This window comes from Polaribacter sp. BAL334 (assembly GCF_015767435.1).
Lineage (GTDB): Bacteria > Bacteroidota > Bacteroidia > Flavobacteriales > Flavobacteriaceae > Polaribacter.
In genome coordinates, this window is the sequence record NZ_JADWOV010000227.1 from 1 (window position 1) to 57,671 (window position 57,671).

46 protein-coding genes (1 of these 46 running past the window's edge) are annotated in these 57,671 nt (G+C 32.0%); 20 read left to right on the forward strand and 26 right to left on the reverse strand.

Features of this window, described 5'->3' with window-relative positions; all coding sequences use genetic code 11:
- Positions 1-5: 5 nt before the first annotated feature.
- The 4 genes from IU405_RS15875 to IU405_RS02020 all read left to right on the forward strand — a co-directional run bounded on the left by IU405_RS15875 (position 6) and on the right by IU405_RS02020 (position 2,807).
- Positions 6-98, forward strand: a complete 93-nt coding sequence (locus IU405_RS15875) for an integrase core domain-containing protein (RefSeq protein WP_410896734.1) — start codon at positions 6-8, stop codon at positions 96-98.
- A 244-nt stretch (positions 99-342) separates the two neighbouring features.
- On the forward strand, positions 343-534 hold the full coding sequence (locus IU405_RS02010; protein WP_197436941.1) for a hypothetical protein: 192 nt from the start codon (positions 343-345) through the stop codon (positions 532-534).
- 24 nt (positions 535-558) lie between these two features.
- On the forward strand, positions 559-1,422 hold the full coding sequence (locus tag IU405_RS02015) for an RNA polymerase sigma factor RpoD/SigA (protein WP_197436942.1): 864 nt from the start codon (positions 559-561) through the stop codon (positions 1,420-1,422).
- Between the two features lie 260 nt (positions 1,423-1,682).
- Positions 1,683-2,807 carry a Fic family protein gene (locus IU405_RS02020; RefSeq protein ID WP_197436943.1) on the forward strand — a complete coding sequence of 375 codons (1,125 nt, stop codon included), beginning with the start codon at positions 1,683-1,685 and terminating at the stop codon, positions 2,805-2,807.
- A gap of 51 nt (positions 2,808-2,858) precedes the next feature.
- On the opposite strand, the gene IU405_RS02025 is transcribed toward IU405_RS02020, so the two are convergent.
- From IU405_RS02025 to IU405_RS02090, 14 genes are all read right to left on the reverse strand, one after another.
- Complete coding sequence (locus IU405_RS02025; protein WP_197436944.1) at positions 2,859-4,715, reverse strand: B12-binding domain-containing radical SAM protein; 1,857 nt, start codon at positions 4,713-4,715, stop codon at positions 2,859-2,861.
- 36 nt (positions 4,716-4,751) lie between these two features.
- Positions 4,752-5,018 (reverse strand): heavy-metal-associated domain-containing protein, encoded by a 267-nt coding sequence (locus tag IU405_RS02030; RefSeq protein ID WP_197436945.1) that lies wholly within the window; start codon positions 5,016-5,018, stop codon positions 4,752-4,754.
- Positions 5,019-5,023: 5 nt separating this feature from the next.
- Positions 5,024-5,383: a rhodanese-like domain-containing protein gene (locus IU405_RS02035; protein WP_197436946.1), complete on the reverse strand. Its 360-nt coding sequence runs from the start codon at positions 5,381-5,383 to the stop codon at positions 5,024-5,026.
- A 10-nt stretch (positions 5,384-5,393) separates the two neighbouring features.
- On the reverse strand, positions 5,394-6,800 hold the full coding sequence (locus IU405_RS02040) for an MBL fold metallo-hydrolase (RefSeq protein ID WP_197436947.1): 1,407 nt from the start codon (positions 6,798-6,800) through the stop codon (positions 5,394-5,396).
- A 67-nt stretch (positions 6,801-6,867) separates the two neighbouring features.
- Complete coding sequence (locus tag IU405_RS02045) at positions 6,868-8,595, reverse strand: SulP family inorganic anion transporter (RefSeq protein ID WP_197436948.1); 1,728 nt, start codon at positions 8,593-8,595, stop codon at positions 6,868-6,870.
- Between the two features lie 2 nt (positions 8,596-8,597).
- Positions 8,598-9,620 (reverse strand): Holliday junction branch migration DNA helicase RuvB, encoded by a 1,023-nt coding sequence (gene ruvB, locus IU405_RS02050; protein WP_197436949.1) that lies wholly within the window; start codon positions 9,618-9,620, stop codon positions 8,598-8,600.
- A 97-nt stretch (positions 9,621-9,717) separates the two neighbouring features.
- Positions 9,718-11,499 carry a cbb3-type cytochrome c oxidase subunit I gene (locus IU405_RS02055; protein WP_197436950.1) on the reverse strand — a complete coding sequence of 594 codons (1,782 nt, stop codon included), beginning with the start codon at positions 11,497-11,499 and terminating at the stop codon, positions 9,718-9,720.
- Positions 11,500-11,527: 28 nt separating this feature from the next.
- Positions 11,528-12,538 (reverse strand): cytochrome c oxidase subunit II, encoded by a 1,011-nt coding sequence (locus IU405_RS02060; protein WP_197436951.1) that lies wholly within the window; start codon positions 12,536-12,538, stop codon positions 11,528-11,530.
- Between the two features lie 32 nt (positions 12,539-12,570).
- A complete protein-coding gene (locus IU405_RS02065; RefSeq protein WP_197436952.1) occupies positions 12,571-13,941 on the reverse strand; it encodes a quinol:cytochrome C oxidoreductase in 1,371 nt (456 codons plus the stop codon).
- A gap of 26 nt (positions 13,942-13,967) precedes the next feature.
- The gene (locus IU405_RS02070) at positions 13,968-14,516 is read right to left on the reverse strand and encodes a c-type cytochrome (RefSeq protein WP_197436953.1); all 549 of its coding nucleotides are present in this window, start codon (positions 14,514-14,516) and stop codon (positions 13,968-13,970) included.
- A gap of 10 nt (positions 14,517-14,526) precedes the next feature.
- Positions 14,527-15,054 (reverse strand): DUF3341 domain-containing protein, encoded by a 528-nt coding sequence (locus tag IU405_RS02075; RefSeq protein WP_197436954.1) that lies wholly within the window; start codon positions 15,052-15,054, stop codon positions 14,527-14,529.
- On the reverse strand, positions 15,054-16,517 hold the full coding sequence (gene nrfD, locus IU405_RS02080; protein ID WP_197436955.1) for an NrfD/PsrC family molybdoenzyme membrane anchor subunit: 1,464 nt from the start codon (positions 16,515-16,517) through the stop codon (positions 15,054-15,056). The genes IU405_RS02075 and nrfD overlap by 1 nt, the downstream gene beginning before the upstream one ends.
- 20 nt (positions 16,518-16,537) lie before the next feature.
- Positions 16,538-19,594, reverse strand: coding sequence for a TAT-variant-translocated molybdopterin oxidoreductase (locus IU405_RS02085; protein WP_197436956.1), 3,057 nt, complete (start codon positions 19,592-19,594; stop codon positions 16,538-16,540).
- Positions 19,595-19,672: 78 nt separating this feature from the next.
- The gene (locus IU405_RS02090) at positions 19,673-20,980 is read right to left on the reverse strand and encodes a cytochrome c3 family protein (RefSeq protein ID WP_197436957.1); all 1,308 of its coding nucleotides are present in this window, start codon (positions 20,978-20,980) and stop codon (positions 19,673-19,675) included.
- 198 nt (positions 20,981-21,178) lie between these two features.
- On the opposite strand from IU405_RS02090, the gene IU405_RS02095 reads away from it, so the two are divergent.
- Positions 21,179-21,547 carry an SPOR domain-containing protein gene (locus IU405_RS02095; protein ID WP_197436958.1) on the forward strand — a complete coding sequence of 123 codons (369 nt, stop codon included), beginning with the start codon at positions 21,179-21,181 and terminating at the stop codon, positions 21,545-21,547.
- An 81-nt stretch (positions 21,548-21,628) separates the two neighbouring features.
- On the opposite strand, the gene infB is transcribed toward IU405_RS02095, so the two are convergent.
- The 3 genes from infB to rimP form a co-directional block, all read right to left on the reverse strand.
- Positions 21,629-24,478: a translation initiation factor IF-2 gene (gene infB / locus IU405_RS02100; protein ID WP_197436959.1), complete on the reverse strand. Its 2,850-nt coding sequence runs from the start codon at positions 24,476-24,478 to the stop codon at positions 21,629-21,631.
- Between the two features lie 63 nt (positions 24,479-24,541).
- Positions 24,542-25,795 carry a transcription termination factor NusA gene (gene nusA, locus IU405_RS02105; protein ID WP_197436960.1) on the reverse strand — a complete coding sequence of 418 codons (1,254 nt, stop codon included), beginning with the start codon at positions 25,793-25,795 and terminating at the stop codon, positions 24,542-24,544.
- Positions 25,796-25,807: 12 nt separating this feature from the next.
- Positions 25,808-26,272 carry a ribosome assembly cofactor RimP gene (gene rimP / locus IU405_RS02110; protein ID WP_197436961.1) on the reverse strand — a complete coding sequence of 155 codons (465 nt, stop codon included), beginning with the start codon at positions 26,270-26,272 and terminating at the stop codon, positions 25,808-25,810.
- Positions 26,273-26,472: 200 nt separating this feature from the next.
- On the opposite strand from rimP, the gene IU405_RS02115 reads away from it, so the two are divergent.
- Complete coding sequence (locus tag IU405_RS02115; RefSeq protein WP_197436962.1) at positions 26,473-27,303, forward strand: universal stress protein; 831 nt, start codon at positions 26,473-26,475, stop codon at positions 27,301-27,303.
- Here IU405_RS02115 and IU405_RS02120 read toward each other — a convergent pair.
- The 9 genes from IU405_RS02120 to IU405_RS02160 all read right to left on the reverse strand — a co-directional run bounded on the left by IU405_RS02120 (position 27,300) and on the right by IU405_RS02160 (position 38,626).
- On the reverse strand, positions 27,300-27,911 hold the full coding sequence (locus tag IU405_RS02120) for an MCP four helix bundle domain-containing protein (protein ID WP_197436963.1): 612 nt from the start codon (positions 27,909-27,911) through the stop codon (positions 27,300-27,302). The genes IU405_RS02115 and IU405_RS02120 overlap by 4 nt on opposite strands.
- Positions 27,912-28,006: 95 nt before the next feature.
- The gene (locus IU405_RS02125) at positions 28,007-29,599 is read right to left on the reverse strand and encodes an NADP-dependent glyceraldehyde-3-phosphate dehydrogenase (RefSeq protein ID WP_197436964.1); all 1,593 of its coding nucleotides are present in this window, start codon (positions 29,597-29,599) and stop codon (positions 28,007-28,009) included.
- Between the two features lie 170 nt (positions 29,600-29,769).
- On the reverse strand, positions 29,770-31,245 hold the full coding sequence (gene ilvC / locus IU405_RS02130) for a ketol-acid reductoisomerase (protein ID WP_197436965.1): 1,476 nt from the start codon (positions 31,243-31,245) through the stop codon (positions 29,770-29,772).
- 10 nt (positions 31,246-31,255) lie between these two features.
- The gene (gene ilvN / locus IU405_RS02135; RefSeq protein ID WP_197437003.1) at positions 31,256-31,789 is read right to left on the reverse strand and encodes an acetolactate synthase small subunit; all 534 of its coding nucleotides are present in this window, start codon (positions 31,787-31,789) and stop codon (positions 31,256-31,258) included.
- Between the two features lie 16 nt (positions 31,790-31,805).
- Positions 31,806-32,177: a hypothetical protein gene (locus IU405_RS02140; protein WP_197436966.1), complete on the reverse strand. Its 372-nt coding sequence runs from the start codon at positions 32,175-32,177 to the stop codon at positions 31,806-31,808.
- A 227-nt stretch (positions 32,178-32,404) separates the two neighbouring features.
- Positions 32,405-34,138, reverse strand: coding sequence for a biosynthetic-type acetolactate synthase large subunit (gene ilvB / locus IU405_RS02145; RefSeq protein ID WP_197436967.1), 1,734 nt, complete (start codon positions 34,136-34,138; stop codon positions 32,405-32,407).
- A 174-nt stretch (positions 34,139-34,312) separates the two neighbouring features.
- Complete coding sequence (ilvD, locus tag IU405_RS02150) at positions 34,313-35,989, reverse strand: dihydroxy-acid dehydratase (protein ID WP_197436968.1); 1,677 nt, start codon at positions 35,987-35,989, stop codon at positions 34,313-34,315.
- Between the two features lie 221 nt (positions 35,990-36,210).
- Positions 36,211-37,332 carry a 3-isopropylmalate dehydrogenase gene (gene leuB / locus IU405_RS02155; RefSeq protein WP_197436969.1) on the reverse strand — a complete coding sequence of 374 codons (1,122 nt, stop codon included), beginning with the start codon at positions 37,330-37,332 and terminating at the stop codon, positions 36,211-36,213.
- A gap of 118 nt (positions 37,333-37,450) precedes the next feature.
- The gene (locus tag IU405_RS02160) at positions 37,451-38,626 is read right to left on the reverse strand and encodes a 2-isopropylmalate synthase (RefSeq protein ID WP_197436970.1); all 1,176 of its coding nucleotides are present in this window, start codon (positions 38,624-38,626) and stop codon (positions 37,451-37,453) included.
- 133 nt (positions 38,627-38,759) lie between these two features.
- Here IU405_RS02160 and IU405_RS02165 point away from each other — a divergent pair, with 133 nt between their 5' ends.
- The 14 genes from IU405_RS02165 to IU405_RS02230 all read left to right on the forward strand — a co-directional run.
- Positions 38,760-40,325, forward strand: coding sequence for a hypothetical protein (locus IU405_RS02165; protein WP_197436971.1), 1,566 nt, complete (start codon positions 38,760-38,762; stop codon positions 40,323-40,325).
- Between the two features lie 315 nt (positions 40,326-40,640).
- Positions 40,641-43,079, forward strand: a complete 2,439-nt coding sequence (gene thrA, locus IU405_RS02170; protein WP_197436972.1) for a bifunctional aspartate kinase/homoserine dehydrogenase I — start codon at positions 40,641-40,643, stop codon at positions 43,077-43,079.
- Between the two features lie 80 nt (positions 43,080-43,159).
- Positions 43,160-44,089, forward strand: coding sequence for a homoserine kinase (locus tag IU405_RS02175; protein WP_197436973.1), 930 nt, complete (start codon positions 43,160-43,162; stop codon positions 44,087-44,089).
- A 1-nt stretch (position 44,090) separates the two neighbouring features.
- Positions 44,091-45,374: a threonine synthase gene (thrC, locus tag IU405_RS02180; protein WP_197436974.1), complete on the forward strand. Its 1,284-nt coding sequence runs from the start codon at positions 44,091-44,093 to the stop codon at positions 45,372-45,374.
- Between the two features lie 227 nt (positions 45,375-45,601).
- Positions 45,602-46,867, forward strand: a complete 1,266-nt coding sequence (locus IU405_RS02185) for a site-specific integrase (protein ID WP_197436975.1) — start codon at positions 45,602-45,604, stop codon at positions 46,865-46,867.
- A 17-nt stretch (positions 46,868-46,884) separates the two neighbouring features.
- The gene (locus tag IU405_RS02190) at positions 46,885-47,877 is read left to right on the forward strand and encodes a hypothetical protein (RefSeq protein ID WP_197436976.1); all 993 of its coding nucleotides are present in this window, start codon (positions 46,885-46,887) and stop codon (positions 47,875-47,877) included.
- Between the two features lie 133 nt (positions 47,878-48,010).
- Positions 48,011-48,298 (forward strand): helix-turn-helix domain-containing protein, encoded by a 288-nt coding sequence (locus IU405_RS02195; RefSeq protein WP_197436977.1) that lies wholly within the window; start codon positions 48,011-48,013, stop codon positions 48,296-48,298.
- Positions 48,299-48,300: 2 nt separating this feature from the next.
- On the forward strand, positions 48,301-49,680 hold the full coding sequence (locus IU405_RS02200; protein WP_197436978.1) for a DUF3987 domain-containing protein: 1,380 nt from the start codon (positions 48,301-48,303) through the stop codon (positions 49,678-49,680).
- A gap of 226 nt (positions 49,681-49,906) precedes the next feature.
- Positions 49,907-50,950 (forward strand): DUF6371 domain-containing protein, encoded by a 1,044-nt coding sequence (locus tag IU405_RS02205; protein ID WP_197436979.1) that lies wholly within the window; start codon positions 49,907-49,909, stop codon positions 50,948-50,950.
- Positions 50,951-51,588: 638 nt separating this feature from the next.
- Entirely contained in the window at positions 51,589-53,238 is a 1,650-nt protein-coding gene (locus IU405_RS02210; protein ID WP_197436980.1) for a site-specific DNA-methyltransferase, read from the forward strand.
- A gap of 2 nt (positions 53,239-53,240) precedes the next feature.
- The gene (locus tag IU405_RS02215) at positions 53,241-55,883 is read left to right on the forward strand and encodes a DEAD/DEAH box helicase (RefSeq protein ID WP_197436981.1); all 2,643 of its coding nucleotides are present in this window, start codon (positions 53,241-53,243) and stop codon (positions 55,881-55,883) included.
- Between the two features lie 49 nt (positions 55,884-55,932).
- The gene (locus IU405_RS02220) at positions 55,933-56,775 is read left to right on the forward strand and encodes a hypothetical protein (RefSeq protein WP_197436982.1); all 843 of its coding nucleotides are present in this window, start codon (positions 55,933-55,935) and stop codon (positions 56,773-56,775) included.
- 49 nt (positions 56,776-56,824) lie between these two features.
- Positions 56,825-57,148, forward strand: a complete 324-nt coding sequence (locus IU405_RS02225) for a hypothetical protein (protein ID WP_197436983.1) — start codon at positions 56,825-56,827, stop codon at positions 57,146-57,148.
- Positions 57,149-57,154: 6 nt separating this feature from the next.
- Positions 57,155-57,671, forward strand: partial view of a PIN domain-containing protein gene (locus IU405_RS02230; RefSeq protein ID WP_197436984.1) — the 5' portion only. It continues 101 nt past the right edge of the window; only the first 517 of its 618 coding nucleotides appear in the window; the start codon lies at positions 57,155-57,157; its stop codon lies beyond the right edge, outside the window.

The following is a 57,671-nucleotide window of genomic DNA, read 5'->3' on the forward strand; positions in this document are numbered from 1 at the left end:
AAGATATAAGTCAAGAGTGGATAAACGATTACAATTACAATAGACCACATAAATCACTTAAAAATAAATCACCAATTGAATACAGATTAAATGAATAAAAATTCTATTTTTGAATGGATCGAATTTAAGGGAAGCTTACATTAGCAAAACATGAAAATTTCCACCATTTATCAAAAAAGAAATCTAAGAGTTTATAGTTTTGATTTTACCATTTTTCGAAATCAATCTGATAAATTCATTCCTCCTACTTTTTAGTTCCTTTTTTTTCTAGAAGAAAAAATAGCCTCTCCTTTTTATCAACCACAAAAATGCATTGAAAAGTGCGTTATAAAATTTTATTTTATGAAACTTATCAGAATTAAAAGACATACAAAACAACAAAAATATTACTCTTCAGCCATGGGAATGTTGAATTGTAGGGTAACTTCTATTAAAAAATATTTTTTCGGAATTCCTGTGAAAACACTTCATAAATATAGAGAAACCTATTATGGAGAAACCAAAAATTGTGAAGATTGTAATTTATTTATTTAATCATTTAAAACATAAAAATAACAAATGAGGCAACTGAAAATCACCAAGCAAGTTACCAATCGCGACACAAAATCTTTAGAAAAATACTTTCAGGAAATTGGTAAAATCGATTTAATTACGGCAGATGAAGAAGTAGAATTGGCGATAAAAATTAAAAATGGTGATCAAAGAGCGTTGGATACATTAGTAAAATCGAACTTACGATTTGTAGTTTCTGTTGCTAAGCAATACCAAAATCAAGGTTTAAAATTATCCGATTTGATCAATGAAGGGAATTTAGGATTGGTAAAAGCAGCCAAAAGATTTGATGAAACTAGAGGTTTTAAATTCATTTCGTATGCAGTTTGGTGGATTCGTCAATCCATTTTACAGGCTTTGGCTGAACAATCTAGAATTGTGCGATTGCCGTTAAATAAAATTGGCAGCATCAATAAAATCAATAAAATTTACGCAAAATTAGAACAACAAAATGAGCGCATTCCTTCGTATGTAGAAATTGCCACTGAGCTTGATATTACTGAGCAAAACGTGGAACAAAGTATGAAAAATTCGGGCAGACATTTGTCTATGGATGCTCCTTTTAGAGAAGGTGAAGACTCCAATTTATACAGTATTCTAGGTTCAGAAGACTCTCCAAGACCTGACAATTCATTGATGAAAAAATCATTAGAAATTGAAATAAAACGTGTTTTAGAAACGCTTCCAGAGAAAGAAGCTCGAATTGTAAAAATGTTTTATGGCTTGAACAATCAAGATACTACCTATAGTTTGACTGAAATTGGCGAGACTTTTAACATTACTAGAGAGCGTGTTCGACAAGTAAAACAACGCGCTTTGAATAAATTAAAATCGAAATCAAGGACTACTGTTTTGAGAAAGTATTTGTAATAAAAAAAGAACTTCAACTAGTTTACAACCTTCATTATTTTTAAGTAATGAAGGTTTTTTTGTTTGATATTTTAATCAAAAAATAAATTCGTTGATAATTGAAACAAACTACATATCAAGTTATGTTGATCAATGTTTAAAAGCACTGTTCATTAATTAAATTACGAATCATTTACTTAAATTATTGACAGTCTTATTTAATTTTTTTGCAAATAACTTAAATAACAAGTATCTTTGTTTAAGCTCATACTTAAATAAAAATGAAAACATTCAAATCCGGTGATTATATAAATCAAAAAACTTATAAAAGTTTTCAACCTACAAAAATAAATCAACAATGGACAATTGATGATATGGAGGTATTAAACCTTTTAAGTAAAGCTGACAGACAGCTTGGAAGACTTGATATGTATTCAGAATACATTCCTAACATTGATTTATTTATTAGTATGCACGTTTTAAAAGAAGCGACTCAATCAAGCAAAATTGAAGGAACAAAAACAAATATAGAGGATGCATTATTAGATAAAGCTGATGTAAATGAAGAAAAAAGAGATGATTGGGAAGAAGTACAAAACTATATAGAAGCACTAAATGCTGCTATTAAAAGTCTAGAAAGATTGCCATTTTCTTCAAGATTAATCAGAGAAACCCATAAAATATTATTACAAGGAGTAAGAGGTAAACACAAACTGCCAGGAGAATTTAGAAGTAGTCAAAACTGGATTGGAGGGGCAAGCATTAATGATGCAACATTTATCCCACCAATTTACTCTAGTATTCATGAATATATGGGTGATTTGGAAAATTTTGCACACAATACTGAATCATTTTTTCCTGATTTACTTAAAATTGCATTAATACATTATCAATTTGAAACAATTCATCCTTTTCTTGATGGTAATGGAAGAGTTGGTCGTTTGATGATTACACTCTATTTGGTTGAAAAAGGGATCTTAAAAAAACCTATTCTATATCTCTCTGATTTTTTCGAAAGAAATAGAATATTATATTATGACAATCTAACTAGAGTAAGAATGAATAACGATATAAATCAATGGTTTAAATTCTTTTTAGTTGGAATAATTGAAACTGCAAAAAACGGAATAAATACTTTTGATAGTATTTTAAAACTACAAAAGGAGGTTGATATTAAATTACAAACATTAGGAAGTCGTTCACACAATGCACAATTGATTTTAAACCATCTTTACCAACGACCAATTGTAGATGCTCAAAAAGTTAAAGACTTGACAAATTTATCACCACCATCTGTTTATAAATTAATTGAAGAACTGGAAAAACTTGAAATATTGACTGAAATAACAGGCGCAAAAAGAGGTAAAATTTATTTATTTAGAGAGTATACAAAATTGTTTAAATAAAAATCGCAATAAATTCTCATAACTAAAAAAAATCTAACATCTTTAAAATTCTCACCTCAAAAAACCTTCAATCAAATCTTTAGGATGTGTTGTTTTGGGTATCGAAAAATCGAACCAAAATTGCAAATCTTCTTCGTAACCTGCATTGTTTAAGTAATTGTGCAATGCCAAGTTTAATCCTTTTGTGTATTTTGGATGATCAGCTCCTGTTGGGTCTAAGTGATACAAATCATTCTGAGCAAAACCTTCAAAAACAGGTCCTGTAATTTTGATGCCAAATTCCTCAGGATTTTGTCCAACAGGACTGTGTGCAGTTGCTGTAAATTGATGCCAAAAGGCAGATTGAATGCAATTTTTTTCAAACAATTGTCTTACAACCTCTAGAGAATCAATGGTTTCTTGTTCGGTTTGTGTTGGAAAACCATACATCAAATACGCATGTACCAAAATAGTATTCTGGGAAAAATTGTGAGTAACTCTGGTAACTTGAGCAATATCTACGCCTTTTTTCATTTTGGCTAATAATCTATCTGAAGCAACTTCCAAACCACCAGTTACAGCAATACAACCAGATTTAGCCATGAGTTGACATAGTTCAAAATCGAATGTTTTTTCGAATCGAATGTTGGTCCACCACGTAATTTTTACATTTCTTTCAAGTAATGCAAGCGAAAGCGCTTTGAGCATTTTTGGAGGTGCAGCTTCATCCACAAAATGAAAACCTGTAATGCCAGAATCTTGTATAATTTGCTCAATTTTGTTGACCAAATCTTCTGCTGTCGTGTTTTGATAATTGCCAATATAATCTAACGTGACATCGCAAAAAGAACATTGTTTCCAATAACAGCCATGAGAAATAGTGAGTTTATTCCATCTTGCATCTGTCCACATTCTGTGCATTGGATTCACCACATCTAAAAAAGAAACATATTTATGAAAAGGCAAACCCACATAATTGGGTGCAGGTAAATTTTTATGATGAAAAATGGTATTCGGAAGTTTATTTTTATAAACTACTTGATTTTTTTCTAACACAAAGGTTCTTTCTAGTTGATTTACATCAATAGTACCCTCTAAATAATGTATAATTTTAAGTAAAGGACCTTCACCATCATCCAAAGAAATAAAATCTACGTATTCAAAAATTCTGGTGTCTGATAACGAACGTAATTCTGTATTGCAATAACCACCACCAAATGCAATTTTAATATCTGGAAAAAACTGTTTGATAAATTGCGAACAACGCAAAGCAGCAAACAAATTTCCTGGAAAAGGAATGGTAAAACAGACAAAATTAGGGTTGTGTTCTAAAATTTGCGCTTCTAAAAGATCGAACATTTTGTCTTCTATCAACGAATGTTGACTGTTTAAAAACTCATCAATCTGATTGAAATTGCTTGCAGCCGTAGCAATTTGTTCTGCATATTTAGTAAATGCAAAAAACTCATCCACATTTGCGTGAATAAAATCGCCAATTTCTTCAATAAAAAGTGTGGAATAATGCTTTGCTTTGTCTATGATTCCTATTTCACCTTTTTCCCAATTGATGGCTTTGTTTGCATGAATCAATCTGTGACCTTTTGGTAAAAAATTGGGTTCTAAAATTTGATGAGCAGTTTCAATATCTTGTTTTTGAAGAAAAGAAATGACGATATCAACTCTAGAAATATAGATTTCTTTCATTTTTCGAACTTTCGGAAAATAAAAATTTTGTAAATCTTCTGCTTCTTTAAAAATTTCTCGTAAAAAATCTCCAGTAAAAATCGCTGTAAAAAGCTCAATACTTAAATCGCAATGCGCAAAAGAAACTTGGTGTTTTTCTAAAAACCCTTTTAAATACGCACTTGCAGGATATGCTGTATTTAACTGCGTAAATGGTGGCGTAATAAAAAGGAGTTTGGTTTGCATAGCGCAGTTTAATAGACTTTTTAAATTACAAGACTATTAAGAATCCATTCTTCCAACAGCGCAACTCACAAACGATTTTGCTTTGTGTAAAATAGAATTTTTATCTCCTACTTCTGGATAACCTAAGTGAGAAAGTTTGGTTTTAATTTCTTCAATATCAGCATTTTCTGAATCGATTGTTACTATTGAATTTTCTACATCCACAGTCACATCATGCACACCATTGATGGCTGAAATTCCTTTTTTGATGGTGGATGCACAACCACCACATTTTAAATTTTCTATTTGAATATTTGTTGTCATGTTCTTTAATTTTTAGATTTCCATTGGGTATATCCTCCTTCAAGAAAATATACATTAAATCCTTTTTCTTTTAAAATAGCTGCTGCAGCACTGCTCCTGTTGGATGTTCTGCAATACACATACACAGGTTTTGATTTGTCTAATTGAGCACTTGCTTTTTGATAAAAATTAGCATCAAAAAGATTGGCAAATTTGGCAGATTTTATAAATCCTTCAGACACTTCTTCAGGAGTTCTAACATCCAACAATTGGATTTTCTCTTTTGACAATAACTGTTTTAATTCGGTTGAAGTAATTGTTTTTACATCCTGTGATTTTCCACAAGTGATAAAAAATAGACAAAATATAAGAGTTAGATATTTCATTATCAATAATTTATTTTAATGTTGATGGACAAACATATGCTGTTTTTTCAATACTGGTTTTTTGAATAGCATCAAAACCTCCTTCAATATCAATTACGTTGTGAAAACCACGTGCTTTCAAAATAGAAGCTGCAATCACAGAACGATAACCTCCTGCACAATGCACAAAAAAAGGTTCTTTTTCAGGAAATTGAGTTATGTAATCGTTCAAATAATCTAGTGGCGTATTTTCGGCAATGAATGCATGTTCACTTTGATATTCTCCCGGTTTTCGAACATCAAAAACAATGGGTTTTTGGTTGATTTTTTCTGATAACTCAATTGCAGAAATTGAATTCAACACATCGATTTCTTTTCCTGCCTTTTTCCAGGTTTCAAAACTTCCATCCAAATAACCAATGACATTATCAAAACCAACTCTTGACAAACGTGTAATGGTTTTTTCCTCTTCGCCAATAGGAGTTACCAATAAAATTGCTTGTTTGATATCTTTGATTAATGCGCCAACCCAAGGTGCAAAAGTACCTCCCAAACCAATAAAAATGGATTGTGGAATGAATCCTTTCGAAAATTCAGATTGATGACGCACATCTAAAATTACTGCATCAGTTTCGTTTGCAATAACTTCAAATTCGGCTGCTGACAAAGGTTTTGCGCTGTTTTTAATGATGTCTTCAATATTTTCATATCCTTCTCTGTTCAATTTTACATTCAAAGGAAAATAGGCTGGAGGAGGCAATAACCCATCTGTAACTTCTTTCACAAATTCCTCTTTGGTCATGTTTGCTCTCAAAGCATAATTGGTCTTTTTTTGATTTCCAATAGTGCCAACAGTTTCTTTACTGAGATTTTTTCCGCAAGCTGAACCAGCTCCATGTGCAGGATATACAATCACATCATCTGCCAAAGTCATTACTTTTGCGCGCAAACTTTCATATAAAAAACCTGCTAAATCTTTTTCTGTAATGTCTCCTTTTTGAGCCAAATCTGGTCTTCCAACATCGCCTAAAAACAAAGTATCTCCACTAAAAAGCGCATGGTCTTTTCCATTTTCATCTTTCAATAAATAACAAGCACTTTCCATAGTATGACCAGGTGTATGAAGTACTGTAATGGTGATATTTCCAAGAGAAAATACTTGATTGTCTGTGGCAATTAAAGCATCAAAGTTGGTTTTTGCAGTGGGACCAAAAACAATTTTTGCATCGGTTTTTTCTGCCAAAGTAACATGTCCACTTACAAAATCAGCATGAAAATGTGTTTCGAAAATATATTTGATTTTTGCATTGTCTTTTGCAGCTCTGTCAATATAATCTTGCACTTCTCTTAATGGATCTATAATGGCAACTTCGCCATTACTTTCAATGTAATAGGCACCTTGCGCCAAACATCCTGTGTAAATTTGTTCTATTTTCATTTTAATTATACTTTAAAAAGTCAAAATTAGACTTGATATTTTACTATTTAGCTGATTATTATCAGAATTATTGATATGCCTGATGAATGTATTTTGCATACTTTTCTTGTCTTTTTCTGTCACCAGTTCTGAAAAATCTTACAGCATCGTTCGCTCTCATAAAAAAGTGATTTACATCGATAATACTTAGTAATCCTCCTTTGAATAACGCATCTCTCAAAGGTCCTTTTGCACCAGCAAAATAAAATAAAACACCCTTTTTTTGATAAAACTTAATCCGTTCTTTGAGCATTTCAACTCCTGTACTATCAATTCTGTTAATGCTTTCGGAATCTAATACTATCAATTTTAGTGCCTTTCCTTTTTTGTCTGCCATTTCGTCTAATTTATCTCTGAAATAGCTTGAATTTGCATAAAATAATTGGGCATCAAAACGAAAAACGAGGATATCATCTTCAATAATTACTTCCTCAAATCGTTCTTTATTTCTATAAAAATTAGCATCAGGGACTTTTCCCAATTCCACAACATAAGGTCTTGAAGTTCTGAAAATTAGTACAACCAATGACAACCCTACACCAACAGAAATTCCATATTCAATTCCAAAGAAAAGTGTTGCAATAAATGTAGAAATCAATAACCAAAAATCCAAATTATTGGCTTTCCATAAAAAAGCAGCTTCTTTAATATTCACCAAAGCAAAAACAGCCACAATGATAATTGCCGCCAAAATAGCTTTGGGTAAATAATAAAATAATGGGGTTAAAAAAAGTAAGGTAATGATCACCATCACAACCGAAATAAATGCAGCCATTCCTGTTTTTGCGCCACTTTCTTGATTGATTGCCGAACGCGAAAAGCTAGATGCAGTTGGATATGCTTTAAATAATGAGCCAAAAATATTGCTCAAACCCAATGCTATCAATTCTTGATTTGGTCTCACTTTATACACATCTTGTTTTGTTTCTTGAGATTTCCCGATTGAAATTGTTTCGAGGTAACCTACCATTACCAACGTTAACGCAATGGGAAACAATTCTCTTATTTGTTCTAATTCAATTGTTGGAATTCCGAAAGAAGGTAATCCAGATGGAATGTTTTTTACGATGGAAACATCTGTCAAATTTTTTCCAAAAAATCTCATAATGATGATTCCTAAAACCACCACAATCAATGCACTTGGAATTCTTTTGTCTATTTTTCTGAAAACAAAAATAATGGCGACAGCAATCATTCCAATAATCGTTGTTGGAAGATTGTAAAAGGAAATTTTCAGCCAAATATCTTCTAAAAGTTCATGGATTTGATCACTTTGAACGAAATCAACTCCGAGTAAATTTCGGAATTGATTGATTCCGATAATCAAAGCTACAGCAGATGTAAACCCAGTAATCACAGGTCTTGACAAAAAATTGACAATAAATCCTAAGCTGAAAATACCCAATACAAATTGGATAGTTCCCACCATAAATGCCAATAAAATGGCAATTTCAATATAACTTTCTGAGCCTGCTAAAGCTAATGTAGAAACTCCAGTTGCCACAATCAATGAATCCATGGCAACAGGACCAATAGCAACTTGTCTTGCTGAACCAAAAATGGCGTAAATAACTTGAGGAACTAATGCACAATACAATCCATAAATGGGAGGTAAACCTGCAATCAAAGCATAGGCAATTCCTTGTGGAATCAAGATAATTCCGACAGTAATTCCCGCAATCAAATCACCCTTAAAAAGAGATTTTTCATAATTGGGTAACCATTCTAAAATCGGAATTATTTTTTTAATGTTCATTTTTAAAACAATTCTGCTTGACTACTTCCTTTGATTCTTCCTAAATGTTTATACGCTAATTCAGTCACTTCTCTTCCTCTTGGCGTTCTTGTGATAAAACCTTGTTGAATCAAAAAGGGTTCATAAACTTCTTCAATAGTTTCCGTGTTTTCACTCACAGCAGTTGCAATTGTGCTAATCCCAACTGGACCTCCTTTGAATTTATCAATAATGGTCAATAGGATTTTGTTGTCCATTTCATCCAAACCATAGGTATCCACATTGAGTGCCTGTAATGCAAATTTTGCAATTTCAATAGTGATTTTTCCATTGCCTTTTATTTGGGCAAAATCTCTCACTCTTCTCAATAAAGCATTCGCAATTCTTGGAGTTCCTCTACTTCTGCCAGCAATTTCGATAGCAGCTTCCATGGCAATTGGAACTTTTAAAATTTGCGCACTTCTTTGAATGATAGTCGTTAAAAGTTCTTTTGTATAGTATTGTAATCGAGTACTAATTCCGAAACGAGCTCTCATTGGCGCTGTTAACAATCCTGAACGTGTTGTTGCGCCAATTAATGTGAAAGGTTCTAAGTTGATTTGAACAGTTCGTGCATTAGGTCCAGATTCAATCATAATATCAATCTTATAATCTTCCATGGCAGAATATAAATATTCTTCCACAACTGGACTTAATCTGTGGATTTCATCAATAAAAAGCACATCACGTTCATCTAAATTGGTCAATAATCCAGCCAAATCTCCAGGTTTGTCTAACACTGGCCCTGAAGTAACTTTGATTCCAACATTTAGTTCATTGGCTAAAATGTGAGCCAATGTCGTTTTTCCCAATCCTGGAGGACCATGAAACAAGGTGTGATCTAAAGCTTCTCCTCTTTTATTGGCTGCTTCCACAAAAACTTTCAGGTTTTCTAATGCTTGATCTTGACCTGTAAAATCCTCAAAAGAAAGTGGACGTAGTTTTTTTTCTACCTCTAATTCTTGATTAGAATAGTTGGTATTTTCAGGATTTAGATGTTCGTTCATAGTTACAAAGATAACAGAAATCAATCAGAAAAAGTAGTGAGTAGAAATGAAAAAGCCTCTCCAAAATGGAAAGGCTTTTTTATTATTTGAGCACTTTTTAAGAAGGTTCTTCTCCTTCTAAAAGTGGTATTGTTTGCGGAACAAAATCTTTTCCGTGTAAATACTCACTATCATCATCATTTGGATCTACACGTTTGCTATAATCATAAGGCCATCTGTGGACTTCAGGCAATTTTCCTGGCCAGTTTCCGTGAATGTGTTCTACAGGAGTTGTCCACTCTAACGTATTTGAATTCCAAGGATTTTGTGATGATTTTTCTCCTCTATAAATCGAGATAAAGAAGTTTGCAAGGAACAATATCTGTGCAATACCACCAACAATTGCAAACAATGTAATCACCACATTGATATCAGCAATGTCATCAAACATTGGGAAATTTGTATTTGTATAATATCTTCTTGGTAAACCAGCAAGTCCTATAAAATGCATTGGCCAAAATACACCATAAGCACAAACAATCGTAATCCAGAAATGCCAATATCCTAAGGTTTTATTCATCAAACGTCCATACATTTTTGGGAACCAATGATAAATTCCTGCGTACATTCCAAAAATTGCAGAAACACCCATTACCAAATGGAAGTGAGCAACTACGAAATACGTATCATGAATGTTGATATCTAACGCAGAATCTCCTAAAACCAATCCTGTTAAACCTCCAGTTACGAACGTAGAAACCAATCCAATTGAAAATAACATGGCAGGATTTAGTTGTAAATTTCCTTTCCAAAGTGTAGTAACATAATTAAATGCTTTTACAGCAGAAGGAATTGCAATCAATAAAGTTGTGAAAGTAAATACAGAACCTAAAAATGGATTCATTCCAGAAATAAACATGTGATGTCCCCAAACAATAGTTGATAAGAACGCGATTGCAATGATTGACATTACCATGGCTCTATAACCAAAAATTGGTTTTCTAGCGTTTGTTGAAATAATTTCAGATGTAATTCCAAGTGCAGGAAGTAATACAATATATACTTCAGGATGTCCTAAAAACCAGAATAAATGTTCGAATAAAACTGGTGAACCTCCTTGATAATGCAATACTTCACCAGAGATAAAAATATCAGAAAGATAAAATGAGGTTCCAAAACTTCTGTCAAAAATCAACAACAAAGCTGCTGATAATAAAACAGGGAATGAAACTACACCAATCATTGCTGTTACGAAAAATGCCCAAATTGTTAATGGCATTCTTGTCATTTTCATTCCTTTTGTTCTAAGGTTTAAAACCGTAACAATATAGTTCAAAGCTCCAATCAATGAAGATGCAATGAAAATAGCCATTGAAACCAACCATAATGTCATTCCTGCTCCTGAGCCTGGAATTGCTTGAGGCAATGCACTTAAAGGAGGGTAAATTGTCCATCCTGCAGATGCTGGTCCAGCTTCCACAAAAAGAGAAATAACCATGATAACACTTGACAAGAAAAACAACCAGTAAGAAATCATGTTCAGGAATCCTGAAGCCATGTCTCTTGCACCCAATTGCAATGGAATTAAAAGATTGGAAAATGTTCCGCTCAAACCTGCAGTTAGTACAAAAAATACCATGATTGTACCGTGAATTGTAACCAATGCAAGGTAAATATCAGGATTCATGATACCATCTGTTTGATGATTCCCTAAAAAAGCTTCAATAATTGTAAAAGATTTTTCGGGCCAAGCTAATTGTAAACGGAAAAGCATTGACATGAAAAGTGCAATGACTCCCATAAAAATACCAGTCACCAAAAATTGTTTGGAGATCATTTTATGATCTTGACTGAAAATATATTTTGTTACAAATGTTTCTTTATGATGATGTTCTGACATGATCTTATTTATTTGTAGTGTCTTAAATTTATTGAGTTATAACTGTTGATAATGTTGGTTGTTCTGCAATCCATTTGTCATATTCTTCTTGCTCAACAACTGTGATTTTCATTTGCATATTGTAATGGGAAGCTCCACAAATTTTGTTACATAATAGTAAGTAATCAAATTCATAAGGATCTTCTCCTTTCTCTTTTCTGATCTTATTGATTTCGCGAGTTTTGTCAACCACTTCTGATTGCTGTCTCATTTCTTCAGTAGTATATTTTGGTGTAAAACCAAATTCAGTAACCATTCCAGGCACACAGTTCATTTGTGCTCTAAAGTGAGGCATATACGCTGAATGCAGTACATCCTGAGAACGGAATTTGAAATGTATTTTTCTTCCTTTTGGTAAATACAATTCTGTTACTTGTTTGTCATCTTGCGAATTTTTATCAGACATGTCAACACCCATTGTATTGATTCCTTTGATAAAATTTACATTTCCATAACCTAACATATTGTCTTTACCTGCATAACGTGCATCCCATCTAAATTGCTGAGAATATACTTCAATAACGATGGCATCTTTTTCATCAGACAAATCCATTACATTATTCCATTGCCACAATCCATAACCGATTAAGACAACCAAAACAACTGCTGGAGTAATTGTCCAAATTGCTTCTAATTTGTGACTATCTGCATAGAATTTTGCCTTGTTATTTTTGTTTCCTCTGTATTTAAACGTAAAGTAGAAAATCAAAAATTGCATTCCAAATTGAACAACGCCAATCAACCAAAACGTGATATTGAATAAATTATCATCATGTTCACCTTCAATAGATGCTGATTCTGGAAGCATTAAAACATTCATAGCAATTAAGCAATAGATCATCATTGCATATAAAAAAGCCATGAATAACAATGCATATTTACCTTGTTTTGCATTGTCATTATCGTTTGCAACAGATTCTCTCAAATTTAAAATTCGGGTAATCTGCCAAAAACTCACTCCAATTGCAACACCTATAAAAATATAAAATAGAGCTAACATAAATATCTTTCTTTATTGTTTTAAAACTTTAATTAATGATGATGATTGTCTGAACTTTCACCTCTATGTTCAATATTAAAATAATGGAAATGTTCACTTTCTTGTAAGAATGGATTTCCTGTAGGTATTGGATTTGCTTTCGCGAATGCACTAAATACGGTGTAAATAAATATTCCTAAGAAAAATAATAATGAACTCAATTCTGGAATTCCAAACGACCATTGATCACCAACAGTAGCTGGCATAATCATGATGTAGAAATCAACATAATGTCCTGCTAAAATTACAATTCCTCCCATCACTACAAACCAAGGAATGCTCTTGAAATCACTATTGATTAATAACAAAATTGGGAATACGAAATTCATAACAACCATTGATAAAAACGGCAATTTGTATTCGTTAAATCTTGCAACGAAATAGGTAGTCTCTTCAGGAATATCAGCATACCAAATCAACATAAATTGCGAAAACCATAAATACGTCCAGAATACTGAAAAACCAAACATGAATTTCGCTAAATCGTGAATATGACTGTCATTTACACTTGGTAAAGCACCTTTTGAACGTAAATAAATAGTTACAAATGCAATTACAGTTAAAGCACTTACTAATAAACTTGCCAATACATACCAACCAAATAATGTTGAAAACCAGTGAGGGTCTAATCCCATAATCCAATCCCAAGACATCATAGATTCAGTTAACATAAATATGACTAAAAAGATGACTGAAGCATGATAATTTTTCTTGTAGGTTTTGTTTCCATCATTGGCAGTATCTTCAGCAATAGAATTTTTTCTGATGAAAAAACGATACACATTCCAAAGAACCAAGTAAATGATTCCTCTGATTGTCCAACCTGTAGTATTCATCCACCAAGATTTGCCGTCAACAATAGCATCGTATTTTTCGCTTGTTGGATCAAAAGTACCTTCTGCCATCCAAGAAAATAAATGATTCCAATGGAGTACTGATGCTGACAAAATCACCAACAACATAATGATTGACGTTGGAACTAAATTCGCAGTAATGGCTTCCATCACTCGAAATAAAACTACAGACCAACCTGATTGTGCTACTCTTTGCGCTGCATAAAATGCCAATACCAACAAAGAAATTCCTAAAAAGAATATCAACGAAACATACAATGCAGACCAAGGTTTGTTTTGCATTTGATGAAATACATGTTCATCATGTGCAGCATCATGATGAGCATCATGATTATTTGCAGTTGCATGTTCAGAACCATGAGCATCTCCATGACTTGCTTTTGCAGCAATCATTTCTTTAGATTCTTGAACTGTTTTTGGAGCGCTAAAAAAACTGAATCCAATACCTAAAGCACCTATTATGATAAGCACTATAGAGAGAATTTTTAATTTACCTGAGAATTGATACATATCTTTCGTATTCTATCTTTTTGTAATTATTTTAATAAATCAGCACGCAACTGTTCCACATAATGGATAATTTGCCAACGTTCTGTGTATGTTAATTGAGATGAATGAGAACCCATTAAATTTTTTCCATGCATAATTACATGGTAAATAGTTCCTGCATTGATATCTCTGTCTTTATAATTTGGAATTCCTTCAAATTTTCCGTTTTGAACTAAAGCTCCATTTCCATCACCTTTTTCACCATGACAAGAAGTACAGTAAATCGTGTACAACTGTTTTCCTTTTTCCAAATTTTTCTCTGAAGCTTCAATTGGATTTGTTACTTCTATTCTAGCTCTTTCATAACCTTCTGGTGTATCAGGAATATCGTAAGCTGGAAAACCTCCTCTTGGGATAGTTCCAGCAACTGGTGGTCTATTCACAGGTTTATTATTCAATCCTTTTTCAGCATCCGTGTCATAAGGAATTGACTCATACATGTCTGGCATGTATTGAAGCTGAGGCGTTCTTTTGTTGTTGCAAGAAATGAAACTTACAAAAACAACTAAAGCGATAAGTATTTTTAAATTTTTCATTACCTATTAATTAGTGCTTTTCTACTACATTAATTTCAACAGCTCCTGTTTTTGCTAATAAAGCTGTCAATTCTTCTTCATTATTATGAACTGGAATTTCCATCAAAAAATGATCGTCTGTTGTTCTTGGATCTGGATTTTCTGCTTTTCTAAATGGCCAAATTTTACTTCTCATATAAAAAGTAATTACCATTAAATGCGCCGCAAAAAATACGGTTAATTCGAACATGATTGGTACAAAAGCTGGCATATTTTCGAACCATGAAAAACTTGGTTTTCCTCCAATATCTTGTGGCCAATCTTGAATCATCATATAATTTGTCATCCAAATCGCAACAGACAAACCTGTGATTCCATACATGAATGCTGTAATTGCAATTCTTGTTGGTGCTAATCCCATGGCTTTGTCTAAACCATGCACTGGAAAAGGACAAAATACTTCTTCTATGTGATGATGCGCTGCTTTTACAGTTTTTACTGCATCTAGCAACACTTCGTCATCATTATAAAATGCGTGAATAACTTTAGATGAACTCATTATTCTTTATCTTTTTTATCTGATTTATCACTTTTTTTCTCAATATCTAAAACAACAATTGCTGGTTTAGTAGGTATTCCTTGCTCGCTTCTTTTTTTGTAAAATTCTCCCGAAGATTTCAAGATTGTTTTTACTTCAGCTTGAGCAATTACTGGGAATGTTCTTGCATATAATAAGAATAATACAAAGAAGAATCCTATAGTTCCAATAAAAATTCCAACATCTACAAATGTAGGCTCAAAACGCCACCATGTTGAAGGCAAATGACCTTTACTCAATACAATTGCGATGATATCAAAACGCTCAAACCACATTCCAATGTTAATCGCAATAGAAATGATGAATGATGCTATAAAACTTCTTCTGATTTTTTTGAACCATAATAACTGTGGAATGGCAATATTGAAAAGCAATAAAGAATAAAATGCCCAAGCGTAAGGACCTGTTGCAGCTCCTACTGATAAATAGGTGTAATATTCATAAGGCGATCCAGTATACCAAGCAATGAAAAACTCTGTTGCATACGCTACAGCTACGATTCCTCCAGTCAAAATAATTACAATATTCATATATTCTACATGAAGTCTTGTAATATATTCTTCCATATTGGTTACTTTACGCATGATTCCTAACAAGGTTTGCACCATCGCAAATCCTGAGAAAATAGCTCCAGCAACGAAATAAGGAGGAAAAATTGTGGAGTGCCATCCTGGATTGATAGAAGTAGCAAAGTCCATAGATACAATTGTGTGTACAGAAAGTACTAAGGGAGTGGCTAAACCAGCTAACACCAAAGAAACTTCTTCAAAACGCTGCCAATCTTTTGCTCTTCCTGACCAACCAAAACTCAATAATGAATAAATTTTCTTTTGAAAAGGTTTTACAGCTCTATCACGAATCATCGCAAAATCTGGTAATAAACCTGTCCACCAGAAAACTAAAGAAACTGATAAATAGGTAGAAATTGCGAAAACGTCCCATAATAATGGTGAGTTAAAATTCACCCATAATGATCCAAATTGGTTTGGAATTGGCAATACCCAGAAAGCATTCCAAGGACGACCCATGTGAATAATTGGAAACAATCCTGCTTGAAAAACGGCAAAAATTGTCATGGCTTCTGCAGAACGGTTGATTGCCATTCTCCATTTTTGACGGAATAATAACAATACTGCAGAAATCAATGTTCCTGCGTGACCAATACCTACCCACCAAACGAAGTTTGTGATATCCCAAGCCCAACCAATGTTTTTGCTTAGACCCCAAACTCCAATACCTGTTCCAACTGTGTAAAAGATACATCCAAATCCCCAAAGCATTGCTGCTAAAGAAATGTAAAATGCCATGTACCAATTTTTATTTGCCTTTCCTTCAATAGGTTTTGCAATATCCTCGGTAATATCGTGATAAGTTTTATCACCTAAAATCAAAGGTTCTCTAATGGATGCTTCGTAATGAGACATATTCTATATCTTAAATTTAATTACGCTTCGTTTGTGTTTTTTATTTTCACTTGATAGATTACATTCGGTTTTGTCTGTAAGTAATCTAACACGTTGTATGCTCTTTTATCTTTTGCTAAAGCTGCTACTTTATCTTGCTTATTGTTCACATCTCCAAAAACTAAGGCTCCTGTTGTACAAGCTGATGAACAAGCAGTTTCAAATTCGTCAGTGTTTACTGCACGTCCTTCTTTTTTTGCTTTTAAAATAGTGGCTTGTGTCATTTGGATACACATAGAACATTTTTCCATAACTCCTCTTGAACGCACAACAACATCTGGATTCAATACCATTTTGCCATACTCGTTGTTCATGTTAAAGTCAAACTCGTTATTATTTGCATAATTGAACCAGTTGAAACGACGCACTCTGTATGGACAGTTATTAGCACAATATCTTGTTCCAACACATCTGTTGTATGTCATTTGGTTTTGTCCTTGACGACCGTGAGTAGTTGCTGCAACAGGGCAAACAGTCTCACAAGGAGCATGATTACAATGTTGGCACATCATTGGTTGGAAAGTAACTTCAGGATTTTCGGCCTCAGTTTCCAATCCTTTGTACATTTCACCTCTGCTTAAACCTTGCTTTTTTGCATCTTCTCTGGTTTTAACTTCTGAGGAATAATATCTATCAATACGCAACCAGTGCATATCTCTACCAACTCTAACTTCTCTTTTTCCTACAACTGGAACATTGTTTTCTGCATGACATGCAACCACACAAGCTCCACAACCGGTACAAGATGTTAAATCAATTGATAAATTGAAATGATGACCTAATTCTCTATTGTGTTCATCCCACAAATCAATGGTGTTTGCCTCAACTTCTTTATGATCGTAAGAAACATAAGAAGGTTTGTTCCACCCATGATGATGGTCTTTTGGCTCAACAGTTTTGTATTCTTTTAATGAAGCAACTTTTAAAATATCATGGCGTCCAGCAATTGTTTTTTGTACTTGTGTACAAGCAAATTGATGTGTTCCAGATACTTTTTCTATTTTAACTCCAAATTGAATATTATTGGCATTTAAATATAATGGATAGGCATTAACACCTACTTGCATTTCTTCTTTCAAACCGAAAGTTCTACCAAAACCTAATGACAATCCAACAGAACCTTTTGCTTGTCCTGGTTGAATCATTACAGGCACAGTTACTTCTTTTCCATTAACTGTAACTTTTGCATAATCACCATCAATTGCTCCATTGTCTTTTACAGGATTTGTAAATCCTAATTGTTTGGCATCAGCCATTGACATGGTTAAGTAATTATCCCAAGAAACTCTTGTGATTGGATCAGGGAACTCTTGCAACCAAGGATTGTTTGCTTGTTTTCCATCTCCTAAACCAGTTTTTATGTATAACTGCAACTCAAAACCTGAAGCTTTTTTTGCAGCATTTGACAATTGCATTGCTGCTTCTGTAACTGAAATTTCAGATGCAACTGTAGCAGTTGTAATTTCTCTTGTAAAGAAACCATTGTGTAAAGCAGTATTCCAAGAACCACCATTTAAGATTGTTGTGGAAGCAAATGCTTTCAAATAGTCATAATATTTTGTAGAATTTCCAGACCATCCTAACAACGTATCTTGCAATTGACGCGTACTAAATAATGGCTGAATTGTTGGTTGCATCAATCCGTAAGTAACCTCATCAAATTGAGTATCTCCCCAAGATTCTAGGAAATGTGACGTTGGCAACACATAATTTGATGCATTAACCGTTTCATTATTTTCTGTTGATAATGCAACCGTTAAAGAAACTTTTTTCAATCCGTTTGCAAATTCAGATGCATTTGGTAATGAATACAAAGGATTTACGTTATAAGAAAGTAACCCTCCAATTTTACCAGCATTCATATCTTTCACTAACTGATTTACATCAGTTTCATTTCCTTGACGAATATTTAATGTATTATTAACATCAACGATTTCACTATTCAATGCTTTGTTGATTGCCAAAGCAACCAATTGTGCATTTTTATCATTGATACCTGTCATAACAACTCCTTTGGAACCTGCCTTTTTCAATGCAGCTGCCATCTGTTTTACTTGTGCATCAACAGGAGTCGCTTTTGAAGGAACATTTGAACCTGTAATTTCATTGAACAAATTGATCAATCCAAAAATTTGGTCAGATGGTTTTGTCACAATTCTTTTATCTGCATTTGCGCCTGTCAAAGACATGTTGCTCTCAAACTGAACATGATATGACATGGATCCTGTTTCTGGTTTTCTACCAGCAACATATTGTTTTTCAAATCCACCATGGAAATCACCCAAAAAGTCAGCACCAAATGAAACAATAACTGAAGCTTTGTCTAAATGATATTTTGGCAACGCGCGTTTTCCGTACATAGCCAACATAGCATCAGCTGCTGCAGATTCAGATATTGCATCGTAAATAACATGAGTTACATTTGGATAAGCAACAATAAATTCTTGAATGATTCTTTCAGTAGAAGGACTAGCCAATGTTCCTGTTAATAAAACAACAGGTGTATTTGCGTCTTTTAATGTATTTAAAGCAGCACCAATTTCTTTATCAGCATCCGTCCAAGAAATTTTTTCTCCTGCTTTTGTAGGATTTTTTAAACGAAGTTTTTCATCATATAAAGACAAAACAGCCGCTTGAACTCTGGCACTTGTAGTTCCATTAGCGTCTTTGTTTGGCATGATTTGGATTGGACGACCTTCACGAGTTTTTACCAAAATATTGGCAAAATCAAATCCATCAGCCATAGAAGTCGCATACCAATCTGCAACACCAGCTATAATATCATTGGGTTTTACCACATAAGGAATTGATTTTTTTACAGGTCCTTCACAAGCAGCTAATGTTGCTGCAGCAGTAGTAAAACCAACATATTTCAAGAAATCTCTTCTTGAAGTAGATGAATTTGCCAATGTTTCTTTATCTCCTAAAAATGTATCCGTTGGAATTTCCTGAACGAATTCATTTTTACTTAACGTCTCAACAAAAGAACTATTTGTAAGTTCTTCAACACTTTTCCAGTATTTTTTGTCTGAAGCCATTTATTTTTAGTTATTAGTTCTTAGATTTTAATCAATAGTTTTGATGCTATGACTAAAGGCTATTTTTTTATTGCTTGATTAATAATGACATTTACCACACTCTAAACCTCCAAGTTGTGCCACTGTTACTTGACCAACATTGTATTTTTTAGCTAACTCTTTGTGTATTTTATCATAATACTCTGTGCCTTTTAAATCAACTTTCGTTTCTCTATGACAATTGATACACCATCCCATTGTTAAAGGAGAAAATTGGTACATTTCATCCATTTCTTCAACTGGACCATGACAGTTTTGACATTCTAAACCTCCAACAGTTACGTGTTGTGAATGGTTAAAGTAGGCAAAATCTGGTAAATTATGAATACGAATCCATTTAATTGGTTTTGTATTTCCTGTATATTCTAATGCTTCAGGATCCCAACCAGCAGCTGTATAGATTTTTGCGATTTCTTTATCCAATTCAGCTTTTCCATACGTAACTCCATCCCATTCTACCACAGTTCCCTCAGCAACTTCAGCAATGTTTTTATGACAGTTCATACATACATTTACAGATGGAATTCCAGAATGTTTACTATGCTTAGCTGATGAATGACAGTATTGACAATCAATTTTATTATCACCTGCATGAATTTTATGTGAAAAAGCAATAGGCTGTAAAGGAGAATATCCTTGATCTACTCCAACTTTGAATAGTGTTCCAAATCCTACATATGCTCCCATTAATAAAAGGAAAATCGTAGTCATTACTTTTAAGAACGTGTTTTGTTTAACACCTTCCCAAAGTTCTTGTACATCTCTTTTTAAGTTTGATTTTGTTTCAGGAGTTGTGTTTCCTTTCAGTTCATTTACTTGTTTTAGCAAGCTAGCAATCATCAAGAAAGCAACCACAATAGCAGCAGCCAAAATGTAAATCAACCAACTTGGAGCAGTTGAACTTCCTCCACCTGTTGCAACAACTTCTGCAGCTGCAGGATCAACTTTTGGTTTTGGATCACCAACAGTTGTATAGTACAAAATATCATCAATATTTTGATCTGTCAACTGAGGAAAAGCAGACATCGCAGAACCATTGTATTCTTCAAAAATTGCGATAGCATCTCTATCACCTGAAGCTCTTAATTCAGCATTGTTTCTAATCCATTTGAGTAACCACTCACGCTCTCTTCTTGCTTCAACACCTCCAAGAGCAGGCCCCACCAACTTTTTATCTAATTTGTGACAAGATGCACACAAAGATTTGTACAGTTTTTTACCTTCTTGTTGACGTGCTTCATCTACTTCTTGAGAATAAGAAGAAAGACTAAATGCAAAAAACAGGATAATTGTAAAACTCTTTAGAAGAATTAGGGTTCGTTTACTGTGTAATGCTACACTTTTCATATTTACAAACTATTTTTAGTGTCGTGTATAAAATGGTTCAAAAAAACGCTTTTTGAACAGTTGCACAAAAGTAGTACTTATTGACAAATTTTTAAAAAGGAATAGAATGTTAAACATTAATTTATAATAATTCTAAATAATCAATTTTTAAGATTATTTTAAAAAAGATGTTATTACTTTTGTAGAAATTATTTTTTTATGAAATATTCTTATTCTTATTGGTTTTTTGGATTGTTTTTGATACTTGGTATACATACCATTACAGCTCAAAATAACACTAATATGAGTCCTCAAATTAAAAATTTAATCGCAAAAAAGAGAGCTTTTAATAAAGATATTGGCTTTGGATATCGTGTTCAAATATTTTATGGAGAAGAATCAAATGCTAGAAATATCCAAACAAAGTTCAATTCGAGTTATCCTGATGTGTTTACAAAACTTACCTATGATCAGCCTTATTGGAAAGTGCAAGTGGGAAATTATAAAACAAAATTAGAAGCTGACAAAGCGTTGCTAAATTTTTCAGAAAAATTTTCAGGATTGATTGTGATTTCACTTCTCAGATAAGATTTAAAAGTTATCTCAAAAAATAAAAAAGCCAAAATCTCAATTGATTTTGGCTTTTTTTTTATGAAGTTTAAAATACTGCTATAATTTCTTTTTAACAGCAAATTCTTTATATGCTTCAATTAAATCTCCTTCTTGAATATCATTGTAATTTTTGATTTGCAATCCACAATCATATCCTTTTGCAACTTCTTTTACATCGTCTTTGAAACGTTTTAAAGATGTCAAATATCCATCATGAACTACAATTCCATCTCTAATAATTCGGATTTGAGAATCTCTAAATATTTTTCCAGACATTACCATACATCCTGCAATGTTTCCAATTTTAGATATTTTATATACTTCTCTAATCTCCACATTTCCAGTAACTTCTTCTTTCATTTCAGGAGAAAGCATTCCTTCCATAGCGTCTTTCAAGTCATTGATAGCGTCATAAATAATTGAATATGTTCTGATATCTACTTCTTCTCTGTCCGCAATCATTCTTGCATTTCCTTGTGGACGAACGTTGAATCCTACAATAATTGCATCAGAAGCTGTTGCCAATAACACATCACTTTCGGTAATGGCTCCAACACCTTTGTGCAGAATATTGATTTGGATTTCTTCGGTTGATAATTTTTGGAAAGAATCTGCCAATGCTTCTACTGAACCATCCACATCTCCTTTTAAGATAATGTTCAATTCTTTGAAATCTCCTAAAGCAATTCTTCGTCCAATTTCGGCAAGAGTTAATGTTTTTTGAGTTCTTACAGATTGTTCTCTTTGCAATTGTGATCTTTTAGCTGCAATTTGTTTTGCCTCACGTTCATCATCAAAAACGACAAATTTATCACCTGCTTGTGGTGCTCCATCCAATCCTAAAACTGATACTGGCGTTGAAGGTCCTGCAGATTTTAATTTTACACCTTTGTCATCAAACATGGCTTTTACTTTTCCACTGTTTTTTCCAGCTAACAAATAATCCCCAACTTTAAGAGTTCCTGCTTGCACTAAAATAGTGGTAACATAACCTCTTCCTTTATCCAATTGTGCTTCAACAACTGTTCCAGTAGCATTTTTATTTGGATTGGCTTTTAATTCTAAAACTTCCGCTTCCAATAAAACTTTTTCCAATAATTCTTCAATTCCTTGTCCTGTTTTTGCTGAAATATCTTGTGATTGAATATTTCCTCCCCATTCTTCAATAAGTAAATTCATTCCCGATAATTGCGTTTTCACATTATCTGGATTTGCATTTGGTTTATCAATCTTATTAATGGCAAAAATTATAGGAACTCCAGCAGCTTGTGCGTGAGAAATGGCTTCTTTTGTTTGAGGCATTACGTCATCATCAGCAGCAACTACAATGATAACTAAATCTGTAATTTGCGCTCCACGTGCACGCATTGCAGTAAATGCTTCGTGTCCAGGTGTATCTAAAAAGGCGATTTTTTGATCTCCAACGTTTACAGCATATGCTCCAATATGTTGCGTAATTCCTCCACTTTCTCCTTCAGTAACATTCGCTTTTCTGATATAATCTAATAAGGAAGTTTTTCCATGATCTACGTGACCCATTACAGTAATAATTGGTGCACGAGTGATTAAATCCTCAGGATTATCTTCAACAGTTTCAATAGATTCTTCTACTTCTGCACCCACAAATTCTACTTTATGATCAAACTCTTCTGCAACAATGACCAATGTTTCAGCATCTAAACGCTGATTCATGGTTACCATCATTCCTAATGACATACAAGCTGAAATGATTTGAGTTACAGGAACATCCATCATTGTGGCAACTTCACTAACCGTTACAAATTCAGTAACTTTTAGGATTTTGCTATCTAATGCCTTTGCTTCTAATTCTGCTTCGGATTGTTCTCTGTGAGCATCTCTTTTATTTCTTCTGTATTTTGCACCTTTTCCTTTAGAAGATTTTCCTTGAAGTTTTTCTAAGGTTTCTCTTACTTGCTTTTGGATATCAGCTTCTGTTGGATCTTCCTTTTTAATAGGTGCTTGATTTCCTCTTGGCCTAAAACCTCCTCCAGGCTGTCTATTATTGCCTTGTCCACCTTGATTCGGTTGATTTGGTCTATTTCTATTATCTTGTGGTGGTCTTGTATTAACGCCAGTACCAGCAGCTGTTCCAGGTGTAGCACTAGGTTTACTGATACGTTTGCGTTTTTTTCTAGGATCCGTTGAAGCGTCTTTTTTAACTTCTGGTTTTTTCTTTTTAGGTCTTTCAAACTGTTTTAAGTCAATGGTTTGTCCAGTCATTTTTGGACCATCCAATTTCTTGTATTGAGTAATAATTGACTCAGCATTTTCGGCAGTAATTTCAGTTGGTTTTACCTCGTTTTGAATTGGCTTAATCGGTTGATTTTCAACTTTTGGAGCTTCAGGTTTTGGAGTTTCAATTTTTGGAATTTCAACTTTAGGCTCTTCAGGCTTTTTAGTTTCCTCAACAATTACTGCTTTTTTCTCTTCTTTTTCTTGGACAACTTCGTCTTTAACAACTGGAATTTCAACAGTTTCTTTGACAGGTTTTTCGACTTCTTTTTCAACTTCGGGTTTTTTCCCCAAATTATCAATGTCGATTTTTCCAACAGTTTTAAACTCTATTCTATCTGCTTTTGCTCTTAGAATCTCTTCTTCTTTTTTAGCCTCTTCTGCTTTTTTCTTTTCTAGTTTGGCTTCAATTTCAAGACGAATTGCTTCTTTTTCTTTTCTTTTTTCCTCTCCAACTTCTTTGGATGCAGCTTTTTTGCTAGCATCTGTTTCAAAGCCATCAAGAAGGACTTGATAGGTATCTTGAGAAATTTTAGTAGTTGGTCTTGCTTCTACATCATGACCATGTTTCCCTAAATATTCTACAGCTCTGTCAAGAGAAATATTCAATTCTCTTAACACACTACTAAGTCTCATTGTTTTGTCTACAGACATATATAATTTTTTATTCTTTAATTTTTGTAAAAATAATCTTTTTACTTTTAATGATTTTGGAATCTATTCTTCGAATTCTTCTCTTAAAATTCGTTGAACATCCAAAATAGTTTCTTCTTCTAAATCGGTTCTTTTTAACAATTCTTCCACAGAAGTTTCTAATACACTTCTTGCAGTGTCTAATCCAATATTCTTAAATTCTTGGATAATCCATCCTTCAATTTCATCAACAAACTCTGTCAATTCCACATCTTCTTCAGCTCCTTCTCTTTGAACATCAATTTCATAACCTGTCAATTCACTTGCCAATCTGATGTTTACACCACTTTTTCCAATTGCTTTTGAAACTTCTTCTGGTTTTAAAACAACTTTTACACGTCCTTTTTTACCATTTTTTTCAGATTCGTACAATTCAATTTCCATAGAAGTCACTTTTGCAGGACTCAAAGCTCTTGCAATATACAATTGTTCGTTTTTGGTGTAATTGATTACATCAATATTTTCATTACCCAATTCGCGCACAATTCCATGAATTCTTGATCCTTTTACACCAACACAAGCTCCCACTGGATCAATTCTGTCATCATAAGAATCAACAGCTACTTTTGCTTTTTCGCCTGGAATTCTTGCAACACCTTCTACAGTAATTAATCCGTCAAAAACTTCTGGGATTTCTTGTTCAAATAATTTGGTTAAAAATACTGGTGACGTTCTTGATAAAATAATCGTAGGCTTGTTGCCTCTCAATTCAACTGATTTTACAACTCCTCTTACTGAATCTCCTTTTCTGAAAAAATCCGAACGAATTTGCTCGCTTTTTGGCAATACGATTTCATTCCCATCATCGTCCAATAAAATAATCGCATTGTGACGAATATGATGCACTTCTGCAGTATATAATTCGCCTTCTAAATCTTTAAATTGCTTAAAAATATTGGTACTATCGTGTTCGTAAATTTTTGAAATCAAGTTTTGACGCAAAGCCAAAATAGCTCTTCTTCCTAATTGAACCAATTTTACTTCTTCAGAAACATCTTCTCCAATTTCAAAATCGGGCTCAATTTTACGAGCTTCACTCAATTCTATTTCTTCATTATCGTCTTCAGACATTCCGTCTGCAACAACCACACGATTTCTCCAGATCTCTAAATCTCCTTTGTCAGGATTGATGATGATGTCAAAGTTATCATCAGAGCCAAACTTTCGTTTTAAAGCCGCTCTAAAAACTTCTTCTAAAATAGACATCAATGTTACTCTGTCTATACTTTTGTTATCTTTAAATTCAGAAAACGATTCAATTAACGCTATATTTTCCATTACCTTATTTTCTTAAAATACAATCTTCACTTTTGCTTCTTTGATATTTTTATACTCTATTGTTGCTGTTTGTTCAACAGTCATTTTTCCTTTTCCTTCTAATTTTGGCACTCTTGCTTCCCAAACCAATACTATATTCTCTTCATTTACAGCAACCAAAGTTCCTTCAATTTCCTCTTCGTTTACTGTTTTTACATTCAATATTCTATCGATATTCTTTATATATTGTCTTTGTAGTTTTATGGGTTTTGAAATATCAGGAGTAGAAACTTCCAATGCAAAATCTTCAGCTTCTCTATCCAAATTGTGCTCCACATTTCTACTAATTCTAATACATTCACTCAATGGCACACCTTCATCACCATCAACAATTACTTTGATTTTATTCGCTTCAGAAATTGAAAGATCCACTAAAAATAGCGTTTCATTTTCCGCTAATGCCTCCTCAACTAAATATCTTACTTTGGCTTGATCCATGATTACTTTTTACTAAATACTACTAAAAAAATAATTCCTTTAGATATAAAAAGAGGGGACTTTAAGTCCCCTTCATTCTCAATTTTCCTTATTTTTTCGCTGCAAATATACTAAATGTTTATGATTTACCAAATGGATTGTAATTCAAATCTTTTTTGTAATTTTCAAAACGCAATTCTGTTTTATCAAAACCACCAACCATGAAAACAATTTTAGTTCCCATTGATTTTTCAAAATCGTCAGAATTCGCCTGTAAAATGGCTGCAAAAATTGCCAAAAAATCGGAAAGTACTGTGTATCTTCTTCACATCATTGAATTGCCTTCTGGCATGGCAGACATGGGTTCAAGAAGTAATTTTAGCATTCCTGAAAGCATGTTGTATTTGCGTAAAATCAGGGAACGAATTATTGATTTTAAAGAGCGTTTTTTCTTGGAAATCCAAGAAGTACATCATTTAATTCGTTTTCAAAATCCATATGAAGGAATTTTGGCTTGTGCAGAAAAAATTGAGGCTGATTTAATTATTATGGGTTCTAAAGGTCATTCTGATTTTGAGGAAATTTTGATTGGTTCTAATACTGAAAAAGTAGTTCGAAAATCTACAATTCCTGTGCTGGTTGTCAAAAAAGACAATGAACATATTGAATTTAAGAATGTTGTTTTTGCATCAAGTTTTAAAAATGAAGACAAAAAAGATGTTTTGAGAAAATTATTAGAAATCGCATTTATTTTTGAAAGTACTATACACCTTTTAAAAGTAACAACACCTTCTAATTTTGAAAGTACGTATGATGCAACTCAAAAAATAAAAGAATTTGTTACCGAATTTGACTTGCCAAAACACAGCATTTCTATCTATAATGATGTAACTGTAGAAAAAGGGATTCTCAATTTTTCTCGCGAAATCAATGCTGATTTAATTGCATTGAGTACGCATGGCAGAAGTGGATTGTCGCATTTATTTTCGGCGAGTGTCACCAAAAATTTATCGAAAAGTGGTTTAAAACCAATGTTGACAATTCGTGTTTAAGAAGATTTTGATTTCTCTTTTTTAGGATTATACATCACAATAATTTGAACTACAATTGCTAAAAAAATCAAAATATAAATTTCTATTTGAGTGAATAATTCAACTTTATCAATGGCTTTTTGACTGATGGACATTTGTCTTCGTCCTTCATTTAATTGAATTTTAGTCAAATCGTATAAATTATCTTTAATTTCAAAAATAAGAGTAAGTTTGGTTTCTTTTTCTTTGAAATCATTTTCCAAAATGGAAGCTTCCATTTTTGATAAAGATTGAATGTTATCTTTAAAATCATTGAATACATTTCGCTCTTCAACTGTTAATTTTGTTGCTTCATATCTTTCAATGAAACCTTGCATTTTCTTATCTATATTGCTATTTTTTTTGGCGTAAAATTCAGTATTTGAAAGTACAATTGCCATTTCTTTTTCTTGTACTAATTTTGCCATTTCAAAAATCAAATCATTCACAACAAGTCTGTCTTCGTAAATAGAAACCACAGAATCTTTGACTCTTGTAAAATTATTTTTATCAATCAAATTGGTAATTACAATCAATGCAAAAACCATTAAAATTCCTAAAGTCCATTTAATTTTATCGAAAAAAGTCATGTTTTGAAATTTATACATTTCTTACAAATATAGAAAAAAGCCACCATTTTCATTTTTGAAATAGTGGCTTTTAACAATTCTATAAGTTTTGTGTTTTACAAAATATAATCTGTATTGATAAAATTAGACGATTTTGTATCTAATAATTCTTGCAAAATTTTATTGTTGTAGGCAGAATCTTTGGAAGCTACAAAAGTTCGAATTGAGAACGAACGCAATGCATCATAAACACTCAATGTTGCAACTGCTGAGTCTTTTCTTCCTGTAAAAGGATACACATCTGGACCTCTTTGACACGAACTATTCAGATTTACTCTACAAACCAAGTTCACAAGTGTATCAATCAAAGGTGCTAAGGTTTTTACATCACTTCCAAAAACACTTACTTGCTGACCATAGTTGGATTCAGCCATATCATTCAAAGGTTCTTGAATATCTTTGAAAGAAAGTACAGGAATTACAGGTCCAAATTGCTCTTCTTCAAAAACACGCATGTTTTTAGAAACGGGATACAACACTGCTGGAAAAATGTAATTTTCAGTGGTTTTTCCTCCTTTTTCATTGAGGATTTTTGCGCCTTTTTTAGTAGCATCATCAATCAATTCTTGAATATAAGCAGGTTTTTCTGGCTCTGGCAAAGGTGTTAAAAGAACACCTGTTTCCCAAGGATTTCCAAATTTTAACGCATCCACTTTGGCTGCAAAACGCTTATTAAATTCGTCAACAATTGCTTCATGAACATAGACAACTTTTAAGGCTGTACAACGTTGTCCGTTGAAAGACGTAGTTCCAACAATACATTCGCTTATTGCCAAATCTAAATCTGCATCTGGCAAAACTATGGCTGGATTTTTTGCCTCCAAGCCCAACACCAAACGCAATCTGTTTTTATTTGGATGATTTGCTTGAATGGCGTTCGCAGATTTGCTGTTTCCTATCAATGCCAAAACGTCCACTTTTCCAGTTTCCATAATAGGGGTAGCCAATGTTCTTCCACGACCATAAATAATATTTACAACACCTGCTGGAAAACTCGTTTGAAATGCTTCTAATAAAGGAGATAATAATAAAACACCGTGTTTTGCTGGTTTGAAAATGGCAGTATTTCCCATGATTAACGCAGGAATCAACAAAGCAAATGTTTCGTTCAAAGGATAATTATAAGGTCCTAAACACAAAACAACTCCCAAAGGTCCTCTTCTGATGTGCGCATACACTCCTGAATTTTTTTCAAACTTGGCAGAAGTTCTGTCCATTTTTTTATAATCTTCAATCGTATCATAAATATATTCTACGGTTCTATCAAACTCTTTTTGTGAATCTGGTAAGGTTTTTCCAATTTCCCACATCAATAGTTTTACGATTTCTTCGCGCTTGGTTTTCATTTGCGAAACGAACTTTTCCATAGCTGCTATTCTATCAGCTACTTTCATTGTTGGCCACAAACCTTGTCCACGATCATAGGCTTTTTCAGCTGCATGCAAGGCTTCTAATGCTTCGTTTTCGCCCAAATCAGGCACAGTTCCTAATAACGTTGGTTGGTATTCTTTGGTGGAAGAAATTGTTGAAAAAACATTGGCTGTTTTTCCTTTCCATTCTTTCAAAATACCATCCACTAAATAGGTGTTTTGATGCAATAAAGCATCGATTTTAAACTCATTAGGAATTTCTTTAAATGTAATTTCCATAGAATAACTTTTGTGTTTTAGATATCAAATTAACAAAAAATTAGTTCGCTTTTTTTAGTTTATCAGATAAAAATCATAAAAAATCACGAAAAGCATTTCGGATTTTACAATAAAAAAAGCATCTTTCACGCAGAAAAGATGCTTTTTTAGTTTTGAATATTCCTGATAAATTACACTGTTTTTACCACTTTCATTGCAGTCATGGAAGCTCTTAATTTCTCTCCAATTTTTTCTACTGGATGATTTCTAATTGCTTTGTTTACAGCAATTAATTGTTTGTTGTCAACATCATTTTTGGTGGTGAATTTTTTTCCAATCACATCTGTAGAAATGGTTTTCATAAAATCAGCCAACAAAGGTTTACAAGCGTGATCAAATAAATAACAACCATATTCTGCAGTATCAGAAATCACACGATTCATTTCGTATAATTTTTTACGAGCAATAGTATTTGCAATTAATGGTGTTTCGTGCAATGATTCGTAATACGCAGAGGCATCAATAATTCCAGATTCAGTCATAGATTCGAAGGCTAATTCAACTCCTGCTCTTACAAAAGCAACCAATAAAGTTCCGTGATCAAAATACTCTTGTTCTGAAATTTCTTGAGAAGTAATCGTTTGTTTTTCAAAAGCAGTTTCGCCAGTAGCAGCTCTCCAAGTCAATAGATTTTTATCATCATTTGCCCAATCTTCCATCATAGTTTTTGAAAAATGACCTGTCATGATATCATCCATGTGTTTTTGAAATAATGGACGCATGATGGTTTTTAATTCTTCCGAAAGTTCAAATGCTTTTATTTTTGCAGGATTTGACAAACGATCCATCATGTTTGTGATTCCTCCATGTTTAAGGGCTTCAGTAACTGTTTCCCAACCATATTGAATCAATTTTGCTGCATAACTTGCTTCAATTCCTTCAGCCACCATTTTATCAAAAGACAAAATAGCACCTGTTTGCAATAAACCACATAAAATGGTTTGTTCACCCATCAAATCAGACTTTACTTCTGCCACAAATGATGATGCTAAAACACCCGCTTTGTGACCTCCAGTTGCAACTGCATACGCTTTTGCTTGTGCCCAACCTTTGTTTTCTGGATCGTTTTCAGGATGCACAGCAATCAAAGTTGGCACGCCAAAACCACGTTTGTATTCTTCACGAACTTCTGATCCTGGACATTTTGGAGCCACCATAATTACGGTTAAATCTTTACGGATTTGCATGCCTTCTTCTACAATATTAAATCCGTGAGAATAACTTAAAGTAGCGCCTTTTTTCATCAAATGCATTACTGAATTCACCACGTTTGTGTGTTGTTTATCAGGAGTTAAATTGATGACCAAATCTGCAGTTGGCAATAATTCTTCATAGGTTCCTACTGTAAATCCGTTTGATGACGCATTTACAAATGAATCTCTTTTTTGATCAATGGCAGCTTGTCTTAACGCATACGAAATATCCAAACCTGAATCTCTCATGTTTAGACCTTGGTTCAAACCTTGTGCGCCACAACCTACAATGACTATTTTTTTTCCTATCAATGCATTTACGCCATCTTCAAATTCTGAAGCGTCCATAAAACGACATTTTCCTAGTTGTTCTAATTTTTCTCTTAATGTTAATGTGTTGAAATAATTTGACATTTTTTTGGTTTTAATTGTTGTTGAATGCTTGAAGCATTTTTGATATTTTCATTTCGTCTTTGGTTACAGCAATTCTTCCTGAACGTGTATACTGCATGATGCCAAAAACAGCTAATTTTTCGTATAAATCTTTTAATTCTTCTCTTTTTCCTGATTTTTCGAGCACAAAAAACACCTTGTTGACAGTGACAATTCGTGCATTGCTTTCTTTGATGATGTTTTGAATTTGGCGTTCTTCAAACAACAAATCTGATTTGATTTTGAACAAACCCGAAACTTGATAAATCGTTTCTTCTTCTGTGTGATAAAACGCTTTGATTACCTCCACTTGTTTGTCAATTTGACCGATTATTTTTTTGATGCCAACTTCGTCCATATATACCACAATTGTGAATCTTGAAACGCCTTCAATTTCTGATGGAGAAGTATTTAAACTTTCAATATTGATGTGTCTTCGTTGGAAAATTGCCGAAATTCGATTGAGCAATCCAATGTTGTTTTCCGTATAAATGGATACTGTGTATAATTGTTTTTCCGTGTTCATTTTAGTATCATTATTATCATTTTTGATCAAATTTACTGAATCTTTCAATCCATCCATTTTCTATAATTGGTTCTGCTTTTAGCATTTCGCTTATTTCCACTAGATTTACTTTTTGCTCATTTTCTTCAAAATAAAGTTTGAATTGTTCATTTTCTTCAAAAATTTTTAAAAAATTAAAAAGAACAGCCTCTGTATTTTCTCTTAAATATCTTTTCATTATTAAAAAATCTTGTTCTGGAAGACTTTTAAATAATTTAGAAAAGTCATTATAAACTAGAGGAACTTGTTCCATTTGTTTCAAAACTATTAAATGATTGATAGAAGGATCAAAGCAATCATTTATTAATTTTTTACCAAATTCATCTAAAACTTCTTTGTTTGATTTCATATTATTTTATCCATAAAATCTTTATACAGAGAAAAACAATTATTGATACTAAACATTAATATTAACATATCTGTTTAAATGGAAACTGTGTATAATTAATTTCTGAGTTCATTTTTTTTAAGATGTTAGAAAAAAGATGCAAGAAAATAGACTTTAAAGCCTTATTTCTGAACAAACTCTTTTCTCTTTATTCTTGATTCTTCCCTCTTTATTCTCTTTTCTATTATTTACTCCAAACGAATATCAGAAACACTCGCTCCAGAAGGAATCATAGGAAAAACATTGTCTTCTTTTTCCACACAAACTTCTAGAAAATAAGCTTCTTTACTTGCCATCATTTCTGCCACTGCAGGCGCTAATTCTTCGCGTTTGGTAACTTTTTTTCCCTTGATATAATAGCCTTCAGCAATCGCTACAAAATTGGGATTTACCATTTCTGTAGAAGCATATCTTTTGTCAAAAAACAGTTGTTGCCATTGACGCACCATTCCTAAAAAATCATTGTTCAACACCACAATTTTTACAGCCGCTTTTTGTTGAAAAATCGTTCCCAATTCTTGAATGGTCATTTGATACCCTCCATCACCAGAAATAGAAACCACTTCACGATCTGGAGCTGCCATTTTTGCGCCAATAGCTGCTGGCAATCCAAAACCCATAGTGCCTAATCCACCAGAAGTAATGTTACTTTTTGTAACGTTAAAATCAGCATATCTGCAAGCAATCATTTGATGTTGACCAACATCGCTCACAATGGCTGCATTTCCTTTGCTTTGAATATTGATTTCTTTCAAAACTTCGCCCATTGTCAACCCTTCTTTGGTTGGATATAAATCGTTTTTGATGACTTTTTCGTATTCAATGGCATACAAATCTTTGAATTTTTGATGCCATTCTGGATGTGAATTGGATTGTAATAAAGGTAATAATAGTTCTAAACTTTCTTTGGCATCACCCAAAACAGCAATGTCTGTTTTTACGTTTTTATCCACTTCAGCAGGATCAATTTCAAAATGAATGATTTTTGCTTGTTTTGCATACGTGTTCAAACTTCCAGTAACTCTGTCATCAAAACGCATTCCAATGGCAATCAATACATCACATTGATTGGTTAGGATATTTGGCGCATAATTTCCATGCATACCCACCATTCCCACATTCAAAGGATGAGAAGTGGGTATTGCAGAAGCACCTAAAATCGTCCAAGCTGCAGGAATTCCTGCTTTTTCAACAACTGCTTTCAATTGATTTTCAGCTTTGCTCAAAATAACTCCTTGTCCCCAAACAATGAATGGTTTTTTTGCAGCGTCGATGAGTTTTGCAGCTTCTTCAACAGTAGCAATATCCGTTTTTGGAACAGGATTATAACTGCGAACTTTGGTGCATTTTTCATACGAAAAATCAAATTCGCTAAACTGAGCATCTTTGGTAATATCTATCAAAACAGGTCCTGGTCTGCCACTTTTTGCAATGTAAAAAGCTTTGGCAATGACACTTGGAATGTCTTCTGCTTTTGTAACCTGACAATTCCATTTGGTAATTGGCGTAGAAATTCCTACGATATCTGTTTCTTGAAAAGCGTCACTTCCTAACAAATGAGAAGCTACTTGCCCTGTGATACAAACCATAGGCGTTGAATCTATTTGAGCATCAGCAATTCCTGTAATTAAATTGGTTGCTCCAGGACCAGAAGTTGCAATGGCAACACCCACTTTTCCAGAAATCCGTGCATACCCTTGTGCTGCATGAGTTGCACCTTGTTCATGACGAGTTAATACATGATGAATTTTGTCTTGAAATTTGAACAATTCATCATACACTGGCATAATTGCGCCTCCAGGATACCCGTAAATAATATCAACACCTTCTTCAATCAAACAACGAACAATGGCCTCAGAGCCTGAAATTCGCATGGTGGTTTTGGTTAGTTTTTCACTCTTTGTTATGGTTTGTGTTTCCATATTTTCTATTTTGAGATGAAAGAAAAAGAAAATAGAATAAAGATGTTATCCTTATTTCTTTTCTCTTTTTTCTTGTGTCTTTTTTTTATCAGAGAAGAAAGAGAAAAGAACAAAGACTTTTGCCTTTTGTATTTTCTATATTCTTTACTCTTTGTTCTATTTTCAATATTCTATTTACAAATCAGTTACACATCCTTTGGATGCAGATGCCACTGTTTTTGCGTATTTGTATAAAATTCCTTTGTTGTGTTTTAAAGCTGGTGCAACCCAATTTGCTTTTCTTTCAGCCAATTCTTCCTCAGAAATCAGCACGTTTATGGAATTATCTTCAGCGCTAATTCTGATTTTATCTCCCGTTTTTATAAGTGCAATATTTCCTCCAGATTGTGCCTCTGGCGTGATATGACCTACCACAAAACCATGTGTTCCTCCTGAAAAACGTCCATCAGTAATCAAAGCAACCGTTTTTCCCAAACCTGCACCCATGATTAAAGAAGTTGGTTTTAACATTTCTGGCATTCCTGGACCACCTTTTGGGCCAACATAACGAATGACAACAACATCTCCTTTTGCAACTTCACCATTTGAAATTCCAGTATTTGCAGCTTGTTCACCATCATAAACTACTGCTTTTCCTTCAAAAAGCAATCCTTCATTTCCGGAAATTTTAGCGACAGCACCTTCTGCTGCCAGATTTCCATATAAAATTTGAATATTTCCTGATGATTTTAAGGCTTTGTCTTTGGGGAAAATAACACTTTGCGAATCAAATTCAATCGCTTTTAAATTGGCTAAATTTTCTGCCAATGTTTTTCCTGTAACTGTCATGCAATCTCCATGTAAATAGCCATTATCCAACAAATATTTCATGATAGCTGGAGTTCCTCCAATTCCGTGAACGTCTTCCATCAGGTATTTTCCAGAAGGTTTTAAATCGGCAATCAAAGGTGTTTTGTCACTCACTCTTTGAAAATCTTCCAAGGTAAATTCGATATCTGCTGCATGTGCAATTGCCAAGAAATGCAATACTGCATTCGTAGAACCACCCAAAGCATTTACCAAAGCAATCGCATTTTCAATAGATTTTTTAGTGATGATATCCAAAGGTTTTAAATCCAATTCCAATAAATTTTTAATTGCCAAAGCTGTTCTTTCTGCTTCCGATAATTTATGTGGATTTTCAGCAGGAATTGAGGAATTGTAAGGCAATGCAAACCCCATACATTCAATCGCTGATGCCATCGTATTTGCAGTATACATTCCACCACAAGCACCTGCTCCAGGAATGGCTTTTTTGATGATTTCCTTATATTCGTTTTCATCAATTTCTCCTGCAACTTTTTGACCTAAAGCCTCAAAAGCAGAAACAATATTGAGTTTTTTTCCTTTGTAATTTCCAGAAGCAATGGTTCCTCCATACATCATAATAGAAGGACGATTCAAACGCAACATGGAAATAATGGCTCCTGGCATGTTTTTATCACAACCAACAATCGCAATTAACGCATCATAACTTTGTGCGTTCATCACAGTTTCTATAGAATCTGCAATAATATCTCTGGAAACTAAGGAATAATTCATGCCTGAAGTTCCCATGGAAATTCCATCAGAAACTCCAATAGTATTAAATCCTAAACCTACTAAACCTGCAATGTTGCACTCTATTTTTACCTCATCTTTCAGCTTGTTTAAATGCATGTTGCAAGGATTTCCATCATATCCTGTGCTTGCAATGCCTACTTGGGCTTTTTGCATATCTTCGTCTGTCAAACCAACTGCATACAACATTGCTTGAGAAGCTGGTTGCGATTCATCTTGTGTTAATCTTCTGCTGTGTTTATTTAAATTCATGTAGTAAAAACTTCGTTTTGTTAGCAAAAATAGAATGATTGTCAAATTTTGTTAGCATTTTTTCAATAAACTCTTTTAAATCCATGTGTTGAAAAAAAATAGTAACTATTTGGTTTTTAATAATTTAATTATATTTTATTATGAAATTCAATCTTAAAAATTAGTTGATAAAAAAACCCTCTTGTCTTGAGGGAATCATACTTGATTACTGATTATTTACTTTAAATTATGGTGCTTTGACCCATGTGAATATTTTGAAAATTCAGATTGCTATCTTCTTGATTGGCAATATAATCTGCAATAAAATCCCCTACTTTTGAAGTACTTGCTACATAATTATATTTTCCTTTAATATCCTCTGTTGTGATGCCTAAAAGAATGGATTTTTCAACAGCTCTTTCTATCGCAAATGCTTCTTCGTGCAATCCTAAATGCTGCAACATCAGAGAAGCTGACAAAATTGACGCTAATGGATTTGCAATATCTTTTCCTTTCAAATGTGACAAATGTCCATGAATTGGTTTGAACAAACCACTTTTTTTACCAATAGAAGCTGATGCTAATAAACCAACTGAACCAGAGATTACACTTGCTTCATCTGCAATAATATCACCAAATAAATTTTCAGTAAGAATCACATCAAACTGTTTTGGATTTAAAATGATTTGAATGGCTGCATTGTCAACAAACAAATATTCTAAAGTAACATCTGCATATTCTTTGGCAATTTCAGTCACTATTTTTCTCCACAAACGTGAAGTTTCTAAAACATTTGCTTTATCCACTAAGGTGAGTTTTTTCTTTCTTTTTTGAGCAGATTTGAATGCCAAATGTGTAACTCTCGAAATTTCATCCACAGAATAAGAACAACCATCAAAGGCATTTTGTCCATCATCGCTCAATTCTTTGATTCCAAAATAAATACCACCAGTCAATTCTCTGTAAATCAAAATGTCTGTTCCTGAAATAAATTCTCTTTTTAGTGGCGAATTATTTAACAAACCATCATATACTTTTATAGGACGAATGTTGCAAAATAAACCCAATTCTTTGCGCAAACGCAACAAACCTTGAACAGGTGTGATTTTTGCTGCAGTATTGTTATCAAAAGTTGCATCGCCAATGGCACCAACTAAAATAGCGTCTGCTTTTTTACAAATTTCGATGGTTTTTTCGGGAAGAGGATTGCCTGTTTTTTCAATGGCACAAGCACCCATTTCAGCTTCTTTGTATAAAAAAACGTGATTGTAGGTATCTGCAATAGCATCCAACGATTTTTTGGATTGATTGATGACTTCTGGACCAATTCCATCTCCTGGAATCACTGCAATTGTAATTTTCATTGTAATTTTTTATTGAAATTTGTTTTAAAAAAGGTAGTTGAACTGTTTTTTTGGTTGATTGATTTCTCAAAAAAAGTTATGGTATTCAACTACCTCTGAAGACAAAATTTGATTCTTTTTATATCATTTCAATATTTGAGAATTCATTTACTTTTTTCATGATTCCATGAATGTCTTGATCTTTCACTTCTTTTTGTTTATCAGCAATTGATAAAAAAGTCTCGTAAGCAACATCCAATTGAACTTTAGTCAATTCATAGCCAATTTTTTTAGCTCTATACGCCAAAGCTGCTCTTCCACTTCTTGCTGTTAAAACAATGGCACTTTCAGTAACTCCTACATCTTCAGGATTCATGATTTCGTAAGTTTCTCTGTTTTTGATAACCCCATCTTGATGAATTCCTGAACTGTGAGCAAATGCGTTTGCGCCAACAATTGCTTTGTTGGGTTGCACAGGCATTCCCATACTTTCACGAACTAAAATGCTGGTATCGTATAATAATTTGGTATTGATACTCGTCTCTAAATTCAAATAGGGATGCTGTTTTAAAATCATCACCACTTCTTCTAACGCTGTGTTTCCAGCACGTTCTCCAATACCATTGATGGTACATTCTATTTGACGAGCACCATTAATCACACCCGCAATTGAATTGGCAGTTGCCATTCCTAAATCATTATGACAATGACAAGAAAGAATGACGTTTTCAATTCCTTTGACATTTTCTCGTAAATATTTCATTTTTGCTCCATATTCTTCTGGCAAACAATAGCCTGTTGTATCAGGAATATTCAACACAGTTGCTCCAGCTTTGATCACTTCTTCACATACTTTTGCTAAAAATTCGTTGTCTGTTCTTCCTGCATCTTCTGCATAAAACTCCACATCTTCTACAAATGATTTTGCATACGAAACTGCTTTGATTGCTCGTTCAATAACTTCTTCTCTGGTGGAATTAAATTTGAATTTGATATGAGAATCACTTGTTCCTATTCCTGTATGAATTCTAGGAAACTTTGCATATTTTAAAGCCTCTGCTGCCACTTTAATGTCATTTTCAACAGCTCTTGTCAAACCACAAACAGTCGCATTTTTTACAATTTTTGCGATTTCAGAAACCGATATAAAATCTCCAGGACTTGAGACAGGAAAACCAGCCTCAATCACATTTACACCTAGTAAATCTAACCTTTCAGCAATGATTAATTTTTGTTTTGTGTCCAATTTACATCCAGGAACTTGTTCTCCATCTCTAAGCGTTGTATCAAAAATTTGTACTTTATTATCTTGCATAACTTTTCTAAAGATTATCTTTGTGAACTACCAAAAGTAGCAATTGCAGTATCAATTATATTAAAATTATTGGTTTCTGCACGATATCTAAACCTTTAAAGTTATATCTTAATATATTGTTTTTTAGATAGTTATGAGCAAAAACATTACATTAGCCAATCAACAAAATGATGCCCTTTTTGTGTTGATAAAGTCATTGACAAAGTCCGAAAAAAGACAATTTAATTTGTATGTAGGAAGGTTGGGTGGCAATATTGATGCTAAGTTTTTTTCACTTTTTAAGTTTTTAGAAAAGCTAAAAGTTTATAATGAAAAGGAAATTATCAAAAGTGGCATTGTTTCCAAACAACAACTTTCCAATTTAAAAGCACATTTATACAAACAAATTCTCATCAGTCTTCGACTAAATCCTGCTCATAAAAATATCCGAATTCAAATTAGAGAACAATTGGATTTTGCAACCGTTTTGTATCAAAAAGGATTGTACAAACAAAGTTTAAAATTGCTGGATAAAGCCAAAACTTTTGCCCTCGAAAATGAAGAAAAAAACATTGCTTACGAAATTGTAGAACTCGAAAAGGTAATTGAAACACAATACATTACACGAAGTTTAAGCAACAGAGCTGACCAACTTTCTGAGCAAGCAAAAACACTTAGTCAACAAAATGTAATTGCTAGCAAGCTATCCAATTTATCATTGCAATTGTACAGTCATTTGTTACAAAATGGCTATGTAAAAAACAATGAAGAATTGGAATTTATCAACTCGTATTTTTACAGCAAGTTACCCAAATACGATTTCAATACTTTTGGTTTTAGAGAAAAATTGTGGTTGTATAAATCGCATTTGTGGTTTAGTTTTTTAACGCAAGATTTTTTACAGAGTTACAAATATGCCAAAAAATGGGTTGGGCTTTTTCAAGAAAACAAAAAACTCATTGCATTGCATCCTGTTTTTTATTTGAAAGGGAAAAATTACTTATTAGAAGCGTCCTTTTTTGTTAAGAAAATTAGCACTTTCAAAGAAGAATTGCGCACTTTTGAAGAGGATGTTGCACTAGATTATGTTCCTTTAAATACCAATACTGAAGTGTTGATTTTTCAGTATTTATATGCGAATAAATTGCATTTGCATTTCTTGGAAGCCACTTTTGCAGAAGGCGAATATTTGGTGGCAATTATCAATAAAAAAATTGAGAACTATAAAACCAGATTAGATTCGCATCACATTGTAATGTTGTATTATAAAATTGCTTGTTTGTATTTTGGAATGGGCAAAAACGAACTCTGTATCAAGTATTTAGAAAAGATTATTCATTCAAAAAATCTAAATGCTGGCGAAGATTTACAGTGTTTTGCAAGAGTGTTAAACTTGATTGCTCATTATGAATGTGGCTTAGATTATGATTTGGAAAGACAGTTTTTGGACACCTATAAATTCTTGATAAAAATGGAAAACTTACAAGAAGTTCAGAAAGAATTTATCACTTCTATTAGAGATTTGAGCGATGTTTTTCCACATGAAATCAAGAACGAATTCAAGAAAATTCATACTCGATTGAAAAAATATGAAGATCATCCTTATGAAAAAAGAGCTTTTTTATATTTGGATATTTTGTCTTGGTTAGAAAGTAAAATCGAAAATAAATCAATAGCCACAATCATTAAGGAAAAATCAAATTATATTCAAAAAAAATAGATTATCGCAATTTATTAACTCTCTTTTTCCTGAATTGACATTAATTTGCTTGTTTTTCAAAAAAAACATCATGTAAGGTTGCGAAAATAAATATAACTATTACTTTTGCTGCATGAGTTTTTCAGATTCACATAACAATCTTATTCAGATGAATGCCGTTTTTTGCAACTTCGCAAAACAAACGACTTTCACAACTACAACTACATTTACCCTTTAGGGGTTCTCACTATTTATATCAACTTATAGTTATTTTTTCGATGAAAATCGAAATAAAAATCAATTAAAAAATCAATCAAACTATTTATCCTTTAAGCGATGAAAGTATTAAAATTCGGAGGCTCCTCAGTAGCCAATTCAGAAAACATAAAAAAAGTATTACACATTGTTGAGAAAGCATCACAAGAATCAAAAATTGTTGTAGTTGTCTCTGCTTTCGGAAAAACAACGGATCATTTATTGGCAGGTGCAAACAATGCTTTACAAGATATTTCTATGGCAAAACAACAATTGGAAAGCATCAAAGCATTGCATCTTCAAACCATCAATGAATTGATTCAAAACGACGTAGAAATTGTTTTAGAAAAAGTAAACTCACTCTTTAACAGCTTATTATCAATATATGAAGGCATTTATTTATTGCAAGAATTGTCTGATAAAACCTTGGCAAAAGTGTCAAGTTTTGGAGAAAAATTGTCTTCTTTTATCATTGCAAACGCCGCAAAAGAATTGTTTGATGCTACTCATTTTGAAAGTAATAAACTCATCTTAACAGATAACAATTACTTAAATGGGCAAGTAGATTTTGCCAAAACAAACACCAATATTGTCAATTTTTTCAATCAAAATAGTCATCAAGTTACGCTTTTAGGCGGATTCATTGCTTCAAATTCTATTGGTGAAATCACCACCTTAGGAAGAGGAGGTTCTGATTATTCTGCAGCAATTTTTGCTGCTGCTTTGGATGCTGAAGAATTGCAAATTTGGACAGATGTAAGTGGCATGTTTACTGCCAATCCAACCATTGTAAAACAAGCATTTGCCATCAAAGAAATTTCGTATGAAGAAGCTATGGAATTATCACATTTTGGTGCAAAAGTACTGTATCCGCCAACGATTCAACCAGCTTTGCGAAAAGAAATTCCAATCCGAATTAAAAATACTTTTGAACCCGAACATTTTGGTACGTTAATTTCAAATAATCCAAAGAAAAATGGCGCAGTCAAAGGAATTTCGCATATTGAAAATATCAGTTTGATAACATTAGAAGGTGGAGGAATGGTTGGAATTCCTGGCTTCTCAAAAAGGCTATTTGAAACACTTTCTCAACAAAAAATCAATGTGATTTTTATCACGCAAGCCTCTTCAGAATATTCGATTTGTGTGGGGATTTATGAGAATGATGCTCCAAAAGCCAAACTTTTTTTAGAAGAAACTTTTAGTACTGAAATAGATCGTAAAAAAATAAAACCTGTTATTGTTGAAAATGATTTGGCAATCATTGCTGTGGTTGGCGAAAGCATGAAAAATCATCAAGGTTTGAGCGGGCAAATGTTTAGCGCTCTTGGAAAAAACAATGTAAATATTAGAGCAATTGCGCAAGGTTCATCTGAAAAAAATATTTCTGCTGTGATTCACAAAAAGGATGCAAAAAAGGCATTGAATACATTACATGAGCAGTTTTTTGAAGAAAAAATAAAACAATTAAATCTTTTTGTAACTGGTGTTGGCAATGTGGGAGAGCGATTTTTAGCACAATTGCATCAGCAAAAAAATCATTTGAAAGAGCATTTAAAACTCAACATTCGAGTAATTGGAATTTCCAACTCTAGAAAAATGATTTTTGATAAAAACGGTATTTCTTTATCCGATTGGAAAAATGCTCTTGAAAATGGGGAATCCACTAGTTTGGAATTGTTTTTTGAAAAAGTGAAAGAAATCAATGTTAGAAACTCCGTTTTTATTGATAATACTGCCAATGAGCATGTTGCGAATATGTATCATCACTATTTAAGAGAAAGTATTGGGGTGGTTACTTGCAATAAAATTGCTTGCGCGTCAAATTTAGAGAATTATAAAAATTTAAAGACAATTTCTAGAAAATACAATGCTCCATTTTTGTTTGAAACCAATGTGGGTGCAGGTTTACCAATTATTGATACACTAAAAAATTTGATAAATTCTGGCGATAGCATTCATAAAATTCAGGCAGTTTTATCAGGAAGTTTGAATTTTGTTTTTAATAATTTTACTGAAAAGACTTCGTTTCATGATGTTGTTTTGCAAGCCCAAAAAGAAGGATATACTGAGCCAGACCCAAAAATTGATTTGAGCGGCATTGATGTTTCTCGAAAAATATTGATTTTAGCGCGCGAAAGTGGTTCAAATTTAGAGTTAGAAAACATAGAAAATAATTCATTTTTACCTTTAGAAAGTTTGCAAACAACTAATAATGATGAATTTTTCAAATCTTTAGTGAACTATGAATCTCATTTTCAAAATCTATTTCAAAAAGCATCTGAAAAAAATTGTCGATTGAAATACGTCGCTCAATTTATTGATGGAAAAGCCAATGTGGGTTTGCAAGAAATTCCTGCTGAACATCCTTTTTATAATTTGGAAGGAAGTGATAATATTGTCTTATTTTTCACAGACAGATATTCAAAAAATCCCTTGTTGATAAAAGGAGCTGGAGCTGGAGCAGAAGTTACTGCTTCTGGAATTTTTGCAGATGTGATACGAATTGGAAATAATTAATTACGAATTACGAATTAGGAATTACGATTGATTAATTACTAATTTTGAACTTTAAATTTTAAACTTTAAACTCTAACCCTTTGGACTATCTAAAAATATTTTCCCCAGCAACAGTTGCCAATGTCTCTTGTGGATTTGATTCACTTGGATTTGCAGTTGATGCAGTTGGTGACGAAATGACTTTCACAAAAACCATCGAAAAAGGCGTGAAAATCACTCAAATTACAGGAGCCAATTTAACGTATGATGTTGATCAAAATGCCGCAAGTGCCGTTGTAAAAAAAATGCTCCTTGAAGCCAATGCTGACTTTGGAATTTCATTGACCATTCACAAAGGATTTTCGCCAGGAAGTGGTTTGGGAAGTAGTGCTGCAAGTGCTGCAGGTGCTGCTTTTGGCGCAAATCAATTTTTAGAAAAAAGGTTTTCTGAACTTGAATTGACAAAATTTGCCATGTTTGGAGAAGAAGTCGCTTGTGGTTCGCAAATTGCTGATAATGTAGCCGCTGCAACATATGGTGGATTTATTTTAGTGAGAAGTTACCATCCGTTAGAAATCATCAAATTACCTGTTCCTGAGGAATTGAGAATTGTGGCAATTCATCCACAAATTGAAATTAAAACCAAAGATGCAAGAGAGGTTTTACCTTTAGAAATTCCATTGAAAGACGCAGTAACACAATGGGCAAATGTGGGTGGATTAATTGCAGGTTTGTATGCTGAAAACTACGAATTGATTGGGCATTCTTTGGTGGATATTATTGTAGAACCTTATCGCAAAAAACTCATCCCTTATTTTGATTTGGTAAAAAATAATGCCCTAAAAGCAGGTGCTTTAGGCGCAGGAATCAGTGGTTCTGGACCTACTATTTTTGCACTTTGCAAAGGAGATGAAATTGCCGAAAAAGTATTGGATGCCATCAAAAATAATTATGAAAATACAGGAATTGAAGCCACTGCATTTATCTCAAAAGTGAATAAAGAAGGCATAAAAATTCTTGAAAAAATTTAATATGAAATATTATAGTTTACATCACAAATCGCCAAAAAGCAGTTTTAAAAATGCAGTAATCAGTGGAATTGCTCCTGATAGAGGATTGTATTTTCCTGAAAAAATAAGTCCAATTGCTACTGATTACATTGAAAATATTGAAAAATATTCTCATCATGAAATTGCTTTTGAGGCCATTAAACAGTTTGTTGGTGATGAAATTCCTGATGAGAAATTAAAAGAAATCATTGCGGAAACAATTACGTTTGATTTTCCAATAATTACGATTGATAAAAATTGTGGTTCCTTAGAATTATTTCATGGACCAACCATGGCTTTTAAAGATGTGGGTGCCAAATTCATGGCAAAATGTTTGGAGTATTTTAATGAAAATAACCCAGAAGAAGTGACTGTTTTAGTAGCTACTTCAGGAGATACTGGAGGTGCAGTTGCCAACGGTTTTTTAGGAACAAAAGGCGTGAATGTAGTCATTTTATATCCGTCAGGAAAAGTGAGTGATATTCAAGAAAAACAATTGACAACTTTGGGTCAAAACATAACTGCGCTTGAAGTTGATGGTGTTTTTGATGATTGCCAAGAAATGGTAAAAACCGCTTTTTTAGATGCTGAAATTACCAAAAAATTAACCTCTGCAAACTCCATCAATATTGCACGTTGGTTGCCACAAATGTTTTATTATTTCTTTGCTTATAAGTCTTTAAAACAACTCAATAAAGAGCTTGTTTTTTCGGTTCCAAGTGGAAATTTTGGAAATATTTGCGCAGGAATTGTTGCACAAAAATTAGGATTACCCATCAAACATTTTATTGCAGCAACCAACATCAATGATACTGTTCCTAACTATTTAATTGAAGGAAAATATGTTTCAAAACCCTCAAAACCAACTATTTCAAATGCGATGGATGTGGGAAATCCAAGTAATTTTATCAGAATTCAAGAACTTTTTGACAATAATTTCGAAACATTAAAATCCAATTTTTCTTCCTATAGTTTTACGGATGATGAAACACGTGAAGCCATGAAAAAAATCTATGCAACTTCTCAATACATTGCTGATCCTCATGGCGCTGTGGGTTATTTGGGATTGCAAAAATATGGTTTGAAAACAACCGAATTTGGTGTTTTTTTAGAAACTGCTCATCCTGTAAAATTTTTGGACATTGTTGAAGAAACCTTGCCAGTAAAAGTTGCCATTCCTGAGCAAATTCAACAAATCATGACCAAAGAAAAAGTTGCAAAAAAAATAAGCTCTTTTCAAGAATTGAAAGAATTTTTAACAGCATAAAAAAAGTCTTAACATTTCTGTTAAGACTTTTTCGTTGGCCTACAAGGACTAGCAAGCCATTTTTACCCTTTTTTAAATATGATATTTTTCCTTATAAATAAAGGGTTTGCGAAACATTTAACAAAGTGAATGAAGGTAAAACAAAGTAAAAAGAAGAAAAAACCGACACAAATACCGACACAATAAATAATTTAACTTACATTTGAAATGGTTAAAAATTACACTTCATGGCTTCGGTTAAATTTCTTCTTAGAAATAAAAAAGCAACAAAATTTGTTACCATCTATTTTGCTATAAATTTATCTGCAAAAACTAGAATAAGAGGAGCAACTAAATTAAAAATCCATCCAAAATTTTGGGATGATGCAAATCAAAAAGTAAGGAACATGGCTGATGTTTCTGACATGAAAGACAACATCAATAAAAAACTTTCAGACTTTAAAAGTTTTGTCTTAAAAAAAATCTCTGACTACAATACATTTGAAATTTTAGAAATTGAACAAGAACTTAAAAAAGACATTGATATTTACTTTGGTAAAAATCTTAAAGAAGAAAAGCTAACATTTTACACTTTCGCAACTCAATATATTGAGCAATCAAAAAACAGAGTAATTGATAATACAGGAAGAAAACTTTCTGTTAGAACCATAAACGAGTATAATAGAACCATAGAACTTTTAAAAGATTTCGAGAAAAATTGCAATTACCGAATAAGTTTTGATTCAATCAACATGGACTTTTATAATTTGTTTATTGAATACCTTGAAGGTCGTGATTTTTCTTTAAACACGATGGGCAAATTTATTAAACAGTTAAAAGTGTTTATGAATGCAGCTACCGAAGAAAATCTTAATACTAACTTAAGTTTTAGAAGCAGAAGATTTATAAAGCCTAGCGCAAAATCTACTCAGATATATTTAAATCAAACAGAATTAAAGAAAATTATTGATTTAGACCTAAACACAGATGCAAAAAGGGACAACGCAAGAAATCTTTTCTTGATTGGTGCATATACTGGTTTAAGAGTTTCCGATTTTAATAGATTAACTAAAAGTAATATTCAGGAGATTAATGGTAAACGATTTTTTAAAATAATAGTAAATAAAACAGGAAAATATTTACCAATTCCTATTCATCCAATAGTTGAAAAAATCTTAGAAAAAAACAATGGCGATTTGCCCAAGTATATGCCAGAACAGACAATCAATTTAGAGTTAAAGGAAATAGGTAAGGATGCAAAGTTATTTGATATTGTTGTAGTTAAAAAGATAAAAGGCGGTAAAGAAATTATTGAAGATAAGAAAAAACATGAGTTAATATCAAATCATACCGCAAGACGTTCTTTTTGCACAAATGCTTATTTGGCAGGAATGGCTAAACTAGACATCATGGCTATAAGTGGACATACCTCCGAAAAAGTCTTTCTCGATTATATAAAAATAACTGCTGATGAGAGAGCTTTAAAGATTGCCGAAAGCTCTTTTTTTCAATAAATTTTAAAATTACAATTATGCAAATAGAAGCCCTATTAAAAAGAGAGTTCTTGGGAAGGTTTGATGGTAAGCATGACACTATTAATAAGGAAATTTTCCATTTACTTATAAAAGATAAAATATTAGTTGAAAAACAAGAGCATATTGCAGGAATTATATTTAAGTTAAATGAAGAGTCTAACTTTATTCAATCTTATAAAAATTACGTATTTAATGATAATATTTATAAAGAAATGATTTCTAATTTTTTACTGATTCAAACAGAATTTATACTTTTTGGAAACGTAGAAAAAATGAAAATATATTTAAGTAAATGCTTAAATGACAATGACAAAATAAAATACTTAAAAAAGAAATATGCTAAATTTAAAAAAGACCATATTAAAATAGGAATTGACAATTGGTTAAGTATTTCATCATTAGGATTTGATAATTCTCTTAAAATTGGTTTTTTAAAAATGCTTCAAAATGATACTAGTTTCAGTTATGTTCTATCAATAAGCATAGGAAACAAAGATGTCTTAGACTATTTGAATAATAATTTATTTAATTTTTATACTAAAGAACCTTTCAAAGAATGGAAAAAAATTATTGACCTTGAATACATGATGGAATTTTGTTTATTAAAAATTCAAGAGATAAACAATAAAGAAGAGGAGAAAACCAAAATAAACAGCATAGAAGAAACAGATATTGAATCAAAATACCCATTAGTTTTCCCAAATTTAAAAGCCGAAGAAATGTTTTTCAAGTTTTTAAGAGAAAAAAATGGTGTCGATTTAGAAAATAGACCTATTAAGGGAAGATTTCAACCTCTTTGTAATGCTTACTTTAAAGTGGCAAAAGAAGATAAAAATGAAAATTATAATGCCTTTACATACAATTTGCTCAAAAAAAACTTTATAGATATGTTAAGAAAAGAATTTAATATCCCTCTTTCAGAGAGACTATCAAGCGGAGGTAACCATGAAGCAACTGCACAAAGTTTTTTAGAGAAAAATCAAATTTAGTTTGATCTTACTCAAATTTGACTAATTTTTTATCAGGGAATAAAAAAACATTTTCAGGGAACAAAGTAACATTTTCAGGGAATATATTATGAAACTAGATGTTGGAAATTTGCCGTAAATAATTATAAAATTTATGGAAACCAACAAAATTACCCAAGTACATGATGTTAATCCTGAGGATTTAACAAACAAAATTTCACTCGCATTAGAGAGAGTTTTAAACACTTACAAAGAAACCTTTCATCCAAAGAATCCTACTGAATGGATCACAAGAAATGAAGTAGCAAAAATACTATCAGTTTCTTTAGTAACTGTTGATGATTGGACAAAGAGAAAAATTTTAATCGCTTACAGAATTGGAAACAAGAAAAGATTCAAGCTAAGCGAGGTTGAGCAAGCATTAACTAAAATCAATTTTTAGTTATGGAACAGTCAAAAAAAGAAAAGGGCACTATAAATAGCACCCAAGATTCGGTTAAAAATCAAGTGCAAGATAGCGAAAAAACTTCAAATACACCTCCTGTTACCGACGAAATGGGCAACGAAATTGACCAAGAGTTTAGCACTGGCAAGAGCTTTCCTATTGATATTTTTCCACAAGAAATTCAATCTCTAATTAAAAATGCCGAAGAAACAGTTGGCTTCAATCCAGATTTTTTTAGCGCAGGAATTTTGTCAATATGCGCAACTGCAATTGGCACCTCAGTTTCTTTGTTCAATGGTTCTTATCCAAGTCAACCTATATTGTGGTTAGCAATTATTGGACGTTCAGGAATAGGAAAAACCCATCCATTAAAGTTCTCGAAAAAACCAATAGAAGAAAAAGACAAAAAAAGTTACGAAGAGTTTATAAAACTTGAAGAATCTTATGAGTTAGAAGAAAAAAAAGGCAAAAAACCAATTTATATTAAATCAATACTTACCGATTTTACAATTGAAAAACTAACTGAAACACTTAAATATAATCCCAAAGGTGCCTTAATTTTTAAAGATGAATTAATTGGTTGGATAAATAGCTTTGATCAATACAAAAATGGAGGAGACCAACAAAAATATATAGAGTCTTGGAATGGCGATGTTGTTACAGCAGATAGAGTTTCAAAATCCCCTGCAAGAGTTGAAAAATCAAATGTAAATATTATTGGAGGTTTACAACCAAGAAGGTTGAAAGAACTTGCTTTAAATGGCAGAGATGATGATGGATTTTTACCACGTATGCTTCTGATATATCCAACAAACATAAAACCAAACTTATTCACTGGCAAAAATATTGAGCCACAACATATAGAAAACTATTCTAGATTAATAAATAATCTATTTGATGTAAGTGAAACTACATTGAGAATTAATGAGAATCAAATTAAAATATATCAAGATTGGCAACATAAAGCAGTAAAAAATTCCTATGATGATGATGTTGAAACTTGTATTCAAGCAAAATTAGAATCCTACGTTTGGCGATTAGCCCTGGTTATTGAAATGATTTTTCAGGCTACAGAAAATGAATTTCGAGACACCATTTCTGACAATAGCCTTATTAAAGCTATTAAACTTGTAGAATATTTTAGAATGAATGCTCTTAAAGTTTTTGATAAAATTATATCAACAAATCCATTAGACGATTTACCTACTACGAAAATTGAATTGATTAATGAGTTACCTCTCGAATTTAAAAGAATTGATGTTATACCTCTATTCAATCATTATGGAATAAAAGGGGGTTCTATTGGAAGATTTTTAAATAATAACAAATTATTTAAGAGATTAGATTCAAAAGGAAACTATAAAAAATTAATAATTTAATGGTAATGTTGGTAAAGCTGGTAATGTTTGTTTTAAATATATGAATTACAGTATTTTACAAAATTATAAGTTTACCAATTGTTTACCAACGTTTACCAATATTTGATAATAAGTAGTTTTCACTTTACCACGTTTACCATTGTTTACCATTACAAAAAATGTTAAACCCATTGATATTATTGAGAATTACCACGTTTACCACCATTACCAATAAACAAATAATATAATGGAACATAAATATAAACTTGATAGAAAAAGAAGCAGAATACAATATTGTCCTTGTGGTAAAAAAAACAATGATAATAAGTTTGTTCCGTTTGTTGATTTTGATGTTAAGGGACATTGTTTTTCTTGCTTAAAGACTTTTTTTCCTGACAGTGATTTCAATGACTGGAATAGAGATATTCCATTTATTTACAAAGAAAGTAAACCAATAAGTTATCATGACCCAAAATTAGTAAGCCAAAGTGGTCGTAATTTCAATGAAAATAAATTTGTTCAGTTTCTAAAATCTTTGTTTGGTGTTGATGCTACAAAAGTGGCAATCAAAAAATATTTAATTGGTACATCAAAAAAGTGGAAAGGAGCAACCGTTTTTTGGCAAATTGATAACGAACAGAAAATACGACATGGAAAAATTATGTTATACAATCCGTTTACAGGAAAAAGAATGTATAAAAATGAGATCGAAAATAAACAACCATTTATCAGTTCTGTAAGAGCTGAACTTAAATTAGCAAACTTTCAATTAAAACAATGTTTGTTTGGGTTGCATTTGATAAATGAAACTACTGATAAAATTGTTGCAATTGTTGAATCAGAGAAAACTGCAATTTTGATGAGTTTTTTTAAACCTGAATACATTTGGTTGGCAACAGGCTCAAAAGGCGGTTTTAAGTTTGAATATTTAAAACCCTTAAAAGACTACAAAATAATTGGATTTCCTGACAAATCAGAATATCATTTTTGGCTGAATACAGCAATCGAACTCAATCAAATTGGTTTTGACATCAAAATTAATGATTGGTTGGAAAAAACAAATTATCCTAAAGGAACTGATTTTGCGGATGTCTATATTCAAGAAATTCCCAACGAAATCAAACATAACAAACCATATAAACAATCAAAAACAAACAAATCAACAGTAAATCTGATACCAACAACAACCGAAAAAATCATAAAGAAACTTGCAAAGAGAAATACAAACATCATTCATTTAATTAAAATTTTTCAACTTACAGATGAAAATGGAATTGATATTAAAGTTTAAATTTCCTAACCCTGCTAATCTAAATAAACATCCCAACATTTTTTCATTTCTGTATGTTCCATAATGTTTATTAACTTCTTTGTTGTTGTTGATTGCCGAAAGCACCCTAAAAACATATATTTTGAAAGAAACAACAACAATCCTGTGTTGTTGTTGCTAGAATTGTCTATTATATCAACAAGACAAACAACATCAAAAACAATTAACCCAACATAAAACATCAAAATCAACAACAAAATCAACAACATTGTTTTCTATATCAACAGTTTCAACAAAATTTTAAAGAGTTATTTGATACAAGCAACAACAAAAATAGAAAACTCCAACTTTAAGAAATAAATGAACTTACCCATTTCCAGCAACTTTGTAGATAAAATATATGCTTTAAATGCAGTTTTTTGATAAAATCAAAATAAACTAATTAAATTAGCGGTTGACAAATTTATGGTTGAAATATATTAATTAATAAATTGTTCATATAGAAATTAATTAAACGAACTGGGCTTATGAAAAACAAGCTAAAACCATCAAATTGGCATAAGCCAACTTTCAAATCAAACAACAACAGAATTTAAAAACTTCTTAATAGATTGAACAAATGCAAAATTTAATAGTAACAAAAGATTTTAAATAAAAATATGCCAACATTACATTGGATAGGTAAAGAAAAAGTAGTAAGTCATCATCAAGATGTTCCTTACAAAATACTAGACCATAAATATGGCTTTACAGATAAAGGAGAACAAAAAGAGGAAACAAAAAGTGGTAATAAAATCATTAAAGGTGATAATCTTGAAGCCTTAAAATCCTTATTGCCTGAGTATGAAGGTAAAGTAAAATGTATTTATATAGACCCACCATATAATACAGGAAAAGAAAGTTGGGTGTATAATGATAATGTTAATCATCCTAAAATTAAAAAGTGGTTAGGTGAAGTAGTAGGCAAAGAAGGGGATGATTTTACAAGGCACGACAAATGGTTGTGTATGATGTATCCAAGACTAAAATTATTACATAAATTATTAAGCGAAGATGGTATAATATTTATTTCAATAGACGATAATGAATATCACAATTTAAAATATATCTGTGATATAATATTTTCAAAGAATAATTTCATAACAAACTTCACTTGGAGAACAGATGGAAATTTTGATAACCAAGCTAAAATAAAAATCAACCATGAGTATATACTTTGTTACTCTAAAAATAGTGAGCTGTTTGAATACCCCGAAATAATTGATCCTAATATAACTGAAGATAGCAAACTTTATAAAACAGAAATTAAAAATACCATTGTTAAAAATGGACCTAAAAACCCAATAAGCGAGGTTGTTATACCTGTTGGTTTTCCTTGTGATATTAAAAATGGAATTATTAAAGCAAGAACAAATTCATGGCCTCATTATCAGTCTGATGCGATTATTAAAAATAATAAGTTGACTAATGAAGTAATTGTAAAAAGTGGCTGGAGTTCTAAAGGTATTTTTGAAAAATTCATTAAAGGAAAATTTAAAACAGTAAAGGACAGTAAAAATCAAGAGACATCTTTCACTATTTCTAAGACTGGTGCCATTGAAAGTATTAAGTCCAGAAAAAAAGCAAGTCATGTTGTGAGTTCTCTATTTAATATGGGAAGTACTCAAAATATGAGTAGTGCTTTAAAAAAAATGGGGGTCGATTTTGATTATCCAAAATCACTAACACTTATTGAATACTTAATAAGTATTGTAAATGGGGATAATTTTATAGTCCTTGATTCTTTTGCTGGATCTGGTACTACAGCTCATGCAGTTTTGAATCTAAATAAAAAGGATGATAGAAACAGGAAATTTATTTCAATTGAAATGATGGATTATGTTGAAACTATTACTTCTATGAGAGTTCAAAAAGTAATTAAAGGTTATTCTGATATATTAGGAACAGGTGGGGAATTTGATTTCTACGAATTAGGCAAACCAATATTCAAAGACGATGAAAATTTAAATGAAGAAGTAGGGGAAGATAAGATTAGAAATTACATCTATTATACGGAGACTAAGCAACCACTTATAAGACCACAATCTAAGGAAGCTAAATTTCTATTAGATAATTATCAAGATACAGGTTACTATTTTTACTATGAAAAGGATATTTTAACAACTTTAGACAATAATTCATTAAATATCATTTCAGAATTGCAAGAGCAATACATCATTTATGCAGACATCTGTTTATTGGATGAAGCGTATATGCTCAATAAAAACATCATATTTAAAAAAATACCAAGAGATATAAAACGTTTCTAAGAATGGAATTAAAAAAATACCAACAAGAGGTAATAAATGACCTTACGCAGTTTTTAGAAGAACTTGATTCAACAAGGCATCTTGGCAATGCGTTTTCTAACTTTTGGGAAAGCAAAGGGGTTTCGTTACAAACCTTAGAAGATAATTTTTTGAGACCTTATGACAATTCTATAAAAGGTGTACCAAGAGTAACTGTAAAAGTGCCTACAGCTGGAGGAAAAACATTTATTGCTTGTAATGCCCTAAAACCTATCTTCAATAGTTTTCCATTAGATAAACCCCAAGTAGTAATTTGGTTTGTACCTTCAGACACTATTTTAAAGCAGACCTTTAAAAACTTAAATGATACATCACACCCTTATAGACAAAAGATAGATGCCCATTTTAATGGAAATGTAAAAGTTTATGATAAAGAGGCATTATTGTTTGGTCAAGGGTTTAATCCAGTAGAAGTTAAAGAGCAATTAAGCATTTTGGTATTAAGTGTACAATCGTTCGTTGAAACTGTAAGAAAAGGATTGCCTAGAGCTTATAGAGAAAATGAAAATTTAGCAGAATTTAGTGCTCATTTTAGAGATTTAAAAGCAAATTTAGAAAATGTTGATGATACAGCTTTAATTCAAGTAATTGCATATCTTAATCCTGTTATCATTATTGATGAAAGTCACAATTTTGAAGCAGATTTAAGGATAGAAATGTTAAACAACATCAATCCAAGTTTTATATTTGATTTGACTGCTACTCCAAGAAACAAGAGTAATATCATAAGTTTTGTTGATGCTATTAAATTAAAGAAAAACAATATGGTAAAATTGCCTGTAATTGTTTACAATCATCAAAATACAAATGAAGTGTTGAGTAGTGCTATACAAATGCAAAAAACACTTGAAGCTAAGGCTAAAACGCAAGAAGCTAATGGTGGCAAGTATATTAGACCAATTGTATTATTTCAAGCACAACCAAAAACAAATGATGATAACATCACTTTTGATAAAATTAAAAATAATCTTATAGAAATTGGCATACCTGAAAATCAAATCAAAATAAAAACAGCAAATAAAGACGAGATAAAAAGTTTAGACTTGTTGAGTAGAAATTGTGAAGTTCGTTACATTATTACTGTAAACGCTTTGAAAGAAGGTTGGGATTGTCCTTTTGCTTATATCTTAGCTTCATTGGCAAATAAATCATCCTCCATTGATGTTGAGCAGATTTTAGGTAGGATATTGCGACTACCTTATGTAACAAAACATCAAGAGGACTTATTGAATTATTCTTATGTTTTTACTTCCTCTATTAATTTCTTAGATACTTTAGATAAAATTATTTTAGGCTTAAATAAATCAGGATTTAGCTCAAAAGATTACAGGGTTAATGAACAACAATTGGAATCAAAAATAGAGACCATTGTTGGTAAAGATAGTTTTGAAGATTTATTTGGAAAACAACAACAGCCTTCAACAACAACAAATGAAAATGATAATTATGAAGTTGAAATTAATTTAGAAGAAGTAAAACAATATTCAGATTCTGAAAAGAGTTCAAGTCAATTTCAAGACATCTTAAAACTCGCAACTGTTACAAATACAGAGTTTGAGAAAAAAATGGACGAACTGGAAAAAGAAGATAATTTAATACCTACTGAATTGAAAGATAAAATAAAAGTATTTCCTATTAAAGAGGTGTTTAAAGAAGAAGCACTAAATGAAGTATTGCCAACTTTTCACATAAAAACAGTTCCATCTCTTATAGAACCTGATAATTTAATTCCTTTGACCAAAAATCTATTATTAGAAGGTTTTGAATTAGATAAACAAGATAGTAATATTGATTTAACACGAATTGCATCAAAAATGGCAAGCATAGATTTGGTTGAAGGCAGAAAAGATGAGTTTGTTCCTGAGTATAAATATGCAGATAATCACTTAAAAGAAGCATTTTCAGAATATCTGTCAACACTTACACCTGAACAAAAAATAAATCAAATAGCAGGTCGCATAACTAAAATAATAAAAAAAATAGACCAAATTCCTGAACCTCATATAGTGGCTTATGTAAGAAAAATTATTAAAGGTTTGAATAGCGAAAAAGTTGCAGAAATAACAAACAACGAACCTTTTTATGCAAGCCTGATTAAGAATAAAATTGATGTTTTAAAAGACAATTATTCTGAAAAACAATTTGATAGATTACTAGATAAAGGAACTGTTGTTTGTAAGCCTTCATTTAAATTTTTAAATAAAATTAGTCCAAAAAACCCACTAAAAGGTATTACTAAAAACCTTTATTTAGAAGAGGGAGAAATGAATGATTTTGAAAAGCAAGTAATTAATGAAGTAGCAAACCTTGATAGTGTTGTTTATTGGCATAGAAACTTAGAACGAGGTAAAGGTTTTTTAATTAACGGTTTCATAAACCATTATCCTGACTTTATTGTAAAAATGAAGAATGGAAAAACTATATTGATAGAGACTAAAGGAGACCATTTGGATGGGTCAGATAGTCAACAAAAACTTCGTTTAGGAGAAAAGTGGGCAGGTAAAGCTGGTGATAATTATCGTTATTTTATGGTTTTTAAAAGTGATAAATTAGATGGAGCAAGAACAGTAGCTGAGTTATTAGACATACTCAAAGAAATGAAATAATTAAACAATTTTGAAAAATTTTATATAATTTCGATTTTTTAACAATTCAATGGAAAACAAAGTAGTACTGCATCTTTCTGATAATTTTTATACAGACTTTTCTGGAATAAAAAGACTATTTGAATTTTACAAATCTGCATCAGATTATTATAATGAAACTATTTATATTGATTTTTATGACCTAAATTGGTTTGATGCAAATTTAAGTGCATTGTTCGGGAGTATCCTAGCAAAATTAAATAAGGAAAATAATCTAAAGTTTTCTACTGATATGAAATTTTTAGAAGAGCATTTTGATGTATTATTTAGAAATGGTTTTCTGCGATCCGAAGAGACTTACTCAAATGAACAACAATCTACGGTATCATTTAAAAGTTTTTCACCAACAGATAAAGATGGTTTTATCAATTACATTGAAAATGATTTGTTAAAACATAGAGGAATGCCAAATTTTTCTGAAAATGATAAAAATATAATTTTAGATTCTCTAATAGAAGTATTTTGTAATATACAAGTCCATTCAAAATCCGATGAACCTTTTTACGTTTGTGGTCAATATTATCCAAAACAAGGGTTTTTAACTTTTTCTATGGTCGACTTAGGTGTAGGCTTTCTTCCAGAAATTGAAAAAAAGACAAAAGGTGTTGTTGACAATGATTATGATGCAATTAAATGGGCTCTAGAAAAAAAGAATACAACAAAAAAAAATAGACCAGGTGGTTTAGGATTATATAATTTAAATTCATACTTTTATAAAACGAAAGGAAACTTTCAAATTATTACTGGAGATACATTTTGGAGTTTGGAATTAGAATCAACTGTTATGAAAAAGTTTCACTTTCCCAATCCTTATGTAGGCTCAATATTAAATTTGTTTTTCAATTACAAATAATGTACATTTGCACACACGTTCAGTGTACCCCAATATTTTATCATACCTTATGAAAATCAATGTTTTAGATACCATTAAGTCAGAATTAGCAACAAATATTTCTGATGGAACTGCTGTTTTTGAAGCAATCAAAGGCTACAAACCTTCAGAAATCGAAATTTCATTCGTAGGCTTAAAACATATTTCCACTTTATTTCTTAATGAGTGTATAGGTCAGTATGCAATACTTAATACAGTTAACATACAAAAATTAAAATTTGAATATCCACAGGATAATCAAATGTTTGCTCTCAAGGTTAATGATGTCATTGAAAATGCGCTAATGGGTGATGAATACGATGTGTTAGTGGACAATGCTCTGCACTCTATGTAACTCTTTATGGATTATTCTTACTCTAATGCATCATCTCATAGCGTAAAAAATCAAGAAAAATATCTTTTAGATGCCAATATTTGGCTAAAGATATTGATACCAAAAAACAAATTGTCCTACAAAGATAAATCTTACTTGGCTTTTTTTGAAAGGTTAGTAAATAATACTAAGGCTCGAATTGTCTTGCCAGCTTTGGTAGTGTCTGAAGTAATTAATAGAATTATAAGAGAGGTGTATTATGAAAAACATATTATTTCTATTAAAAGGTTAACACCAAGTTTTGTTGAGCCAGATGGTTATTATAAAAACGTATTTAGAAATACTCAAGACTATCAAATAGCTTACAATTTGATTTGTGATGATATTAAAAGTTACAATACTTCAATTGACTTAATTAGTGATGAATTTGGTAGCACATTTAAATTCAAGCACGTTATGTCAAATCCACCTATAAATCTTGATTTTAATGATTATTATTATTATAATCTTTGTAAAAAGAGAGGTTATTTTTTAGTAACGGACG

Excerpts from the sequence above, each read along its gene's own strand:
- IU405_RS02010 (WP_197436941.1), top strand. The coding sequence starts at position 343 with ATGAAACTTATCAGAATTAAAAGACATACAAAACAACAAAAATATTAC.
- IU405_RS02015 (WP_197436942.1), top strand. The coding sequence starts at position 559 with ATGAGGCAACTGAAAATCACCAAGCAAGTTACCAATCGCGACACAAAA.
- IU405_RS02020 (WP_197436943.1), top strand. The coding sequence starts at position 1,683 with ATGAAAACATTCAAATCCGGTGATTATATAAATCAAAAAACTTATAAA.
- IU405_RS02025 (WP_197436944.1), bottom strand. The coding sequence starts at position 4,715 with ATGCAAACCAAACTCCTTTTTATTACGCCACCATTTACGCAGTTAAAT.
- IU405_RS02030 (WP_197436945.1), bottom strand. The coding sequence starts at position 5,018 with ATGACAACAAATATTCAAATAGAAAATTTAAAATGTGGTGGTTGTGCA.
- IU405_RS02035 (WP_197436946.1), bottom strand. The coding sequence starts at position 5,383 with ATGAAATATCTAACTCTTATATTTTGTCTATTTTTTATCACTTGTGGA.
- IU405_RS02040 (WP_197436947.1), bottom strand. The coding sequence starts at position 6,800 with ATGAAAATAGAACAAATTTACACAGGATGTTTGGCGCAAGGTGCCTAT.
- IU405_RS02045 (WP_197436948.1), bottom strand. The coding sequence starts at position 8,595 with ATGAACATTAAAAAAATAATTCCGATTTTAGAATGGTTACCCAATTAT.
- ruvB (WP_197436949.1), bottom strand. The coding sequence starts at position 9,620 with ATGAACGAACATCTAAATCCTGAAAATACCAACTATTCTAATCAAGAA.
- IU405_RS02055 (WP_197436950.1), bottom strand. The coding sequence starts at position 11,499 with ATGTCAGAACATCATCATAAAGAAACATTTGTAACAAAATATATTTTC.
- IU405_RS02060 (WP_197436951.1), bottom strand. The coding sequence starts at position 12,538 with ATGTTAGCTCTATTTTATATTTTTATAGGTGTTGCAATTGGAGTGAGT.
- IU405_RS02065 (WP_197436952.1), bottom strand. The coding sequence starts at position 13,941 with ATGTATCAATTCTCAGGTAAATTAAAAATTCTCTCTATAGTGCTTATC.
- IU405_RS02070 (WP_197436953.1), bottom strand. The coding sequence starts at position 14,516 with ATGAAAAATTTAAAAATACTTATCGCTTTAGTTGTTTTTGTAAGTTTC.
- IU405_RS02075 (WP_197436954.1), bottom strand. The coding sequence starts at position 15,054 with ATGAGTTCATCTAAAGTTATTCACGCATTTTATAATGATGACGAAGTG.
- nrfD (WP_197436955.1), bottom strand. The coding sequence starts at position 16,517 with ATGTCTCATTACGAAGCATCCATTAGAGAACCTTTGATTTTAGGTGAT.
- IU405_RS02085 (WP_197436956.1), bottom strand. The coding sequence starts at position 19,594 with ATGGCTTCAGACAAAAAATACTGGAAAAGTGTTGAAGAACTTACAAAT.
- IU405_RS02090 (WP_197436957.1), bottom strand. The coding sequence starts at position 20,980 with ATGAAAAGTGTAGCATTACACAGTAAACGAACCCTAATTCTTCTAAAG.
- IU405_RS02095 (WP_197436958.1), top strand. The coding sequence starts at position 21,179 with ATGAAATATTCTTATTCTTATTGGTTTTTTGGATTGTTTTTGATACTT.
- infB (WP_197436959.1), bottom strand. The coding sequence starts at position 24,478 with ATGTCTGTAGACAAAACAATGAGACTTAGTAGTGTGTTAAGAGAATTG.
- nusA (WP_197436960.1), bottom strand. The coding sequence starts at position 25,795 with ATGGAAAATATAGCGTTAATTGAATCGTTTTCTGAATTTAAAGATAAC.
- rimP (WP_197436961.1), bottom strand. The coding sequence starts at position 26,272 with ATGGATCAAGCCAAAGTAAGATATTTAGTTGAGGAGGCATTAGCGGAA.
- IU405_RS02115 (WP_197436962.1), top strand. The coding sequence starts at position 26,473 with ATGAAAACAATTTTAGTTCCCATTGATTTTTCAAAATCGTCAGAATTC.
- IU405_RS02120 (WP_197436963.1), bottom strand. The coding sequence starts at position 27,911 with ATGACTTTTTTCGATAAAATTAAATGGACTTTAGGAATTTTAATGGTT.
- IU405_RS02125 (WP_197436964.1), bottom strand. The coding sequence starts at position 29,599 with ATGGAAATTACATTTAAAGAAATTCCTAATGAGTTTAAAATCGATGCT.
- ilvC (WP_197436965.1), bottom strand. The coding sequence starts at position 31,245 with ATGTCAAATTATTTCAACACATTAACATTAAGAGAAAAATTAGAACAA.
- ilvN (WP_197437003.1), bottom strand. The coding sequence starts at position 31,789 with ATGAACACGGAAAAACAATTATACACAGTATCCATTTATACGGAAAAC.
- IU405_RS02140 (WP_197436966.1), bottom strand. The coding sequence starts at position 32,177 with ATGAAATCAAACAAAGAAGTTTTAGATGAATTTGGTAAAAAATTAATA.
- ilvB (WP_197436967.1), bottom strand. The coding sequence starts at position 34,138 with ATGGAAACACAAACCATAACAAAGAGTGAAAAACTAACCAAAACCACC.
- ilvD (WP_197436968.1), bottom strand. The coding sequence starts at position 35,989 with ATGAATTTAAATAAACACAGCAGAAGATTAACACAAGATGAATCGCAA.
- leuB (WP_197436969.1), bottom strand. The coding sequence starts at position 37,332 with ATGAAAATTACAATTGCAGTGATTCCAGGAGATGGAATTGGTCCAGAA.
- IU405_RS02160 (WP_197436970.1), bottom strand. The coding sequence starts at position 38,626 with ATGCAAGATAATAAAGTACAAATTTTTGATACAACGCTTAGAGATGGA.
- IU405_RS02165 (WP_197436971.1), top strand. The coding sequence starts at position 38,760 with ATGAGCAAAAACATTACATTAGCCAATCAACAAAATGATGCCCTTTTT.
- thrA (WP_197436972.1), top strand. The coding sequence starts at position 40,641 with ATGAAAGTATTAAAATTCGGAGGCTCCTCAGTAGCCAATTCAGAAAAC.
- thrC (WP_197436974.1), top strand. The coding sequence starts at position 44,091 with ATGAAATATTATAGTTTACATCACAAATCGCCAAAAAGCAGTTTTAAA.
- IU405_RS02185 (WP_197436975.1), top strand. The coding sequence starts at position 45,602 with ATGGCTTCGGTTAAATTTCTTCTTAGAAATAAAAAAGCAACAAAATTT.
- IU405_RS02190 (WP_197436976.1), top strand. The coding sequence starts at position 46,885 with ATGCAAATAGAAGCCCTATTAAAAAGAGAGTTCTTGGGAAGGTTTGAT.
- IU405_RS02195 (WP_197436977.1), top strand. The coding sequence starts at position 48,011 with ATGGAAACCAACAAAATTACCCAAGTACATGATGTTAATCCTGAGGAT.
- IU405_RS02200 (WP_197436978.1), top strand. The coding sequence starts at position 48,301 with ATGGAACAGTCAAAAAAAGAAAAGGGCACTATAAATAGCACCCAAGAT.
- IU405_RS02205 (WP_197436979.1), top strand. The coding sequence starts at position 49,907 with ATGGAACATAAATATAAACTTGATAGAAAAAGAAGCAGAATACAATAT.
- IU405_RS02210 (WP_197436980.1), top strand. The coding sequence starts at position 51,589 with ATGCCAACATTACATTGGATAGGTAAAGAAAAAGTAGTAAGTCATCAT.
- IU405_RS02215 (WP_197436981.1), top strand. The coding sequence starts at position 53,241 with ATGGAATTAAAAAAATACCAACAAGAGGTAATAAATGACCTTACGCAG.
- IU405_RS02220 (WP_197436982.1), top strand. The coding sequence starts at position 55,933 with ATGGAAAACAAAGTAGTACTGCATCTTTCTGATAATTTTTATACAGAC.
- IU405_RS02225 (WP_197436983.1), top strand. The coding sequence starts at position 56,825 with ATGAAAATCAATGTTTTAGATACCATTAAGTCAGAATTAGCAACAAAT.